A 46,406-nucleotide genomic window follows, 5' to 3' on the forward strand; every position below is an offset into this window, starting at 1 on the left:
GGCCGATCACCCGGAGCGGGAATCCGGGGGTATCACCTGCACAGCAGCCCTTCATATCGTGGTGTGTCGATTGACAAAGTTCATGATCCCAACTTATTGTGCGAGCCGGCCGGAGGTTGCCGGCGGTCCGGCGACAGGCGGCCAGCCACCCGACACCATCACCACGCGAGGAGCGCCATGGCTGGGCTGCGCACACCACGAAGGACACGATGGCGACTGGGGGTGGTCGGCGTCGGAGTCGCCACCCTGCTGGCCGGGATCGGGCTGGTCGGCACGGGTGCCGCCCAGGCGGCGGCCGGCTGCAAAGTGGTGTACTCCGCGCCGAGCCAGTGGCCGGGCGGCTTCACCGCTAACGTCGACCTGACCAACCTCGGCGACCCGCTCAACGGCTGGCGACTGACCTGGACCTTCCCCTCCGGGCAACGGGTGACCCAGGCGTGGAACGCCACCGTCACCTCCAGCGGCAACGACGTCACCGCCACCAATGTCGGCTACAACGCCGCGCTGGGCACCAACCAGACGGTGTCCTTCGGCTTCAACGGCTCGTGGTCCGGCAGCAACACGGCCCCCACCTCGTTCGCCCTCAACGGGGTCACCTGCACCGGCAGCGTGGGCCCGACCACCCCACCCCCCACCACCCCGCCGCCGACCAGCCCTCCCCCCACGACCCCGCCGCCGACCGGTGACCCGATGGCCTACGTGGCCGCGATGCAACCGGGCTGGAACCTGGGCAACACCTTCGACTCCGTCGGCGCCGACGAGACCGCCTGGGGCAACCCGCGGGTCACCGAGGCCCAGTTGGACGCCATCCGGGCCCAGGGGTTCAACAGCATCCGGATCCCGGTCACCTGGAGCAACCGCCACGGTCCGGCCCCCTCGTACACCATCGACGCGGCCTGGCTGAACCGGATCAAGGAGGTCGTCGGCTGGGCCCTGGACGACGGCTTCTACGTGATGATCAACCTGCATCACGACTCCTGGCAGTGGATCCACGAGATGCCGAGCAACCGGACGACCGTGCTCAACCGCTACAACGCGCTCTGGACCCAGATCGCGGCGGCCTTCCGGGACGCCTCACCCAGGCTGCACTTCGAGAGCGTCAACGAGCCGCAGTTCGCCAACAGCTCCGGTGACGCCCAGAACGCGCAACTGCTGCACGAGCTGAATGTCAACTTCCACCGGATCGTCCGGGCCTCCGGCGGCAACAACGCCACCCGGATGCTGGTCCTGCCGACCCTGCACACCTCCTCCGAGCAGGCCCGGATCAACGAGCTGACCACGACCCTCAACCAGCTGAACGACCGCAACCTGATCGCCACGGTGCACTTCTACGGCTACTGGCCGTTCAGCGTGAACGTCGCCGGTGGCACCCGCTTCGACGCCACCACCCAGCAGGACCTGGTGGACGCCTTCGACCGGGTCTACAACGCCTTCGTCGCCCGCGGCATCCCGGTGATCATCGGCGAGTACGGGCTGCTCGGCTTCGACCGGCACACCGGCACCATCCAGCAGGGCGAGAAGCTGAAGTTCTTCGAGTACTTCGGGTACTACGCCCGGCACCGCCAACTGACCACCCAGCTGTGGGACAACGGTCAGCACTTCAACCGGACCACCTTCGCCTGGCGGGACGCCGAGCTGATCAACCAGATCAAGTCGAGCTGGACGACCCGCTCCGGCACCGCCTCCTCCGACCAGGTGTACGTGCCGCGTACCGGCTCGATCACCGCCAAGACCCTGACCCTGAACCTCAACGGCACCACCTTCTCCGGTCTGCGTCAGGGCAGCACCGAACTGGTCCGGGGCACGGACTACACCGTCTCCGGCAACCAGTTGACGCTGACCGCCAGCGCGGTGACCCGGCTGGTCGGCAACCGGGCGTACGGCGTCAACGCCACCCTCCAGGCCCGGTTCTCGGCCGGCGTGCCGTGGCGGATCGACGTGATCAGCTACGACCCGCCGGTGCTGTCCAACGCCACCGGGACGACGGCCGCCTTCGCCATTCCCACCCAGTTCCGGGGCGACCAGTTGGCCACCATGGAGGCGCGGTACGCCGACGGCAGCAACGCCGGCCCGCACGACTGGACGTCGTTCAAGGAGTTCGACGTCACCTTCGCCCCCGACTACACCGGCAACCGGATCACCCTCACCGACACCTTCTTCGGTGAGGTACGCGACGGCAGCCCGGTCACCCTCACCTTCCACTTCTGGAGCGGTGCCCAGGTGACCTACCGGGTCACGAAGTCCGGCGGCAACGTCACCGGCCAGACCGGCTGACCGACCGCGCGTAACCGGCCGGCCTTCCCCCTCGCCGGCCCACACCGGCCACCGGCCTCCCCGCCGGTGGCCGGTGGCGCGCACCGGTCATCATTGGTTCATGATCCGATTCGTACTGAACGTGCTCTGGCTCATCTTCGGCGGCGGGCTCGTGCTGGCGATCGGCTACGGCATCGCCGCTCTGATCTGTTTCGTCCTCGTCGTCACCATCCCCTTCGGGGTGGCCTCGCTGCGGCTGGCGTCGTACTCGCTGTGGCCCTTCGGGCGCACCCTGGTCCCCAAGCCCGGAGTCGGGGTCGCCTCCGGCGTCGCCAACGTCATCTGGGTGGTCCTCGCCGGCTGGTGGCTGGCCCTGTCCCACATCGTCGCCGGGGTCAGCCTCTGCCTGACCATCATCGGCATCCCCTTCGGGGTGGCCAACTTCAAGCTCGTCCCGGCCGCCGTCTGGCCGCTGGGCCAGGAGGTCGTCCCCGCCCCCTGAGTCACGCGACCGGCCCGGTGGACCACGCCGGGCCGGTGGCCGGCGGCGGGCAGCCCAGCGGCCACCGGATCGTGCTACCAACCCCGTAGAGCAGGGGATTTCCGGACGTACCCGCCGCCAGAATCAGCGGATGGACCGCATCCTGGCCGTGCTCGCCGCGCTGCCTCCGCTGCTCGTACTGGCCCTGGTGTTCCTGTTGCCGGCCCTGGAGTCCTCGACCCTGCTGGGGTTGTTCGTGCCCGGTGAGGCCGTCGTCCTGGTCGGCGGGGTGGTGGCCCACCTGGGTGGGCTGCCGTTGTGGGCGGTGATCATCGCCGCGACGGTCGGGGCCTGTCTCGGCGACCAGGTCGGCTACCTGGTGGGTCGCCGTTACGGGCCGGGGGTGCTGGCCCACGCGCCGGCCCTGCTCCGTCGCCGCCTGGACCTGGACCGGGCCCGACGCCTGGTGGCCCGCCGAGGGGCGGTCGCGGTGGTGATCGGCCGTTGGGTGGCCGTGCTGCGGGTGCTGATGCCCTTGGTCAGCGGTGCCAGTGGAATGCCCCGGCGCATCTTCGGCTGGGCCAACCTCACCGGCGGGCTGCTCTGGGCGGCGGCCGTGTCCACCCTCGGCTACCTGGGTTCGGCCTCCTACCGCTACCTGGAGCGGGAGCTGAGCATCGGCACGTACACCCTGCTGGCCTTGATCGTGGTGCTGGCCCTGCTGGGCTCCTGGCGGCGCCACCGCAGGGCCCACTGACCCGAACCCGGCCGACGGACACCGGTGCCGGAGGGCGGGCTCACCAGAGGGTGGACCAGTAGTCCCAGAACCGGACCAGGATGGCCAGCATGATCACCAGGTACCAGACGACCAGGATGAGGCTGTGGTAACCGGCCAACCGGGCCAGTGGGGACGCCGGCGCGACCGCCCCCAGGTTGCGCAGGGTGGTGTAGAGGAAGATCGCGATGGTGACGACCCAGACCACCATGCAGTACGGGCACAGCGCCGAGATGACGTAGAGGCTCTGGTAGATCAGCCAGTGCACGAAGACCACCCCTAAGGTGGCTCCGACCTGGAGACCCAGCCAGCACCAGCCGGGCAGCCGCACCCGGGCCAGCAGCAGAACCCCCAGGGTGGTCACCACCGCGAAGCCGGCGATGCCGAGCAGGGGGTTCGGGATGCCGAAGGCGGCGGCCTGGGGGGTGGTCATCACCGACCCGCAGGACAGGATCGGGTTGATGCTGCAGGTCGGCACGTAGTCGGCGTCCGCCAGCAGATTGATCTTCTCGACCGTCAGGGTGCCGGCGGCCAGCAGGCCGATGCCGCCGCCCAGGGTCAGCACCCAGGCGGTGACCCGGGCCAGGAAATTGCGGTGCCGCGCCGTAGCCGCCGCCCGGCGGGCCATCGTCGCGCTCATCCGGCCAGGGCGGCGTCGATGGCGGCGATCATGTCCGACTGGGTCCGGACCCCGGTCAACTCCCGGCCGTTGAGGAAGAAGGTGGGAGTGCCCCGCACCCCCACGGTCTCACCGTCGGCCCGGTCCGCGGCCACCCGTCGGGCGGTGGCCGGGGCGTCCAGGTCCTGCCGGAAGCGGTCCACATCCAGGCCCAGATCGCGGGCGTACCCGACGAACCGGTCGGTCTGCGGGGTGTTCTGGTGCCCCCACTGCTCCTGGTTGTCGAACAACGCGGCGTACATCTGCGGGAAGCGGCCCTGCTCGGCGGCGGCCTGGGCGGCGCGGGCGGCCAGTTCGGCGTTGGGGTGGCTGGAGATCGGGAAGTACCGCACCACGAAGGTGATCCGGCCCTGGTGGGTGTCCAGGATCTCGGTGATCGAGGGGTGGACCGCCCGGCACGCCTCGCACTCGAAGTCGAGGAACTCCACGAGGGTGACCTTGCCGTCGGGTGCCGTGCTGAGCCGGTGGCTGTCCTCGCGGACCAGTACGGCCTCGTCGACCGGTGCGCCACTGGCGGCGGGTCGGCCGATGTTCCGGTTGACGGCGATCCCAACGATCATGACCAGGATGACCAGCAGGATCATCGCCAGGGTCAGTCGGGTGTTCCTCGTCATGCCGCTGCCAGCCTTCCGTGTGGGGACGCGCCCCATGCTGGCCCGGTTTCCTGACAGCTAGCTGAAAGCCCGCGCACCCACCGCGAGCCCGGTCTCACCAGTGCGCGCCGTGACACACGTCCTCGGCGCCCTGGGGCTCCACCTGGAGGGTGGCGTGCTCGATCGCGAAGCGGTCGTGCAGCACCTGCCGGGCCGTGCTGAGCACCTGGCCCAGGTCGGCCCCGGCCGTCAGTTTCAGGTGCGCCGAGGCCACCTCCATGCCCGAGGTCAGGGTCCACACGTGCAGGTCGTGCACGTCGGCGACGCCCGCCACCCCGCGCAGTTCGGTCCGTACCTCGGTGATGTCCAGGTGCGGCGGGGCGGCCTGCACGAGCACCCGCAGGGCGGCCCGCCCCAGCTTGAGGGTGCGGGGCAGGATGAACACCCCCACCGCCACGGCGATGATGGGGTCGGCGTACCACCAGTCGGTCAGCGCGATCACCACGGCGGCGACGATCACCCCGACCGAGGCGAGCAGGTCGCCGAGGACCTCCAGGTAGGCCCCGCGTACGTTCAGGCTCTCCTTGGAGCCGGAACGCAGCAGCAGGAAGGCCACGATGTTGGCCAGCAGACCCGCCACGGCCACGGTCAGCATGGGGCCGACCAGCACCTGCGGTGGTTCCTCGAACCGGCGTACCGCCTCCACCACGACGTAGACGGCGACCCCGAACAGCAGCACCGCGTTCGCCAGCGCCGCCAGCACCTCCATCCGGTACAGGCCGAAGGTGCGTTGGCCGTCCCGGGATCCCCGGCTGGCCGCCGTGATCGCCGCCAGGGCCATGCCGATGCCGAGCACGTCGGTGAACATGTGCCCGGCGTCCGACAGCAGCGCCAGGGAACCGGTCACCCAGGCCCCGATCGCCTCCACCACCATGAAGACGGCCAGCAGGGCGAAAGCCGCCCACAACCGCCCACGATGCTTCTCTCCCGCGCGCAGCACCTGCTGGCCGTGGTCATGTCCGGCACCCATCGTGCGCCCTCCCGCCCCGCCGACGGCGATCAACATATGCGGGCATTGCAATAAGTGCAACTCTAGCGGTCGACCGGCGTCCCCACCGCCGTTTCGGCAGAAAGGGCCGGCCCGCAGGTCAGTGCGCGCCGCGCAGGTTGAGCAGCACCACCCCGGCGATGATCAGACCCACCCCGACCACCTTGGTGACCGTCAGGGGCTCCCCCAGCACGGTCGCGCCGATGGCCACGATCGCCGCGGTGCCCAGGCCGGACCAGAGGGCGTACGCGACCCCGACCTCGATGCCCTTGACCGCCTGGGCGAGCAGGGCGAACGCCGTCAGGTAGGACACGGCCAGCCCCACGGTCGGCCACAGCCGGGTGAACCCCTCCGTGGCCTTGAGCAGGCTCGTGCCGGTGACCTCGGCGGCGATAGCCAGCAGCAGGAAGACGTACGCCACCATGCACCCCGGTTCCTCTTGTGATCAGTCGACCCAGGTCACTCTGCCGGTCCGGCGACGCGATCACCAGAGGGGTGCCCTGGTCACCGGGCTCGCAGGTTCGCCCGCAGGGCACCCAGGATGACCCCGGGGGTGGCCAGCGAGTCCGGATGCTCACGCATGGACACCACCTCATTGAATCGGCGGGCGGTGGCGACGTCCGTGATGGTGGCGTTGACGATCTGCCGACTTACCCAGCTGGAGAGCCGGTAGCCCCGGGGGTAGGGGCCGTCGACATGCGGCAGGGCCAGATCAGCGGAGGTGGACAGCGACCAGGCGGCGTCGACCACCACCTGTTGCAGGGCCAGGAACTCCCGGGCCGGCTGGCGCAGATCCGGCCCGGGCCGCAGGTAGGTCGACAGGCAGGCGGCGTGCAGGGCCGCGGCCGTGATGCCCTGCCCGTACACCGGGTTGAAGGAGGCTACCGCGTCACCGACCGGGACCAGCCCGGCGGGAAAGCGGCGCAGGGTGTGGAAGTCCCGCCGTCGGCTGTCCCCGTGGCGGTAGGTCTGCACCTCGCCGAGCAGTTCACTGTCGGCGACCTCGCGGAACTCCGGTGGGAACTGCTCGCGCAGCCGACGCAGGAAGTCCTCCGGGGTACGGCCCGGACGGTTGTCCGCGTAGCCGGCCATCATCGCCATCCACCGGCCCTCCTCGATGGCGAAGAAGGCCGCCCCCGCCACCTCCGGCGACCTCCGATAGCTGTTCAGGGCCATCACGACGGTGTGCTCCGGATCGTCCTGTCGACGCCGGAACACGGCGGTGGCGTAGTTGAGCTGCACGTTCATCCGCCGCATCGCGGGCCGCTCCCACCCGGCCTGCTCCAGCCAGTCGGAGAGCCGACTGGACCGGCCCATGGCGTCCACCACCAGATCCGCCTGCTCCACCCCGAGCCGACCGCCGACCTCGTACTCGACTCCAGTGGCGCGGCCCCCCTCGATCAACAGACCGGTCGCCCGTGCGGTGACCGTCTTGACGTTGGGCAGCCGCAGCACCTGCTGCCGGATCAGCCCCTCCAGCAGGGGGCGGCTGCCGGCCAGGCTGTCGGCGTCGTCCGGTACGACGACCTTCAGCCGCCCGTCCAGGTAGGTGCGTCGGGCCGCAGGGGGTGCCTCGATCGCCCCCTGGGCCAGGGCCAGCCGACGAAACCCGGGGAAGAGTCGTTCCAGGTGCAGGAAGCCGCCCGGCAGCAGGGCGTGCAGTTGGGTGCCCTGCGGAACCCCGGGCCGGGGGCCCGGGAGGTGCAGGTCGTCCCGGTCGATGACGACGACGCTGGCCGCATGGTCGGCCAGCACCCGCGCGGCCAGCAGGCCGGCGACACTGCCACCGAGCACGACGGCCTTGGCGATGAACGGTGACGGCTCGTCGGGGGGCCGCACCGCGTTCAACGCCGCGAAGACCTGAGCCGCAGAGAGGGACATGGGCTCTCCAAGGGGGTACGAGGTGCCGCCCACCCCGTACGCCTGCCGTGGTGCCGGCATGGCGACCGGCCGACGGGCGGGCGGGTCGGCATGGCGCTCATCGATCGTTGCACAGCCGGGGCCTGGCGTCCGACCCGCCGCCGGCTGTCCGGGTCACGACACTCGGCCTCCTGGATGGAGGGTGGTGTCGCCCGGGGCGGTGGTGGTGCGGGTGCCCAGCCGGTTGACCAGGTAGCCGAAGGCAGCCGCGGTGAAGAACATGACAAGGGCGTAGACGGCCGCCGGGACCGCCATCCGGCTGCTGTCCAGCAGGGCCGGGCTGAGTGCGATCGTGATGGCCAGGGTGCTGTTGTGGATGCCGATCTCGAATCCGGCCGCCTTGGCCGCATCGCGGTCCACCCCGGCCAGTCGGGGTACGCCGTACCCGATCGCGAGGCTCAGCAGGTTGAACGCGAGCACGGCGAGACCCACCGAGACGAAGTACTCGGCCAGGTTCTCCCGGTCGCCGATCACGGTACCGGCGATCACCGCCACGAGTACGACCACCGACAGGATCCGCACCGGCCGGTTCAGGCTCGCGGCCAGGCGGGGCACCCAGGCCCGGACCAGCATGCCGAGGATGACCGGTACGAGCACGATGGCGAAGACCTGGAGCACCTTGTCGAACTGGAGACCGATGCTGCGCCCGTCACCGAGGAAGTACGCCGCCGAGAGGTTGACCACGATCGGCAGGGTGAACACGGCGAGCACCGAGTTGATGGCGGTGAGGGTGATGTTGAGCGCCACGTGCCCGCCGAAGAGGTGACTGTAGAGGTTAGCCGTGGTGCCGCCGGGAGATGCCGCTAGCAGCATCATCCCGACGGCCAGTTCCGGCGGCAGGCCGAAGGCGAGCACCAGACCGAAGCAGAGCGCCGGTAGCAGCAGCACCTGGCAGGCCAGTGCGATCACGGCGGCCTTGGGATGGTGGGCCACCCGGCGGAAATCGGCGACGGTCAGGCCGAGACCCAGACCGAGCATGATGACGCCGAGGGCGATGGGTAGTCCGATCAAGGTCAGGGGGGAGTCCATGACACAACATCGTTACCACCCGGTAACGCATTCACCATCATCCGTGTGGCTGGATACCCGGAACCGGTCAGGACCACCGCTCGCAGGTGAGGACGATTTCCTGCGGCACGATGGCGGCCGACGCCAGGAAGCCGAAGGTCGTCGATCCGCCCGGGGCCAGGACCCGGTTGTACTCGGCGTGCCGCACCCTCACCTCGGGCCCGGCCGCCTCCAGCACCGCGTTCCAGACCGACTGGACCCGCTCACCGCCGGGGGTAGTCCACCGCACCCGCCAGCCGTTTAGCTGGGACTCGCTGGGGTTGCGGACGGTGACCGTGACGACGAAGCCGGTCCCCCATCCGGAGTCGATGGTGGCGGTCGCGCTGCACGGCGGGGTCGATCCGGTCCGCGCCGGGCCGCCGATGACGTACCGGTCCCGTACCCCCTGGGCGTCGCTGAGCCGGAACCAGTACTGGGTGTCCGGGGTCAGTCCGCCGATGGTGACCGCACCGGAGCGCTCCGGTCCGGAGGTGCCCTCGGCCACCGGGTTCTGCCACTGGGTGGCGTCCTCCTGGCTGCCGAAGAGGTGGAAGGTGATCGGCGGGTCGTAGCCGCAGGGCGGGACGATGAACGCGCTGTAGGTGATGGTCACGCTGGTGGCGGTCGTGCCGGTCACCATGGCGTTGATCGGCAGCACCGGCGGGCAGACCGGAGTCGGCGAGGGGGTGGGGGTCGCCGCCGGTGCGGTCTGCGCTACCGCGGGGGTGACGAGCCCGGCGGCCAGGGTAAGGGTCGCGGCGGCCAGCACCACGCCGAACATGCGTTTCATCCATACCTCCCGGGGTCGGCCGCCGTCCGGCGGCGACCGTGGTTCGCACCGACTGGAGGAGGACGGCCCGGCACGGGTTCTCCCGTGCGTCCCCTTGCCCTGCAACAGATCGCGCGGCTCCCGGGCGCGATCGAAGTCGATTCTTTCAGTCGACATCCGTCGATACTACGGTCGCCGCGACCAAGCTCCAGGCCCGACCGGGGCAGCCCCTCGGCCGAACGGACCTTGCACCGAGGGCCGCCCCGGTGCCCGGCTACCATCGCCCGATGGATCTTCGAGGAACGATCAGCCCTGATCGCCCGCTGCTTGTGCTGGCCCTCGCGGAGGAGGCCGCGCACCTCGATGGGCGCCTACCGGTGCTGCTCACCGGCATGGGGAAGATCAATGCTGCCGCCGCGATCGCGGGGACCCTGGCCCGCGAGCCGCAGCCCTCGGCGGTGGTCAACCTCGGCACCGCGGGCGCCCTGCACCCCGGCTGGGCCGGCATCCACGAAGTCGGCAGCGTGCTGCAACACGACCTGGACACCGCCTTCCTCCACCGGTTGACCGGGCAGACCGTCGGGGCGCCGGTGACCCTGGGCGAGGGTCCGGTGCTGGCCACCGGCGACCAGTTCATCGCCGACGACCAGGCCCGCGCCGCCCTGGCCACCCGCGCCCACCTGGTCGACATGGAGGGCTACGCGGTCGCCTCGACCGCCCAGCGGTTCGGCGTACCGGTGCGTCTGATCAAGCAGGTCAGCGACGAGGCCGGCGCCGGGGCGGCGAGCACCTGGCAGGAGTCCGTGGACCAGTGCGCCCGGCTGCTGGCCGACTGGGTCCGCGACCACCTCTGAGTCGGTCAGTCGGCGGCCGCCGGGGCGCAGCCGGGCAACTCCGCCGCCAGGCAGCTGGCCTGATTGCCACCCGCGCGCTTGGCGGCGTACATCGCCTGGTCGGCGACGCTGAGGGCCTGCTCCAGGCAGTACGCCGGACCGTGGGCGACCCCCACGCTGACCCGTACCGGCCAGGCGGTCAGGCCGCCGACGGCGGCCACCGTCCGCAGGCCCACCTGCCGGGCCAGTGCGGCATCCGCGCCCGGCAGGATGGCGACGAACTCGTCGCCGCCCAACCGTGCCACGAAGTCGCCCGGCCGGACGCTGGCGGTGAGCAGGTCCGCCACCGCCCGCAGCACCTCGTCACCGGTGGCGTGGCCCAGGGAATCGTTTATGTGCTTGAACCGGTCGATGTCCACCGCCAGCACGGCCACCGGGCGGTCGGCCAGGTCGGGATCGGTCAGCTCACGCAGGAACCGGTCCAGCCCCCGCCGGTTGGCCACCCCGGTCAGGGGGTCGGTCCGCGCCGCCCGCTCGGCCTGCTCGTGCTGCCAGCGCAGCGCATCGTAGGCCTGCATCGTCATCGCGGTGTGCAGCCAGTGATTCCGTTGCCGCCACAGCAACTCGGCCAGGGCGTCGCCGTAGGTCAGCCCCGGCCGGGCACCGGGCGAGCCGGTCGCCGCCAGCAGCACCGCGTGGGTACGGTGCACCGCGGCCGAGATCAGCCAGTCGGTCTCCGGCGACAGCAGGGTGACGGCCTCCTCGATGACCCGTAGGGCCTGCTCGGGTCGCCCCGATCGGCGCAGGGCCACCGCGTGGAAGGGCCGGCACAGCAGGATCTCCTGATGCTGCTCGGACACCCCGTGGATGCGCAGCAGCTCGGTGTAGCGGGGGATGTCGGCAGCCGCACCGGCCGGGTCCTGACGGTCGGCACGGGAGCAGGCCGCGTACAGCAGGGCGGAGAGCCGCCACACCTCCGCCTTGGGGCCGGAGGCCTCGGCGGCGGCCCGAATCGCGTACTCCTCCGCCGCGCCGGTGTGCCGTTCCGCCTCGGCCACCTGACCGACCTGGTACAGCTCCAGGGCCCAGATCAGGTTGAGTTCGGCCAGGTTGCACAGCCACATCGCCCGGTTGCCGTTGTCCGGATAGGACTCTCGTCGGGTCGCCTCGTAGGCCGCCTCGAACTGGGGTGCGGCCAACTCGTACAGGCGAAGCTGGGCGTAGCCGATCGCGATTCCGGTGTGCGCGTTGCCCACGATCACCGGGTTGGGTTCGTCGGCCAGCAGGGCGGTCTGGGCGCTGACCAGGTCCCGCAGCACCGCCTCGATGTCGTACTCGGCGATGTTCTGGCCGCCCAGGCGCAGCCGTCGGGTCGCCCGCAGCGACAGGGCGCAGGAACGCCATCCGGCGCTGCCCTCCCGGTCGGCCGCGGCCAGCATCAGGTCGGTGGCGTCGATCGCGGCGCGCAGTTCACCCAGCCGGGTCAGCGCCACGACCCGGGCGAAGTGCATCGCCGCCGGACCGTCGCTGAGCTGTCCGGTCGGTTCGCGAAGCGCCGCCTCCGCGGCCGTCAGCACCTGCGCCGCAGCACCGGCCTGCGCCTCCTCAAGGAGGCGGAGCGCCCCGAGGGTCACCTCGTCCATGCGGCCTCCGCACCGCCCAGGTAGGAAATCAGCCCGATGGTACGGCAACGACTCAGTCGGGATGACCCGGCCGGGCGGGCGGTCCGCCCGTTGACCCGATCGTCGGCAGCGGCAGTTCGATCGCCGCCGGCCCATCCAGCCGTAGGGCGGAGTGGGCCGGTGGCTGCTTCTCGGCCCGGGGCAGCCGGGTGTGTAACCGGCCCCGCCCGGCCGGCTCCGACCGGACGGTGACCTCGCAGGTCACCATCTGGATCGGGGGCGGGGGTGGGGTGAACCGGCCGGTGCCCCAGCGCAGCCAGAGGGGAATCCGCCCGGCCTCCGCCTCGGCCAGCAGCTTCTCCCAGGTACGGCGGCGGGTGCCGTGGTCGACCTCGAGGACGACCGGCGGCCCGTCGGGGCGGGCGCAGGCCACATCGAGCACGGACTGCTGGGCCGACATCGGCGGCGGCAGCGGCAGCACGCTGGGGGCCCGACGGTAGACCCGCCAACCCTGCTCACGTGCCCAGCCGACCACGGTGTCGACCAGCCGGGCGGTGACCTGGTCGGTGGTCAGGTCGGTGAAGGCCAGCCGGTCGACCCGCTGCGCCAGCGACCCCGCCAGCCACCGCCCCTGCTCGCCGACCTCCATGCCCGCAGCCTAACCACCCCCCGTGCCCACCCCTGGTGGTGGCGGAGTTCAGGGCAGCTGTTGGAGGCGGATCAGGTTGCCGGAGGGGTCGCGTACGGCGCAGTCCCGCAACCCGTACGGCTGGTCGGTCGGTTCCTGGACCACCTCCACCCCGGCGGCCTGGAGCCGGTCGAAGGTCTCGTCCAGTTCCGGGGTGGCCAGCAGGAGGCCGGCGTAGGTGCCCTTGGCCATCATCTCGGCGATGGTGGCGCGTTCGTCCGAGGTGATGCCGGGGTCGACCGCCGGCGGGGTCAGGACGATGGAGGTGTCGGGCTGGCCGGGGGGACCGACCGTCAGCCAGCGCATCCCGCCGTGCCCCACGTCCAGGCGGACCTCGAAACCGAGGATGTCGCGGTAGAAGGCCAGTGCCGCCTCCGGGTCGGTGTGCGGCAGGAAGCTGGCATGGATGGTGATGTTCATGCTGGTCACGCTAATCGCGCCCGGACCGGTGCGGCTTCTCGAATCCTGACCGCTTCCTCACCGGCCCACATAGCCGGCCAGGTGCTCACCGGTGACGGTGGATCGGGCGGCGACCAGGTCGGCCGGGGTGCCCTCGAAGACGATCCGGCCGCCGTCGTGCCCGGCCCCCGGACCGAGGTCGATGATCCAGTCGGCGTGGGCCATGACCGCCTGGTGGTGCTCGATGACGATCACCGACTTGCCGGCGTCGACCAGCCGGTCGAGCAGCCCCAGCAGGTGCTCGACGTCGGCCAGGTGCAGGCCGGTGGTCGGCTCGTCGAGAACGTAGACGCCACCCTTGTCGGCCATGTGGGTGGCCAGCTTCAGCCGCTGCCGTTCACCACCGGAGAGGGTGGTGAGGGGCTGCCCCAGGCTCAGGTAACCGAGCCCCACATCCGCCAGCCGGGTGAGGATGGCGTGCGCCGCCGGGGTACGGGCCGCCCCCTCGCCGAAGAAGGCCTCGGCCTCGGTGACGGACATGGCCAGCACCTCGCTGATGTTGCGCCCGCCCAGGTGGTATTCCAGCACGGAGGGCTGGAACCGCTTGCCCTCGCAGTCCTCGCAGGTGGTGGCGACACCGGCCATCATGGCCAGGTCGGTGTAGATGACCCCGGCCCCGTTGCAGGTCGGGCAGGCGCCCTCGGAGTTGGCGCTGAACAGGGCCGGCTTGACCCCGTTGGCCTTGGCGAAGGCCTTGCGGATGGGTTCCAGCAGGCCGGTGTAGGTCGCCGGGTTGCTTCGCCGGGAGCCACGGATCGCGGTCTGGTCCACCGCCACCACCCCGTCGCGCCCGGCCACCGAGCCGTGGATCAGGGAACTCTTGCCGGAGCCGGCCACCCCGGTGACCACGACCAGCACCCCCAGCGGGATGTCGACATCGACGTCGCGCAGGTTGTGGGTGGCCGCGCCCCGGACCTCCAGCGCCCCGGTGGGGGTACGCACCTTCTCCTTGAGGGTGGCCCGGTCGTCGAGGTGCCTCCCGGTCAGGGTGTCACTGGCCCGCAGACCCTCGACGGTGCCCTCGAAGCAGACCGAGCCGCCGGCCGTACCCGCCCCGGGGCCCAGGTCGACCACATGGTCGGCGATCGCGATCATCTCCGGCTTGTGCTCCACCACCAGTACGGTGTTGCCCTTGTCCCGCAGCCGCAGCAGCAGGTCGTTCATCCGGGCGATGTCGTGCGGGTGCAGCCCGACGGTCGGCTCGTCGAAAACGTAGGTGACATCGGTCAGCGAGGAGCCCAGGTGCCGGATCATCTTGGTGCGTTGGGCCTCGCCGCCGGAGAGGGTGCCCGAGGGGCGGTCCAGGGAGAGGTAGCCGAGCCCGATCTCCACGAAGGAGTCGAGGGTGTGCCGCAGCGAGGTCAGCAGCGGCGCCACGCTCGGATCGTTGCGCGACCGCACCCACTCGGCCAGGTCGCTGATCTGCATCGCGCAGAGGTCCGCGATGTTGCGCCCGTCGATCTTCGAGGAACGGGCCAGTTCGCTGAGCCGGGTGCCACCGCAGTCCGGGCAGGTGGCGAAGGTGATCGCCCGGTCGACGAAGGCGCGGATGTGCGGCTGCATCGCCTCCCGGTCCTTGGACAGGAAGGACTTCTGGATCCGGGGGATCAACCCCTCGTAGGTCACATTGATGCTGTCGACCTTGATCTTGGTCGGTTCTTTGTAGAGGAGGTCGTTGAGCTCGCGCTTGGTGAAGGCGCGGATCGGCTTGTCCGGGTCGAAGAAGCCGCTGCCGCTGAAGATGCGGACGTACCAGCCGTCCGCGCTGTAGCCGGGAATGGTCAGGGCGCCCTCGTTGAGGGATCTGCTGTCGTCGTAGAGCGCGGACAGGTCGAAGTCGCTGACCCGGCCCATCCCCTCGCACCGTGGGCACATGCCGCCGGTGACGCTGAAGCTGCGGCGTTCCTTCGTCGTGGTGCCGCCGCGTTCCAGGGTGATCGCACCCGCCCCGCTGACCGAGGCGACATTGAAGGAGAAGGCCTGCGGCGAGCCGATGTGCGGCTGACCCAGTCGGCTGAACAGGATCCGCAGCATGGCGTTGACATCGGTGACCGTGCCGACCGTCGAGCGGGAGTTGGCACCCATCCGTTCCTGGTCGACGATGATCGCGGTGGTCAGCCCGTCGAGCACGTCGACCTCGGGCCGCGCCTGGGTCGGCATGAAGCCCTGCACGAAGGCGCTGTAGGTCTCGTTGATCAGCCGCTGCGACTCGGCCGCGATGGTGCCGAAGACCAGGGAACTCTTGCCCGACCCGGAGACCCCGGTGAAGACCGTCAGCCGACGCTTGGGGATCTCGATGCTGACGTCCTTGAGGTTGTTCTCCCGCGCGCCGTGCACCCGGATCAGGTCATGGCTGTCGGCGACGTGCGCCGAGGGGGTCCCGGCGCTCGTGGTCCTGGTCATCGTCTTCTCCATCCCCGTGAGCGTTCGCCGGTCACGCTAGCCGCGGCCGTTCCGTCGACGCTTCTCGAATCCTGATCGGCCGGGTCACCTGCCGCGACACGCACCCGGGCATCTCGGCCGCCCTCGTGCGCGCCTGCCGCCGGTAGATGCTGGGCGGTACCCCGACCAGCTCGGTGAACCGGGTGCTGAAGGTACCCAACGACCCACAACCGACCGTGAAACATACCTCGGTGACCGTCAGATCGCCGCGCCGCAACAGCGCCATCGCCCGCTCGATGCGCCGGGTCATCAGATAGGCGTACGGCGATTCCCCGTAGGCCAGGCGGAACTGGCGGCTGAGGTGACCGGCGGACATGTTCACCCCACGGGCCAGCGCCTCGACGTCGAGGGGCTGGGCGTACTCGCGGTCGATGCGATCCCGGACCCGACGCAGCCGCGCCAGATCCTTCAGCTGCTCGGCCGAGGCTCTGCCGGTCACCCGCGAAATCGTGCCACGATGCCGAGTGGTTGCCCAGCAAGCACGCGGGTGCGGCACACCGCACCGGGCCTTTACCGTCGAGATGGGGGTCGATGACGGTATCGCGCAGGTGAGGTGAAGACACCAAAAGGTTTTGTGTGGTTCCTACAATCCGGCCGCGCAGGGTTCGGCGGTTACGGCATGGCGCGACCCGTTCTCAGGCAGAACAGTGTTCACTGCCGGGGCCGCCGTCCTGCCGCCTCGTTCGTCACAGGATCTACCGGAGGGGTCGATCGGGTGTTCAGCCGTATCGCCATCGTCAACCGTGGTGAGGCCGCCATGCGGCTCATTCACGCGGCCCGAGAACTGGCTGCGCAGACCGGGACACGGATCGAGACCGTCGCCCTCTACACGGATGTGGACCGCACCGCCACCTTCGTACGGGAAGCGGACCTGGCCTATGAGCTGGGCCCTGCCTCCGCCCGGCCGTACCTGAACCTGGCCACCCTGGAGCGCGCCCTGCTGGCTACCGGCACCGACGCGGCGTGGGTCGGTTGGGGCTTCGTCGCCGAGGATCCGGCCTTCGCTGAGTTGTGCGAGAAGATCGGGGTCACCTTCATCGGGCCCAGCCCGGAGGCGATGCGCCAGCTCGGCGACAAGATCGGCGCCAAGCTGATCGCCGAGCAGGTCGGGGTGCCGGTGGCCCCGTGGAGCCGGGGCGCGGTCGAGAACCTCAACGCCGCGCGGGCCGCCGCCGCCGAGATCGGTTACCCGCTGATGCTCAAGGCGACCGCGGGCGGTGGCGGGCGCGGCATCCGAGTGATCACCAGCGAGGCCGAGCTGGCCGAGGCGTACGAGCGCACCAGCCAGGAGGCGGCGCGGGCCTTCGGCAGCGGAGTGGTGTTCCTGGAGCGCCTGGTCACCGGCGCCCGGCACGTCGAGGTCCAGGTGATCGCGGACGGTCAGGGCACCGCCTGGGCCCTGGGGGTACGCGACTGTTCGGTGCAGCGCCGCAACCAGAAGATCATCGAGGAGTCGGCCTCCCCGGTGCTCAGCCCGGAGCAGACCGCCGAGCTCAAGTCCTCGGCCGAGCGACTGGCGCTGGCCGTCGGCTACCGGGGGGCGGCGACGGTCGAGTTCCTCTACCACCCCGGCGACCGGCTGTTCGCCTTCCTGGAGGTCAACACCCGGCTCCAGGTGGAGCACCCGATCACGGAGTCCACCACCGGTTTCGACCTGGTCAAGGCGCAACTGTGGGTGGCCGCGGGTCGGCGACTGGAAGGTGAGCCGCCCGTCGAGCGGGGGCACGCCATCGAGGCCCGACTCAACGCCGAGGACCCCGACCGGGACTTCGCCCCCTCCCCCGGCCGGGTGGCCCGACTGGACCTGCCCGCCGGACCGGGCATCCGGGTGGACACCGGCATCAGCGAAGGTGACACCATCCCGGCCGACTTCGACTCGATGATCGCGAAGATCATCGCCTACGGTCGGGACCGCGACGAGGCCCTGGGTCGACTCCGCCGGGCGATGACCGAGACCACGGTGATCATCGAGGGGGGCGCGACCAACAAGAGCTTCGTGCTCGACCTGCTCGACCGGCCCGAGGTCATCGACGCCAGCGCGGACACCGGCTGGATCGACCGGGTGCGGGCCGACGGCGAACTCGTCGGGCACCGGCACTCCGCGGTCGCCCTGGCCGCCGCCGCCATCGAGTCGTACGAGGAAGAGGAGCGCGACGAGCGGCACCGGCTGCTGGCCACCGCGGCCGGTGGGCGCCCTCAGGTGCAGCATGTCGGCGGCCGACCCCTGGACCTGAAACTGCGCGGGGTCGGCTACCGGATGCGGGTGGCCCGCACCGGGGCGCACCGGTTCCGGGTGGGGATCGAGACCGGCGGCGAGGTCCGTACCGCGGATGTCGAACTGGACCGTTTCGATCGGCACACCGGACAGATCGTCGTCAACGGGGCCCAGCACCGGCTGCTCACCGCCACCCACGGGCCGATCCACCTGGTCGAGGTGGACGGGGTGACCCACCGGGTCAGCCGCGACGAGGGTGGGGTGCTGCGGGCGCCCATGCCCGCCCTGGTCGTCGCCACCCCCCTGGCGGTCGGCGCGGAGGTCGAGGCCGGGGCGCCGGTCCTGGTGCTGGAAGCCATGAAGATGGAGACCGTGCTGCGGGCGCCGTTCCGGGCCCGGCTGCGGGAATGCGCGGTAGCGGTCGGCAACCAGGTGGAGGCGGGCACCCCCCTGCTGCGGCTGGACCCGATCGGCGACGGTGAGGCCGAGGCCGGTGAGGACCCGGCCGCCTCGGCCGTCGAGTTGGACCTGCCGGCCGCCCCCGAGCAGGTCCCGGTGCTGGAGCGCACCCGACGCGGCCAGGAGGACCTGCGGGGTCTGCTGCTCGGCTTCGATGTGGACCCGCACGACGACCGGCGGGTGCTCGACGACTACCTGCTGGCCCGGCAGGCGGCCACCGAGGACGGGCACCGGCCGCTGGCCGAGGAACTCGACCTGCTCAACGTCTTCGCCGACCTGGCCGAACTGAGCCGCAACCGGCCCACCGGTGAGGACGGTGGCAGTGCCCACGTGCACAGCGACCGGGAGTACTTCCACACCTATCTGCAGAGCCTGGATGTCGAACGGGCCGGCCTGCCGGCCACCTTCCAGGCCAAGCTGGCCCGGGCCCTCGGGCACTACGGGGTGACCGAACTGGACCGCTGCGCCGAGGTCGAGGCCGCAGTCTTCCGGATCTTCCTGGCCCAGCAGCGGGCCACCGCCGACGCCGCGGTCGTCACCGCGCTGCTGCGCGCCTGGTTGCCGGAGCCGCCGCCGGAGGAGGCCCTGCGCGAGCCGGTGGGCCTGGCCCTGGAGCGGCTGCTGGCCGCCACCCAGGTCCGCTTCCCGGTGATCGCCGACCTGGCCCGGGGGGTGGTCTTCGCCTGGTTCGCCCAGCCGCTGCTGCGCCGCAACCGGGCCCGGGTCTACGCCGAGGTCCGCAAGCACCTGCGCCACCTGGATGCCCAGCCGGACGCCCCGGACCGGGCCGAGCGGGTGGCCGCGATGGTACGCAGCACCGAACCCCTGGTCCGGCTGCTAGGTCAGCGGCTGCTGCGCGACCGCTTCGACAACACCGTGATGCTGGAGGTGCTGACCCGGCGTTACTACGGCAACAAGCAGCTCATCGGGGTCCGCACCCGCCCGGCGGCCGGCTGCACCTTCGTGGTCGCCGAGCGGGCCGACTCCTCCCTGGTGTCCGCCGCGGTGGGCTTCGAGGCCTTCGGCGACGCGCTGCGCGGGCTGGCCGAGCTGGCCGTCGACGAGAAGGCCGTCAACGCCGACATCTATCTGGCCTGGGAGAACCAGCCGGAGGACTTCGATGCGATGGCGCAGGCGCTGCTCGCGGTCATCAACGCGCAGCCCCTGCCCCCGCAGGTACTTCGGCTGACCACCACGGTCGCCGGCAGCGGCGGGGCGGTCATGCACCACCACTTCACCTTCCGTCCGGCGGACGGCGGGATGGCCGAGGAGCGATTGATCCGGGGCCTGCACCCGTACATCGCGCAGCGGATGCAGTTGGAGCGGCTGCACAAGTTCGACCTGACCCGGCTGCCCTCGGCGGACGAGGAGGTCTACCTGTTCCAGTGCGTGGCCCGGGAGAACCCCTCCGACGACCGACTGGTGGCCTTCGCTCAGGTGCGGGACCTGACCGAGCTGCGGGACCACGACGGTCGGCTGGTCGCGCTGCCGACCACGGAGGACGCGGTGGCGGCCTGCCTGGACTCGATCCGCCGGGCCCGGTCCCTGCGGCCCTCGAAGAACCGCTTCCCCACCAACCGCATCGTGATCTACGTGTGGCCGCCGAGCGGCCTGACCCGGGCCGAGATGGAGATGATCGCCGGGCGGGTACGCCCGACGACCGCGGGCGCCGGGTTGGAGGAGATCCTGTTCATCGCCCGGCAGCAGGACCGGGCCACCGGCAAGTTGACCAAGGTCGGGATCCGGATCACCTTCGACGCCACCGGTGGGGCGCAACTGACCGTCGGCGAGCCGCCGGTCGAGCCGATCGAGCCGCTGGACGACTACCGGCTGAAGGTGCTGCGGGCCAGCAGCCGCAACACCGTCTACCCGTACGAGCTGACCCGGCTGCTCGGGGACTTCGTCGAGTACGACCTCGACGAGACCCACACCCTGGTGCCGGTGGACCGGCCCAAGGGCCGCAACAGCGCGGCGATCGTCGCCGGTGTGGTCAACACGAAGACCGCCCGGCACCCCGAGGGCGTCACCCGGGTCATCCTGCTCGGGGACCCCACCAAGGCCCTGGGCGCGCTGTCGGAGCCGGAGTGCCGGCGGGTGATCGCCGCCCTGGATCTGGCCGAGCGGATGCAGGTGCCGTTGGAGTGGTACGCCCTGTCCGCCGGGGCCCGGATCTCGATGACCTCGGGCACGGAGAACATGGACTGGGTGGCGGCGGCCCTCAAGCGGATCGTCGAGTTCACCCAGGACGGCGGCGAGATCAACATCGTGGTGGCCGGCATCAACGTGGGCGCCCAGCCGTACTGGAACGCCGAGGCCACCATGCTCATGCACACCAAGGGTGTGCTGGTGATGACGCCGGATTCGGCGATGGTGCTCACCGGCAAGCAGTCGCTGGACTTCTCCGGCGGGGTCTCCGCGGAGGACAACTTCGGCATCGGTGGCTACGACCGGGTGATGGGCCCGAACGGGCAGGCGCAGTACTGGGCGCCCAACCTTTCCGCCGCCCGCGACGTGCTGATGGCGCACTACGACCACACCTATGTCGCGCCGGGCGAGTCGGCACCTCGGCGTACGGACACCACCGACCCGGTGGACCGGGACATCTCCGACTTCCCGCACTCGGTGGCCGGCAGCGACTTCAGCACGGTCGGCGAGATCTTCTCCGCCGAGTCCAACCCGGACCGCAAGAAGCCCTTCGACATCCGTACGGTGATGCGGGCCCTGTCCGACCAGGACCATCCGGTGCTGGAACGCTGGGCGGGGATGGCCGACGCGGAGACCGCGGTGGTGCAGGACGTCCACCTCGGCGGCATCCCGGTGTGTCTGCTCGGCATCGAGTCGCGGTCGGTGCCCCGGCACGGGTTCCCGCCCACCGACGGCCCGGACACCTACACGGCCGGCACCCTGTTCCCCCGGTCGTCGAAGAAGGCCGCCCGGGCGATCAACGCGGCCAGCGGCAACCGGCCGCTGGTGGTGCTGGCCAACCTGTCCGGCTTCGACGGCTCGCCGGAGTCGATGCGCAAGCTGCAACTGGAGTACGGCGCCGAGATCGGTCGGGCGATCGTGAACTTCCGTGGGCCGATCGTGTTCTGTGTGATCTCGCGGTACCACGGTGGCGCCTTCGTGGTCTTCTCCAAGGCGTTGAACCCCAACATGACCGTGTTGGCCCTGGAGGGCTCGTTCGCCTCCGTGCTGGGTGGGGCGCCGGCCGCCGCGGTGGTGTTCGCCCGCGACGTCGACGCGCGTACCGCCGCCGACGCCCGGGTGCGGGAGTTGCAGGCCCGGGTGGCCGCCGCGGCCGGTGCCGAACGCGCCACCTTGACCGCGGAGCTCGACGAGCTGCGCTCGGCGGTACGGGCGGAGAAGCTCGGTGAGGTGGCCGCGGAGTTCGACCGGGTGCACGACATCCACCGGGCGGTGCAGGTCGGCTCCGTCGACGCGGTGATCCGCGCGGCCGAGCTGCGTCCCCGCATCATCGAGGCCATCGAGGCCCGCCTGGGGTGAGACCGGACACGGCGGGGTCGGCGGTGAGCCGGCCCCGCCGTGGCGGTGCGACGCCCCCACCGGTCGCGGCGGGGCGATCACAGTACGACGCTGTGCAGTCGACCGAGGTCAGGACCGCCACCCCGACGAGCCTCTGCCGATCTGGGTGATGCGGCAGTGACCCGCCCGGGCGGCAGTTGTCAGGCCAGGGACAGGAACAGCTTCTCCATCTGATCCAGGTCTGCCTTGCGTTCCTCGCCGGGGGCGGCGGTGACGCACTGCTGAAGACCACTCGCAATGATCTTGAATCCAGCGCGGTCCAGGGCCCGGGACACGGCGGCGAGCTGAGTCACCACCTCGGCGCAGTCCCGCCCGTCTTCGAGCATCCCGATGACCCCGCGGATCTGCCCCTCGGCGCGGCGCAGCCTCTTGATCACGTCACCGACGGCGTTCTCGTCGACCTGCATGTCCACCCCTCTCGATCGGCGGGCCCAACAGTACACCCGGGGGTATACCCTCGAACTGCTTCACCGCCCACCACCAGGCATTTGTCGCTCGGCCCTCCGTCGGACATACTCGGTTACGACATACCCCCAGGGGTATCCAAGTCCACTGATCGAGGAGAGTCACGTGACCGCCAGCAACACCTCAGCCGCCATCGACGTCGCCACCGCCCGCGCGCTGATCGCCGAGAACCCGGACACGTTGATCGTCGACGTGCGTACGCCCGGGGAATATGACAGCGCTCACGTCCCCGGCTCGATCAACCTGCCGCTCGACCAGGTCGACGCGCACCTGGGCCGGATCGTCAACGACGCCGGTGGCCGGATGCTGCTGATCTGCCAGTCCGGTGCCCGGGCCAGCCAGGCCTGCACCAAGCTGGTGAACGCCGGACTGCCTGCGGCCACCGTGGTCACCGGCGGGATGAACGCCTGGATCACCGCGGGCGGCCCGGTGCAGCGGGGTCGGGAGCGGTGGGGCCTGGAGCGCCAGGTGCGCCTGGTGGCCGGCAGCATCGTCCTGCTGTCGATCCTGATCAGCATCTGGGTGCCGGGGGCCCGGTTCGTGGCCGGTTTCATCGGAGCCGGTCTGACCTTCGCCGCCCTGACCAACACCTGCGCCATGGGCATGATGCTGACGAAGCTGCCCTACAACCGGGGTGCCGGCTGCGACATCGACGCCTCCATCGCCCGGCTCAGCGAGCCCGGGCTGCGGGCATGAGTGCGACCTACCCCCGGCAGGATCACACCGGCCTGGCCCGGGTGGTGCCACTGATCGGCTGGTTGCGGCACTACGACCGCAACATCCTCCGGCACGACCTGGTGGCCGGTCTGACCGTGGCCGTCATGTTGGTGCCGCAGAGCATGGCGTACGCCACCCTGGCCGGTATGCCGGCCGTCACCGGCCTGTACGCCTCGATCGTGCCGCTGGTGGTCTACGCCCTGCTGGGTACCTCCGGCTCCCTGGCCGTGGGCCCGGTGGCCATCACCGCCCTGATGACCGGCGCGGCGCTGGCTCCCCTGGCCGAGGGTGACCCGGCCCGGTACGCGGCCCTGGCCGCGCTGCTGGCCCTGCTGGTCGGTGCCATCCAACTGCTGCTGGGAGTGCTGCGGCTGGGGGTGCTGGTCAACTTCATGTCCCATCCGGTGCTGTCCGGGTTCACCTCGGCGGCGGCGATCGTCATCGCCGCCAGCCAGGTCAAGGACCTGTTCGGGTTGAACATGGGCCGGGCGGACACCTTCGGGCAGACCGTGGCGGCGCTGTGGGACTCCGCCGGCACCGCCCACGGTCTGACCATCGGGGTGTCCCTGGTCAGTGTCCTCGCGCTGGTGCTGCTGCGCCGGTACGTACCCCGACTGCCCGGCGCCCTGCTGGTGGTGGCCGGTATCACCGCGGTCAGCGCGGCGTTCTCCCTCGGCGAGCGGGGGGTGAAGATCCTGTCGGACGTTCCGGCGGGCCTGCCGGCACCGGCGCTGCCCAGCCTGTCCGGCCAGGACCTTCAGGCGCTGCTGCCGGCGGCGATCGCCATCGCGCTGGTGGCGTACCTGGAGGGCATCGCGGTGGCCAAGACCCTGGCCGCCAAGTCCCGCCAGCAGGTGGCCCCGGATCAGGAACTGGTCGCGGTGGGTGCGGCGAACGTGGCCGCCGGCGTGTTCCAGGCCTTTCCGGTGGCCGGTGGCTTCTCCCGCAGCGCGGTCAACTTCTCCGCCGGGGCCCGTACCCCGGTGGCGACCCTGGTGACCGCGGCGATGGTGGCGATCACCGCCCTGCTGCTGACCCCCGCCTTCCACCACCTGCCCCGGGCGGTCCTCGCCGCGATCGTCGTGGTCGCCGTGCTGGGTCTGGTCGACGGCAGGGGCGCGGCCACCACCTGGCGGGTACGCCGTGCCGACGGGCTGGCCCTGGGCCTGACCTTCCTGGTCACCCTGATCCTCGGGGTCGAACCGGGGCTAGCCGCCGGGGTGGCCTTCAGCCTGGGGGTGTTCCTGTGGCGCTCCGCCCGGCCGCACACCGCCGAACTCGGCCGGGTGCCGGGCACCGACCGGTACCGCAACGTGCAGCGGTTCACCGGCCTGCTCACCGACCCGCGATACGCGATCATCCGGGTCGACGGGCCGCTCTACTTCGCCAACGCCCAACGGCTGTCCGACCAACTGCTCGGCCTGGCCGAACAGCGGGAGGGTCTGGTGGCCGTGGTGTTGGACGCCAGCGCGATCACCGATGTCGACACCGACGGCGCGACCGCCCTGGCGGAGCTGCGGGAGCGGTCTGCCGCCCGCGGGGTGGCCCTGCACCTGGCCACCGTCCGGGGCCCGGTGCGCGACCTGCTGGACCGCGCCGGGGTGTGGCGATCGGTCAGCGAAGCGGGCCAGGTGCACCCCGACATCCCCACCGCCCTGGCGGCGGCCGGGAGCCCCACGGCGGCCTTGGCGGGGGTCGGTGGCGATGCCGAGGTCGGGCGGGAGCGATGACCGAATCCCAGCGCTTCGCCACGATCGTCACCTGCATCGACGGGCGCATCCAGCGTCCGTTGGAGGAGTGGGCGAGAGAACACCTCGATGTCGACTACCTGGACACGATCACCGAACCGGGACCCGCGGCGGTGTTGACCGCCACCGGGGAATCGCACCTGACCGCGGTCTTGGAGAAGGTGGCGGTGTCCCAGCGGGCCCACGGCAGCGGCACCCTGGTCATCGTCGGGCACGCCGACTGCGCCGGTAATCCCGTCTCCGCCGACGAGCACCGCGACCAGCTCCGCCGGAGTGTGGCGCGGCTGGCGCGCCGGTTGCCCGGCACCCGCATCCTCGCGGTGCACGCCGACCAGTGCGGGGAACGCTGCTGGGATCCCGAGCTCGTCGCTGAGGTCCACCCGACGGCTGTCGGGGCCTGACCTCGTCTTTTAGGCCACCGGTCATCGAGTTGCGTTGGTCACGACCGCCCGACGCATACCCCCAGGGGTATATATTGGGAAGCGGTCATCGCCCGTCATCACTGCGAAGGAGTCGCCAGAAATGCTGTTCACCCAGTACTACCTGGATTGCCTGTCCCAGGCGTCGTACCTGATCGCCGACGAGAGCACCAAGCGTGCCGTGCTGGTCGACCCCCGCCGGGACATCGACGAGTACCTCGCCGACGCGCGGGCCCGGGGCCTGACCATCGACGGGGTGATCAACACCCACTTCCACGCCGACTTCCTCGCCGGTCACCTGGAGGTGGCGGCGGCGACCGGTGCCTGGATCGGCTACGGCCATCGCGCCGAGACGGAATACCCGATCCGCAAGCTGCGCGACGGGGAGCGGATCAGCCTGGGCGAGGTCACCCTGGAGATCATGGAGACCCCGGGTCACACCCCGGAGTCGATCAGCATCCTGGTCCACGAGCGTGCCGAGGACCCGGTGCCGTACGGGGTGCTGACCGGCGACGCCCTGTTCATCGGGGACGTCGGCCGCCCCGACCTGCTCGCCTCCCTCGGGGTGACCGCCGACGAGTTGGGCCGGATGCTCTACGACAGCGTCCAGCGCAAGCTGATGGGCCTGCCCGACGAGGTTCGGGTCTTCCCGGCCCACGGCGCCGGTTCCGCCTGCGGCAAGAACCTCTCCACCGAACGGCAGTCCACCATCGGTGAGCAGCGCCGCACCAACTACGCCTGCGCCCCGATGAGCGAGGAGCAGTTCGTCGCCCTGGTCACCGGCGGGCAACCGGCCGCCCCCGGCTACTTCGCCTTCGACGCCGTGCTCAACCGCAAGGCCCGCGAGCTGTTCGACCCGACCCGGGGGGCCCGCCCCCTCACCACGGCCGAGTTCGCCCAGGCCCACGCCGAGGGCGCCGTGGTGGTCGACACCCGGGACCCGCAGGAGTTCGCCACCGGGCATGTCCGGGGTGCGATCAACATCCCCGCCGACGGCCGGTTCGCCGAGACCGCCGGCAGCGTCCTGGCCCCGGAGCACCGGATCCTGGTGGTGGCGCCGCAGGACCGCGAGGAGGAGATCGTCGTACGCCTGGCCCGGATCGGGTTCGACCAGGTGCTGGGCTACCTGCGGGAGCCGGAGGCCGCCTTCCTGGAGATGATCGCCCAGATGACCCGGGCCAGCCGGGTCACCGCGACCGACCTGCGGGAGGCCCTGGAGCGGCCCGAGCCGCCGGTGGTGCTCGACGTGCGCAACGCCGGCGAGCGGGAGCAGGGCGCGGTCGAGGGCTCCCTGCACATCCCCCTGGCCGAGTTGACCCGCCGCCTCGACGAGGTGCCGACCGACCGTCCGGTCGTGGTGCACTGCGCCGGCGGCTACCGCTCCTCGGTGGCGGCCAGCCTGCTGCGGAGCGCCGGTCGGGCCGACGTGTCCGACCTGCTCGGCGGGTACGGCGCCTGGCAGTCCCTGCTGGCCGCCGCGCGCTGAAGGATCCGGCCGGTCGGGATCGCGGGGTCGCTCAAGACGCCCGATCCCGACCGGCCGACCTGGTCAACAACCGGGCCACCGCCAGCGGCAGCAGATGCAGCACCCCGGCCAGCAGGAAGGCCAGGGTGAGGATCTGGCCGACGGCGAGCCCGTGCAGCGCCAGCACCAGCGCCGCGCAGGCGCCGGTGGACAGCAGGTGCCACCCCAGGCGTCGCACGATCGACCAGGTGGTGGTGGGTGGCTGCGGCTTGTCCTCGCGGGTGCGCCAGGCACCGATCGCCGCGCCGACCGCCACCAGCAGGGCCACCTGCCCGGCCCAGAGGGCCACCCGGCCGACGCCTGCCTCGTTGGTCACCGACGGCGCCAGGAGGGTGGTCACCGTGAAGATGACGAAGGCAGGCAGCCCGACGAAGACGAAGGCCGTTATCGCCGCCCCCAGCACCCGCCTCGGCGGGCCCTGCTGAGGCTGGACCCCCTTGCTGATGTCGAGCCGTACCTCTTCCGGAGCCCAGATCAGGTTGGTGGTCACCGGCTGCTCACGCCCCGAAGCTGACATGCCGCGAGCCTAGTGCCGTCCGTCAATCTCCGGCGTACGGTGCGCGGGGTGCCGGACCGGGCGCCCCGTTTCGCCGAAACGGCGGGTTCCACGGCGGCGTGATACCGCCGTTTCGGCGAAACGGAGGCACCCTGACCGGTCCCTGACCGGAAACCCCGGGCCCCTGGCTGGAGGCCGCCAGGCCCTCTGACCGGAGGCCCCCGGGCCCGGCGGGCCCGGTGGGATTCCCCGCCGCATCCGGACCCGATAGCCTGCGAGGGCGGGACCTGCCGCGGCTAAGTTCTCGACCAGCGCTGGGCGTGGACGCGACCGCGAGCAGGGTGTCCCGGGTTGTCGCAGTGAGTGTGCGTTGAGTACGGGGTGGGGTTGTCGTGGCGTCAGTGGGGAAGATCATCCGGTTCGATGAGGTTCGCGGTTACGGCTTCATCGCGCCGTCCGCCGGCGGGGAGGACGTCTTCGTCCACGCCAACGACTTCGGCGAGCACCGTCACCAGGTGCGGGTCGGGATGCCGGTTGAGTTCGAGGCCGTGGACAGCGATCGTGGCCTGAAGGCCGCCTCGGTGCGGCTCATCGAGCCGGAGTCGCCCGCGGTCGGTGGCGAGCGGCGGCTGCGTCCGCGCGTCGAGGGCGACGAGGAGTTGTGCGACGTGCTGTCCCCCGCCGAGTTCACCGGGGCGGTGACGGAACTGCTGCTGCGCTGCTCGCCGTCGTTGACCGGCGCCCAGATCATCGCGGTACGGGAACGATTCATCGAGTTCAGCCGCGCCCACGGCTGGGTCGACGGCTGACCGGCTCGGCCCCTGAGCGGTCCGAGGGCCTCGGGGTGAGAGCTACTTGACGACCATCGGTGCCACCTCGGAGGTCCAGACCAGGCGGGGCTCGTAGCGGTTCAGCAGGTCGACCACGGCCTGCTCGGCCTGCTCAGGCACCAGCACGTCGAGCCGTAGTCGCGCCAGCAGGGGCTGCTCCTGCCAGTAGCCGCGCGGCAGCACCTGCCGCATGGTCCCCTCGGTCGCCGCGGTGGTGTCGGATACGGTCAGGGAGATCGCGCCGGCACCTAGCAGTTCCTCGCGCAGGCTCCCGCTGTCGGCCACCCGGGCGGGGTCCAGCAGGGCGCTGACCAGCTTGACCTGCTGCCCGGCCGGCACCGAACCCGCACCGCCCGACCTGGTCCGCCGGGATCGGCGTTGTGGTCCGCCCGGGGCGACCAGGCTGGTCACCCCGCCCAGGTGGTAGGCGTCCGTGCCCTGCTGGGCCTGGTCCAGCCGGTCCTGGTCCTTCTCCGGCACCCGCAGGCCGAGCACCGCCTGGATCCCGGCCGCGATCAGCCAGGTCAGTACGAAGGAGAAGGCCACCACGCTGACCACCCCGACCACCTGGTCCCACAGCAGGCCGGCGCCACCGCCGAGGAAGAGACCGTCGCGGCCCAGGGGGTTGATGCCGTTGTCGCCGAACAGGCCCAGCAGCAGGGAGCCGAGCATGCCGCCGACGAAGTGCACCGCCAGCACGTCCAGGGCGTCGTCCAGCCGCAGCAGATACTTCAACCGCAGCGCCAGATGACAGACCAGACCGGCGATCGCGCCGATCGCGATGGCGGACAGGGTGTTGACGTACCCGGCGGTCGGGGTCACGGTCGCTAGCCCCGCGACCGCCCCGGAGACCCCGCCGACCACGGTGCTGTGGCCGTCCTTGACCCGCTCCACCAGCAGCCACACCAGCATTCCGGCGGCGGCGGCCAGGTGGGTGTTGAGCACGGCCTGGGCGGCCACCCCGTTGGCCTGGAGCCCGTCCCCACCGTTGAAGCCGAACCAGCCGAACCAGAGGATCCCGGCACCGAGGATGGTCAGCGGGATCGAGTTGGGGGGTGCCTCCGCGTGCGGCCAGTTCCTGCGTCGGCCGACGACCAGCAGTACGGCGAGCACGGCCGCCCCGGCACTGGCGTGCACGACCATTCCGCCGGCCCAGTCCTGGGTACCGAGCTTCGCCAACCAACCGCCCGGGTGCCAGAGCCAGTGGGCGATCGGGGCGTACACGACGATGGACCAGAGGGCCAGGAACAGCACCCAGCCGCCGAACCTCAACCGGCCGGCGGTGGCGCCGGTGACCAGCGCGGGGGTGATCACCGCGAACATCATCTGGTACGCGACGAAGGCCAGGGCCGGGATGGTGATCCGCCCGTCGACCACGTGCAGATGGGGTGCGGGGGGCACCTTCAGGTCGGTCAGCCCGAACAGTTCCAGGTTGCCCAACAGGCCGCTGCCGGCGTCGTCGCCGAAGGCGATGGTGTAGCCGACGAACACCCAGGTCAGGCTGACCACCCCCAGGGCGATCATGTTCTGCTGCAGCATCGCCAGGACGTTGCGGCTGCGCACCATCCCGCCGTAGAAGACGGCCAGGCCGGGGGTCATGAACAGCACCAGCCCGGTGCAGACCAGCACCCAGGCGGTGTCCCCCGGGTTAGCCGCGATGTCAGCGGACACGACCTGCCCCTTTCTGCATACGGCCGGTCAGACCGAACGTCGGACGGACGACACGACGGTCTCTTTGACCCGCTCGTGATTGGGCACCGGCGCGAAGTGCCGGTCGGGCAGCAGCAACAACCAGGTGGCGACGTTGAAGGGGCCGGTCAGCACCGGGATGCCCAACGGGGTGAGCACACTGGCCATGGCCATCTGGATGAACAGGGTCAGGGCGATGCCGAACAGGGTGTACCCGGTCACCAGCAGGCCCGGCCGGTGCAGCACCGCGCCCACCGCGATCGCGGTCAGTACGGCGTTGAAGCCGAGCAGTCCCTTGTCGAGGCTGGTGCCGTCGGCACCGAACCAGAGGGCCAGCAGGGTGGCGCCGACCGTGCCGACGATCGCGAAGACCGCCGACCAGCGAGAGTTGATCAACAGGGCGATGACGATGAGCAGCCCGCTGACCCAACTGTTGATCAGGAATACCTGGGAGATGCCGCGCAGGAAGATCGGCACCAGGTCCCAGTCGAAGCGCCCACCGGTCAGGGTGCCCTCGCCGGGGAACTTCGGGGTCAACTGGGTCAGCACGGTGAACCGGTCGAACTGGTACGCGGCCAGCAGCAGCACCCAGGTGGTGAGCACGAAGGGAAAGGTGAAGGCGGTCAGGCCCCACCGTTTGAAGATGGCGTTGAGGGCCAGGGTCACCACGGTGGTGCCCGCCGCGCCGAGCACCAGATACAGCCACATCAGGGGACGTTGGTCCAGGAAGGTCGGCACGGCGATGCCGGTGAGGAAGGGGCTGAACCCGAACAGCCCCTTGCGCCAGGAGGCCCGGTCGACCTGGAGCACCAGGGCGGTCGCGGTGCCGACGACCAGCCCCAGCACCCCACCACCGAAGACCCGGGGGTGCCCGCCGTCGAAGGCCCCCCAGGCGACCGCGATGAGGATGACCAGGCCGGTCAGCGGATTGTTCTGGAACACCACCTGCGCCGGTCCGCGCAGGCAGGCGTCGATGAACTGGACGAGCGGATTGCGGTCGGCCAGTCCGTCCCAGCCCTGTGTGATGGCGGCCATGTCAGCTCAGCGCCAACTGAAGGCCGGCGGGAAGGTGCAGCCGACCACCTCTTCGCGGGCGGCGGCACAGAAGGCCCGGACGGCCGCTTTGACGGGCTCGGTCTCCTGACCGAGGACCTTGAAGACCAGACCCGCGTCGTTGGGCAGCCGACCGACCGCCCCGGCCAAGGGGGTCTGCTCGTCCCAGACGGGTTCCGAGGTCCGTTCGTAGACCCGCGCGGCCCGCGCGGGGTCGGTCAGCAGCATGACGTTGCCGAAGACGTGGAAGCGGTCCATCATCCCGACCCGGTCGACCGGGAATCCGCCGGGAGAGATCACGAACTTCTCGACGAACAGCCCCCGCCCGTCCGGCCGCTCCGCCCGGAGCTGGGAGGAGAAGAGGTCGTAGGCGAAGATCTCCCCGTCGCGGTAGTACTTGCGGCCGGGCTGGAGCACCTCGGCGTAGAGCAGGGTGGCGCTGGCCGGCAGCCGTACCCGGGTGTGGGAGACGAATCGGCTGCGCCGGAACGGGATCACCGGCTCCGGGAGGAACTCCAGGTAGGCGTCCTCGGCCAGGGTGATGGTCTGCTGCTGGGTGCCGTAGTTGGCGTCCATCTCCTGGATCTTGGTGGCGGCCTGGGTGGTCAGGTGCGCCTGCGCCCCCGGGCCCAGGTCGACCTCCATGGACAGCCGGTCGCCCTGAAGCACCCCGCCGGAGGTGGTCAGGATCATCACGCAGGGCAGGCCGGGCATCTCCTCGTCCCAGTACAGTGCCCGCTGCACCAGCAGCGGCGACTGCCGGTAGAGGTCACGCAGGATGGTCCGGTCACCGCGCCGGTGGAAACCGAGCCGCAGCACCCCGACCTTGCCGTTGGCGGCGGCCGGTAGCTGGGCCGGTTGATCCTGGTACGGCGCCAGTTCCCGGACCAGGTCCAGGGAAGTCGTCATGCCGGCACTTCGGCATCGAAGAGCACATCGCGGCGGACCAGGTCGACCAGCTCGTCGATGCCCGCACCGGTCTTGCAGTTGGTGAAGACGAACGGCTTGCCGTTACGCATCATCGCGGCGTCGCGGGCCATCACCTCGAGGTCGGCGTCGACATACGGCGCCAGGTCCGTCTTGTTGATCACCAGGATGTCGGACTTGGAGATCCCCGGACCGTTCTTGCGCGGGATCTTGTCGCCGGCCGCGACATCGATCACGTAGATGAAGTAGTCGACCAGGGCGGGGCTGAAGGTCAGGGTCAGGTTGTCCCCGCCGCTCTCGATCAGCACCACGTCGCTGTCCGGGAACTTGGCCTCCATGTCCTCGACCGCCGCCAGGTTCATGCTGGGGTCCTCCCGGACGGCGGTGTGCGGGCAGGCCCCCGTCTCCACCCCGACGATGCGCTCCTCGACCAGCACCCCGGTCAACGCCCGCCGGACGTGCTTGGCGTCCTCCGTGGTGACCACGTCGTTGGTGATGACCAGGATGCGCAGCCCCTGCTCCACCAGGCGGGGCACGACAGTCTCGATGATGGCGGTCTTGCCACTGCCCACCGGGCCACCCACGCCGATACGGCTTGCTGACTTCATCTGTGCTCGACCCTTCTTCGAAGTAATCGCGAGGTTCAGCTCATGAACATGCGGACGTGCGCGTGCTGGTGCGCGGCGGCCAGGACGTCCAGGTGCGGGGCGAAGCCCTGCATGTCGTCCAGGGTGGCGCCGCGGACGTCCTGGTAGTCGTCGTCGACCGCCTTGTTGACGGCGTACAGGATGGACTGGGCGTCGAGGTGGTCCACCCGCAGCAGTCGGATCGCCGCGCTCAGCACCATCGACGCCGCGCCGTACTGGTGGGCCGCGAAGGCGGCCTGTTCGTCGACCCCGAGTTCGGCGAAGAGCACCCCCAGGGCCACCGGATAGGTCACCGGGACCAGGCCGTCGGTCTCGCCGGCCCGCTTCTTGAGCAGCGACTCACCGATGATGCGGTTGGCGGCCTCGGCCAGCTTGCGGCCCATGCGTACCGACATGGTGCGCATCTCTTCGTTGATCTTGCGGAGGTGGACGGCCTCGTCCGCCCGGCGGACCTGGTCCAGGTCCCCGACCGCCGCCCCCCGATGCCCGGCCAGCACGCCGACCCCGTCGCCGGTGGCGGCCAGTCGGGTGATGGTCCGGACGTACTCCTGGAGGCTGCTGCGGTCGTGCACGGTCCCGTGCTGGACGGCCATCTCCAGCCCGTTGGAGAAGGAGAAGGCGCCGACGGGGAACACCGAGTCGCCGAACTGGAGCAACCGCAGCGCCTCGGCCATGGTGGGCATGGCAGGACGATCCTTCAGTTCAGCTCGGCGGGCAGGTGCGAGTGCGGGGTGGAGTCCGCTCCGCCGAACAACCGCCGCGACTCGTGCGGGGCCAGGTAGGCGATGACCTCCGTACCGGCGATGAACTCGTGCGAGACGCCGGTGAACGAGTGGGTACGCATCACCGAGTCCATGACCTTGCGGTCCACGGTCAGCGGCACGTACATCTTGGTGCCCTTGACCACGGCCGGCCAGTGCTGGTTGCCGATGGCGTGCCCTAGCTCCACGGCCGAGCGGATCACCATGTCCAGGGATTCCCCGTGCAGCTTGTCCAGGTGTACGACCATCACCTCGCCGAGGGCGATCCGGGCCACCACCGCAGTCCCGGTGAGTTCGTCCCAGGCCAGGATGTCGCCGTCGCGCAGCCGTACCCCCCGGGACAGGGAGAGGGCGAGTTCGGTGCCGAGGCTTGTCGCCTTGCGCAGCCGACTCTTCTGGGCCTCCCACTGGTCCAGGACCAGGTCGTCGACCTTGGCCGTGCTCAGCCGCTCGGTCCAGTCCGGCTCGGCCACGTTGCCGAGCACCGATTCCACGATCATGTGTCGTCCTTTTCCGCGATCCGGGTACGGGTCAGCTGAAGAAGTAGAGCTGGCTCATGGGGAGGTTCCTGGCCGCCGGCACGGTCGCGTGGACGCCGTCCATCTTCACCGCGAAGGTCTCCGGGTCGACCTCCAACCTCGGCGTACGGTCGTTGCGCACCATGTCCCGCTTGGTCAGGTTGCGGCACCGGTAGACCGGCATGACCTGCCGTTGCAGGCCCAGTTGTTCGGCGATGCCGCTCTCGTGGGCGGCCTTGGAGACGAAGGTGACGCAGTTCTTGGCGACCTGGGTCCCGGTGGCCCCGAACGAGGGCCGGTAGTAGACCGGCTGCGGGGTGGGCAGGGAGGCGTTCGGGTCGCCCATGATCGACCAGGCGATCATGCCGCCCTTGAGTACCAGCTTGGGCTTCACCCCGAAGAAGGCGGGTTCCCAGAGTACGAGGTCGGCCAGCTTGCCCGGGGTCACCGACCCGATGACGTGGGAGACCCCCTGGGTGATGGCCGGGTTGATGGTCATCTTGGCGACGTACCGCAGCACCCGGAAGTTGTCGTTGTTCGAGGAGTCCTCGGCGAGCTTGCCCCGGACGTTCTTCATCTGGCCGGCCAGTTGGATGGTGCGTAGCCAGGTCTCCCCCACCCGGCCCATGGCCTGCGAGTCGCTCTGCATCATCGAGATGACGCCCTCGTCGAGCAGCACGTCCTCGGCGGCGATGGTCTCGGTGCGGATGCGGCTCTCCACGAAGGCCACGTCGGAGGGGACCTTCGGGTTGAAGTTGTGACAGACCATGATCATGTCGTACAGCTCGGACTGGCTGTTGATGCCGTACGGCACGGTGGGGGTGGTCGATCCGGGCAGCACGTTCATTTGGGCCGCGACCTTGATGATGTCCGGCGCGTGGCCGCCCCCGGCGCCCTCGGTGTGGAAGGTGTGGATGGTCCGGCCCTCGAAGGCGGCGATCGAGTCCTCGATGTAGCCGCTCTCGTTGAGGGTGTCGGTGTGGATGCTGACCTGCACGTCGAACTCGTCCGCGACGGCCAGGCAGGACCGGATCACCGCAGGCGGGGCACCCCAGTCCTCGTGGATCTTGAAGCTCGGCACCCCGGCCATGATCTGTTCCACCAGGGGCGCCCGGCCGCTGCTGTTGCCCTTGCCCAGCAGGCCGATGTTGATCGGCAGGTTCTCGAAGGCCCGCATCATGTTGTGGATGTTCCACGGGCCCGGGGTGATGGTCACCCCGTTGGTGCTGTCGGTGGGGCCGGTGCCGCCACCCCACAGGGTGGTCACCCCGTTGCTGAGGGCGGTCTGCACCTGGAAGGGGGTGACCAGGTGGACGTGGGCGTCGATGCCCCCGGCGGTCAGGATCAGGTGCTCCCCGGAGATGGCGTCCGTCCCCGGCCCGGTCACCAGTCCGGGGGTCACCCCGTCCATGATGTTCGGGTTGCCGGCCTTGCCGATGCCGGCGATCCGGCCGTCCTTGATGCCGACATCCGCCTTGACCACACCGAGCAGGGCGTCCAGCACGGTGACGTTGGTGATGACCAGGTCCACCACCCCCTCGGCGGTGGTGGCCTGACTGCTGCTGCCCATGCCGTCACGCAGGGTCTTGCCGCCGCCGTACATCACCTCGTCGCCGAGGACCCGCAGGTCCTTCTCGATCTCGATGTAGAGGTCGGTGTCGGCCAACCGGATCTGGTCGCCCGTGGTGGGGCCGTACATCCCGGCATACTCTTGCCGCGAGATCTGACTCATCTATCGCTCCAGGTTCCGTACGCGCTCGTCGATGCCTACTGCTTCTTGTTGTCGCCCTGGTCCTGCGCGCTGAACTTGAAGCCGCGTGTCCTGGCGTTGTGCAGCGACTCGGCGCGGTCCGGTCGATAGTCCGGCGGGGTGGGGTCGTCGCCGGTCCAGCCCTGGACCAGGCCGTTGAACCCGTACACCCGCTGGAGACCGCCGTACGAGACCAGCTGCACGGTCTTACGGTCACCCGGCTCGAACCGGATCGAGGTGGTGGCCGGGATGTTGAGTCGTTTACCGAAGGCCGCCGGCCGGTCGAATTCCAGGAACCGGTTCGCCTCGAAGAAGTGGAAGTGGGAACCGACCTGAATGGGCCGGTCACCGGTGTTGTGCACGACGACCTCGATCACCGGACGGCCGGCGTTGAGCTCCAGCGGCTGATCACTGAGCTTGTATCCGCCGATCGGACGCAGATGCTTGGAGTTCGGTCCCGGATGCTGTTTGGCCATGTCTGCCTCGCTCTGTCGAAAAGGGAGCGCCTCATTGAATGGGAGAGTGGATGGTGACCAGCCGGGATCCGTCGGTGAACACCGCCTCGACCTGGAGCATCGGGACCATGTCCCCCACCCCGGGCATCACGTCGTCGGCCTTGAGCACGCTGCGCGCGTCGTTCATGACCTCTTCGACGGTCTTGCCCTCGCGAGCACCCTCCAGGGCCGCGGCGCAGATGACCGCCACCGCCTCGGGATGGTTGAGCTTCAGGCCCTTAGCCCTTCGGGCATTGGCCACCATCGCCAACGAGAGGATGGTGAGCTTGTCGAACTCTCTCGGTGTGAGATGCATTTCCTGATCCTTCTCAGCAGTCGCCGGATGGCGTCGCCGGCCGGTTGGGCGGACCCACCGGGGTACGGGTTCGCGCCGAACCGTCCCGCTGCCGGTCTGGCGTTCCCGCTCATCGACCTACCGAATGCCAGGTTCGACTCTAGGAGTGTTTCGAGAGCTTTAGGGCAGTTTGCGGGGATAGGCAGGCTTTAAGGCTTCCGGTGACCCCGGGCCCGGTTCCCGGCCAGCCACATGTTCTGGAGGTCGGCCAGATGACCACCGACGAGGGCGCCGATCAGGGCACCGATCGTCACCCAACTGGTCGCCGCCTCGACCGCTAGGGTGTCCGCGTCGAAGGCCCGGCGGATGTCCTGCAGGGTGCCGCTGACGACGCCCTGGTTGTAGCCGAAGAAGGCACCGGAGAGTACGACGATCGAGATGATCGCCACCAGGTTGCGTCTGGGGGGCCTGGAGCCACCGGCCGTGCCGTCACCCGTTGCCATGGTGCCTTCCCCCGCCCAGAATCACCGACCTCATGCCCTTTGTAGCAAGAATGAGAGGTTTACGGATCTGGACGGGAAAGTCGCCCCTCAGCGGGCGAGGACGGGGCGCCGGGTGAGCACCTGGGGGCCGGCGGCGGTGATGGCCACGGTGTGTTCGGAGTGGGCGGTACGGGAGCCGTCCGCGGAGCGGATGGTCCACCCGTCGCCGTCGTACCTGATCTTGTCGGTGCTGCGGCAGAACCAGGGCTCGATGGCGAGGGTGAGACCGGGGTCGAGTTTCACCCCACGGCGGGGGCGGCCGTTGTTGGCCACATGCGGGGCCTCGTGCATGGTGCGGCCGATGCCGTGTCCGCCGAACTCGGCGTTGACCCCGTAGCCGTACGCCTTGGCGACCTCGCCGATCGCGGCGGAGATGTCGCCCAGGCGACCCCCGGGCTGGGCGGCGGCGATGGCGGCCTCCAGGGCCACCTCGGTGGCCTCGATCAGCCGCAGATCGGCCGGGTCGGGGGTGCCGACGACGAAGGAGAGCGCGGAATCGGCCACCCACCCGTCGATGCAGACCGCCATGTCGATGCTGAGCAGGTCCCCGTCGCGCAGCAGGTAGTCGTGGGGCAGGCCGTGCAGCACGGCGTCGTTCACCGACAGACACAGCACGTTGCGGAAGGGACCCCGGCCGAACGAGGGCGCGTAGTCCCAGTAGCAGGACTCGGCGCCGCGTTCGGCGATCCGCCGACGGGCGTGGTGTTCGAGGTCCAGCAGGTTGACCCCGACCGCCGCGAGATCGCGCAACTCGGCGAGCAGTTCACCGACGAACTGGCCGGTCACCGCCATCCGGCCGATCTCGTCGGACGACTTGAGCTCGATCACGACAGCCCCCTTCCGCGAAGCGGTATTTTTATACCACGACGGGTCGGGGGTGCCGAGGGATATCCTGCTGGCATGGTTCGCCAACCACTCACCGCCGAACAGATCGCCGCAGGCCAGCGCCTCGGGGTGGCGCTGCGGGCCGCGCGGGCCGGCCGCAGCCTGGTCGAGGTGGCCCTGGCAGCCGGCATCTCCCCCGAGACGCTACGCAAGATCGAGGCAGGGCGGCTGCCCGCACCGGCCTTCGGCACGGTGGTCTGCCTCAGCCAGGCCCTCGACGTTCCACTGGACGACCTGGCCGACGTCTGGTTGGCCGACATGCCGATCCGTCAGGCGTCCTGAAGACGCGACTGCCGGCGCCTCAGCTACCCAACGTCAGGTTGTGCTGCTCCAGCGCACTCTGGATGATCCCGAGTGCCTTCGGTCCCATGCCGTGCAGCTTGGCCAACTCCGCGCGCGACACCCCGACAAGGTCGCGCAGCGTCGAGTAGCCGGCGTTGTTCAACGCCCGCGTCGCCGGCGCACTGATCTTCGGCAGGGTGTCCAGGTCGGAACTCACCCACCCGATCCTAAGCCCGTGGACAGAACTCGCGAATCACTCGCCACCCTCTCCTGGTAGCCGGCGGCGAACCTCGGCGAGGAGATCGACCTGTGTTCGCCAGTCCGGGCCGGACAGTCCGATGACCACATGGTTCGCGCCGTGCGCGGCGTACTCCGCGAGGCGTTCGGCGGCCTCGTCCGGCCCGCCGGTGATGGGAAGCTCCTCGGCGTCGCGGGCGGTGTGCCGGTACGCGCCGGCCAGTCCCGCCGCCAACTCCGTACGGGAGGGGATGCCAGGGGCGTCGCCCAGCGCACCGGTGGCACCGATGGTCACCGTCGGCACCGGTCGGCGGCCACCGCGTTGAGCCGCGGGGCCATGAAGACATCGTTGTACCGCTTGGGTCTACCAGCCGTCGGTGCCGCGCTGCGCACCTCGTGACGTGACGTAGCAGTACAGGGCAAACACGAACAGGCCATTCAGGTTGGCCGACCGGCCTCGCTCCGGAGGACCTCATCGCCACCGAACGGATCGCCCAGCGACTGGAAGAACCCCCGCAACCCGCGACGATCAGGAAGCCACTCCCAGGTGAGCGGTGGGGACTGAACAGGTCGTTCCCGACTTCACATTTCCGGTCGGCCGAGCGCACCATCTTGCCCTGGTAGCGGCGTCGGAGCGGTGACCGATACCATCCGGATGCAGCCACCCACAAAGCTATTAAGCGCGTTTCGGTGGCGGGCTGGATAGATCGCACAGCCACCGTATTATTTTCGATTTCACAGGGACCGCATATCGATCTCCGGACGCAGTGGGGCGCCTAGCCGACACTGAATGCTGGCAGCTCAAAGGCGGCCAGAGTGCCGGCTAGGCGCACTCGTTGAGCCAGTGACAGAGGCGAGCCCAGTCACTGGCACTAGACCACTGAACGTCAGACGGCGTTGGCCACACCGCGCACGGCGTTGGCCACACCGCGAACAGCGTCGGCCACACCGCGAACAGCGTTGGCAACTCCGCGAACATCACCACGCACCATCGTGACACCTCCTCGAATTAAGGACCATGATGTGGAATCAGCGTACGCGAATGGCGTCGCGATCGATACTCCCGGCTGACGTTCTTTCTCAGTCTGTCAAGCACACATCACTTCCTCATGCGCAACAACCGACCACAGAACATCAGGTAATGCACTGAATGGTCGCCCCCGTCAATACCGTCGCGTTATAGTCCGAACTGGACACTTGTTGACCAACGAAGCTATCGCGAGTTGATCTATAAGCGCTACGAAACGGTGATCGACACCGCCGTCACCGCCCATAGCGGCATCGAGGAGACCTTGCAGGACCTGCCGCACACCAGTCGCTACGGCGAGGACCAAACTGACCGTGCCCTGACGCGTCAAGGCACACTGTGGGCATGCACTGGGTCCACGTCGACGGCTATCCGATGCCGATCCTGGTCGGCGGGCATCCCGCCCTGGAGCTCTGCAACACCTGGGCCGGCTGGACGGAACCACCGAGCCCGGAACGGGAGTGGCTGCGCGACTTCGACCGCCTTGCTGGTGGCGACCCGGCTGCTGCGTACCGCCCTGCACGACCTCCTGCTCGACCCGGCCGACACCACGGCCTTCCGGCACGTGGCCGAGCAGGCACACCGAGCCGCCGCCGCGGCAGTGCTGGAATCGGACCAGAGCGGGCTCGCCCGCTGGACGCTGCCCGACGACCTCAGCCTGGTGCTTCCCGCCGCCAGCCGGACTGACCAGCGTCCCGGCACCGTCCCGACCGTTCACCACGGCGGCCGAAGGCGAAGGGACGGACTCTGCCGCTTGCGCAAGGATGGGGGCATGCTGCGATCGCCTCGTGCGCTTCTGCTGGACTTCGGTGGCGTCCTGGCCGACGCTCCGCGACAGTCACCGGCGCCACCGGACCTGGTCCGGCGGTTGTCCGACCTGGTCGGCGGCACCGTGTCGGGCGAGCAGATCACCACCGACCTGACCGAGGGCGGCAGAGCCTACGGCCGATGGCGGGACGACAGCGCACACACCGGCGAGCCGATCGAGCTGACCCACCCTCAGGTGTGGGCGGACTTCGTGACCCACTCCTGGCCCGAGCCGGCCCGGGCGGCGGTCGAGGAGGCGGCGACCTCCCTGGCGTACGCCTGGGCCTGGCGGCCGGACTGGCAGATCCGCCCCGGGATCCCGGAGGCCTTGCGCGCGGCGGCGGATGCGGGTCTGCCCATGGCCGTGGTCAGCAACGCGCTCTGCGGGGCCGCGCATCGCGACTTCCTCGCCACCGCCGGATTGTCCGACCTGTTCGCCGCCGAGTTCTACAGCGACGAAGCCGGACTCCGGAAGCCCAATCCCCGGCTGGCCTGGCTGGCCGCCGAGGCCATCGGCGTACCGATCGGGGAATGCTGGTTCATCGGCGACACCGTGCACCGCGACGTCGCCTGCGCCCGACGAGCCGGGACCGCCGCCGCGATCCTCATGCGCTCGCCCCGCACCGACCGCGAACCACCCCACCCGCAGCTACGACCGGACGCCCGAATCGAGGACGGCCACGGCCTGGTCACCCTGCTGCACCAGAGGTGAAGACGGCGCAGCGTCGGCGGTGGCCCTGGGAGGGCCGCCGCCGACGCTGCCCGGCGTCAGACCCGGGAGGTGAAGGTGGCCAGGAAACGGTGCGGGGTGATCACGCCGGCGTTGTCGAAGCAGAGCACGTCGACCTCGGCGTCAGTGGTGTACGACCAGGGTTGGGTGAGGTGGCAGTAGTTGCTGCCGGGGCCCTGCGCCACGACCTGGACATGCGTCTCCCTGACGCCGATCTGCGGAAAGGTCGCCAGGAAGCGGCCGGTGGGAGCCAGCGGCACCACCGTGTTGGCATTGAGACCGACCATCGAGTTGTCGTTGGTCTGCCCGCCGACGGCGGTACCCAGGTATCCGATGTGATTGGGCGGGCCGAAGGAGCCGACCACCGACCGCCGGCGGTGGTACGAGAGGACGAAGTCGCTGTTGGCGTACGCGCCGGCCTGGTCGTAGCAGAAGACCTCCGCATGCACCACGGTGCTGACCGCGCCCCAGGAGTTCACCTTGCATCGGCGGGGAAGGGCGTTCGGTTGCACGGCGGTGACCTGCACGTTGCCGGCGATCAAGTCGGGCAGCCCCACCCCAGGCAGCCGCACCGCGTACTGCCCGACACCGAACGCCCCGGCCGCGTTCCCCACGCCCGTGGAGTTGTACGACTGCGTCAACCCGCCGCCGGCCCACTGCACGTACGCATAGGAGTTGCCGGCCGGCAACACGCCCGAGCTGGTCGTCCAGAGCACGGTGAACGGGGTGTCCTCGCGCGCGCCGCCGGGCCGGTGGCACTGCACGTCGACGATCTGGTCGGCGCCGGACTGGCCCCAGCGAACCACCTCGCAGTAGTGCCCGCTCCGGTTGACCGGGGTCACATGGGGTACGCCCCGCTGGCCCGCGCCCACCTGCGGGAAGCGAACCTGGAACCGGCCCGGTCCGACCTTGATGCCGTCGGCCCAGGCGGTCGGGAACGCCGTCTTCCAGCTACCCCACTGCCGGGTGGTGTCGAGCACGGTCCAGACCGACACGCTGGGGTCCTTGACGTAGGCGAACCCCCAACGGTCAGCGGTGGCCGCTGCGGCAGGTGCCGCCGGCACGAGTACGGCGGCGGCCAGGACAGCGGCCAGCGCTGTGCTGACGAATGATCGGAGACGCATGTGTTCCTCCATTCCACCGGAACATGACGCACAGGAGTCTGTGAGCGGTAATGACTTCGTCACAATCAGCGGCGCCGATGTTTCGGTGTCGTGAAACAATCACCTCCGGCATGTATCAAAGTCGGTCATCGCGCCTCATGCACAGAAGCGCTCTGCCCGACGCCACCGGACCGAACGCGGTTCGGTCGCTCACCCACGGCCGCGACGATCCGTCAGGCCACCGGCTTGGCCAGGCTGGTGGTGCCGTCCGGATTGGCGGGTGACACCGTCCGGTACCCCTCACGGTGATAGAGGTCGATGTTGCGCTGACTCCTGGCGCCGGTGAACAGCACGATGCGGTCGCAGGCGAGGTCGGCGGCGGCTTCGGCGGTCCGCATCAGCCACCGGCCCAGTCCTTGCCCGCGCAGGTCGGGGACGACGGCGAGCCGACCCAGGTGCCAGTCGGTGTCGACGCGGCGGGTCCGCACCATGCCCAGTAGTCGGCCGTCCAACCAGAGGCCGGTGGTGTGCCAGGCGGTCAGCCAGTCGCGTACCTGTTCCGGCGACTCGTGCAGGGCCGGTATGGCCATGCTGTCGTTGGCCAGGGCCTCGTCCACCCAGCAGCACCGCTGGAGCACCGTCACCTGGCCCGCGTCGTCGGCTGTCAGTCGTCTGGCGTACGAACCGAGCAGCGGACCGGCGCAGGTCCCTGCCTGTGCGCGTTCCCGCATCGGCCGCAGCGCGTGGGCGACCCGGACCAGTTCGTCCAGGAGCCCGACACCCGCTGCCTGTCGGGCGGGGTCGGGCCGCAGTCGCCCGTCCTGCACGGCCTCACCGATCCGGATCGCCACGGTGGCGCCCAGGGGGACCAGGCGCAACGTGGTGACCACCTGCTTGGCGTGCTGGACCGCCCGGGTGCCGGCCGAGGTGTGGCCGTAGCTGACGAACCCGATCGGCTTCCACGCCCATTCCCGGCTGAGGTAGTCCAGCGCGTTCTTCAGGGTCGCCGGCATCCCGTAGTTGTACTCCGGGGTGATCGCGATGAAGGCGTCCGCCGCGTCGACGGTCTCGCTCCAGCGGCGGGTGTGCTCATGCCGGTACTCGCCGGACGAGGGATGCTCCTCCTCGTCCAGAAACGGCAGGTTCAGGTCGCTGACGGCGACCGGTACGAGCTCGACCCCGAGCTCCGCGGCCCGCGGGGTGAGCGTCTCGATCAGCCACTGCCCGACCACCGGGCCCAGGGCACCGGGACGGGTGCTGCACACCAGGGCAAGAACACGAATCGGTCTCGTTGACATGGAAACGAATCGTAGGTGCTAGATTGATTACATGTCAACGAACCCGGCAGCGGAGCCCGTACGCTGGTTGAATCCGGATGAGGAGCGGGCGTGGCGGGCGTACCGGCGGGTGATGGTCGCCGTGTCGACCGGCACGGCCCGCGATCTCGCGGCGATCGGGCTCTCCGAACCCGACTACGAGGTGTTGAGCACCCTCTCGGAACGACCCGACCACACCAGCGGCCTGGGCGAACAGGCCGACAAGATGGGCTGGTCACGCAGCCGACTGTCCCGCCACGCCACCCGGATGGAGGCACGCGGCCTGCTGCGGCGCACCCCCGACCCTAGCGACGGCCGAGGCTGCCTCCTCACCCTCACCGCCCAGGGTCTGACCGCGCTGGAAGAGGCCGCACCGACCCATGTCGAGTCGGTCCGACGCCACTTCATCGACCGGCTGACCCCGCAAGACCTCACCGCCGTCGAACGGATCGCCCGACGGCTGGCAGAACCCGCACCGGCTCCGATCAGCGACGAGCAGGAGGCGGTGCAGCGGTAGCCGGGCACGGGCTTGACGGAGCTTCCGGCTGCTCATGCTCGATCTCGTACCGGCACTCGCTGCACGGCTCCGGCGGGAGGTGTTCGCGCCAGTCATGACCGCAGACGGAACAGTCGCCGTACCATCGCGGGCCTCGCCGCATCCTCACCCCGCCATTGGGACCCGTAGGCCGGGTGCGGAGATCAGCGCCAGGTCACGACCTCACGTCGCCGAGGAGATGGGGTACGGCCGCAGGTGCGCAGCCAACTCCACCTCGGCACGCAGCCGGAAGTCGCACGGCCAGTAGGCGTGGCAATCCCGGCAACGACGAGGCTCCTCGCCGTCCTGACCATGCCGCGCGGCGAGCAGCCGCCAGTCCTCACGATCCACGTTCTCCGATATACCCCGGTACCCGACAGAACGAACCGACCGCCGAGCGGCAGGACCGGCGAGCGACGAACGCTCGCAATCTTGGACACTTGTCGTCATCAGCTATCGAAAAGTGTCCAAGATTGACGGCCGCGGCTCTGCCCAGGGCGTCGTGGCCGCGGTGCAGGACCCACTACCTGCGCAATTTGCTGTGTCTCGTGCCGATGCAGTCTTCTACACCCGCACGCGGGGGTCGGCCAGCACGTTGGCGACCACGGCCGTCATCCCGTCGACGCACAGCGTCGGCGCGCCGACCACAAACTCCTCCCGATCGAGCCACTCCACGCGCTCGACGCCCGGCGTGGCCAGGATGCCCACGTCGAGCTGCAGCGACGCGTGGTCGTCGTAGTATCCGCGGGCGGCGTCACCGACCCAGAGAGACCAGTGGTATCCGGCGCCGCCCCGCCTTCGTTCCGCCTCCGTGAGCGGGTCGGCTTTCAGGTCGCCGGTGTCAAGCAGCTCGGCGACGGTCACGGGTTCCAAATCCGGACGGGCCGGCGGCAGCACCACATCGAGGAGGTGCTCGAGATGAACCGTGCAGGTACAGTTTCCCCGCTGCGGAGCAGCCCAACTGTCGACCATCACAGCACTCTACGACCCCGGGCTCATCCGGTCGTCATCTCCTGTCTCTGCTCTTGCGACGCGACTCGCCGTGACTTGTACCGGCCCCGTCAGCGCACACGACGGGCGGCGTGAGCGGATGCCTTTGATCGCTGCCGTGCGGGCCAACGCCACGTAGTCGACTGCACACCCGATCGGCGGCATGACCGGCCGTCAAGGACTGCGGGTGGGGGCGGGTCTCAGTCGATGGCGCCTTCGATCACAGTGTCTTGTGCCCCGTGTGTGCCTCACCGGCAGACTCCTTGCCCCCAAGGCGACGATCAACCTGCGGAGCGGGGTGCGCGATCGAGCAACAGGTCGACCGCACGCTGCGCAACCTCCCCCCGGGTGCGCTGCTCGTGATCGGCGGCCAGGAAGTGCACGCCAATCGCCATGCAGAAGGCGAGTAGGGCGCGGGCCTCGATCTCCTCCGGGTCCGCATAGAAGGCGCCGATCATCTGGCGCAGCAGCGCCATCCGCCGGTTGTCCACCGCGCGCAGCCGCTCGGCGACCGCCTCATCGCGCCGCGCCCAGGTGCGGATCGCGAGGTCGATCGGCAGCAACCGGCTACTCGAGAACGTGAGCACACCGGCCCGCTGGATCTGGCTGCGCGGATCGCCACCCTCACGCTGGACGCGCGCGATCACCTCCTCCGTGCTCTCGCGCTCCCACACGTCGAGCATCGCGCGCAGCAGCGCATCACGGTCGTCGAAGAAGCCGTAGAAACCGCCCTTGGTGACGCCGAGCCGCTTCGCGAGCACCTCGACCCGGACGGCGTCCGGGCCGCCCTCGGCCAAGACCAGCAGACCCTCCTCGATCCACCTGTCGCGGGGCGTGCGGATGGCAGCCACTGCGTCTCACCTCGTTCTGTTGTGTACACCACCGTGCAAGCCGGCTACAGTCGCAATATACGGCACCGTATATTGCGAATGGAGCTGCCCCATGAGTGCAAGAGCCGCCGTCAGCACCGTCGGGGTCGAACGTCTGCCCGCGTCGGTGCGTACCCTCAGCTCCCTGTCTCGGATCGACTACGCCGACCACTTCGTGCTGCCGACCGGCGCCGCCGCACCGGTCGAACGGTGGGCCCGGGTGATGTTCGGTGACACGCCCGACGCCATCGAGCTGTTTCTGTGGCGGGGCCTGATGGGCTTACGGCTCAGCCGGACCGTGTCGGCGGACACCGTAGCCGGCTGGCAGATCGGCGAGCAGGATGACGAATGGATCCGACTCGAAGCCACCTCTTGGTTCCTGACCGCCAACCTGGTCGTCCAAGCGACCGGTGACAGCGTGGCTCTGGGAACATTCCTCCGCTACGACCGCTGGCTGGCGCACCTGGTCTGGCCTCCGCTGTCGGTCCTGCATCGCCAGCTCGTACCCGGCGTTCTGCGCAAGGCGGCGGCCCGGGTCGCGGCGGCAAGGTCTGCAGCGAGGTGTCGAGCCGATGATGAAGGCATTGGACCGGCCTAGGACTCAACAGCCTCCGCGCCGCCTACCTTGCTACGGACTGAGACGTTCTAGCGGAACCAGCACGGGGCGGGCACACGGCAGGCAATGCCCGGCGTCCGCGCGGGTCCTAGCCAGGTCTCCGTTGTACGTAGGGTGCGGAAGTGAAAAGAAGCGAGCAGCTCTCGGAGCAGTTGGACTGGTACTGGCGCAAGAACCTGCGGCCACGGCTGGAGGGTCTTACCGACGAGGAGTGTCCCGCACCGGGTTTGATGGAGACATCGAAATCTGGGAGGAACATCAGCGATGCCCGCACCGAAGAAGTACAACGATGAGCTGCGTGAGCGTG

General features: G+C 70.0%; 45 protein-coding genes and 2 pseudogenes. 15 read left to right on the forward strand and 32 right to left on the reverse strand.

The window, feature by feature from the left end; all coding sequences use genetic code 11:
* Positions 1-177 precede the first annotated feature (177 nt).
* The 3 genes from ACGFIK_RS16995 to ACGFIK_RS17005 all read left to right on the forward strand — a co-directional run bounded on the left by ACGFIK_RS16995 (position 178) and on the right by ACGFIK_RS17005 (position 3,491).
* Entirely contained in the window at positions 178-2,274 is a 2,097-nt protein-coding gene (locus ACGFIK_RS16995; protein WP_393340121.1) for a cellulase family glycosylhydrolase, read from the forward strand.
* Between the two features lie 100 nt (positions 2,275-2,374).
* Complete coding sequence (locus ACGFIK_RS17000; protein ID WP_327026965.1) at positions 2,375-2,755, forward strand: YccF domain-containing protein; 381 nt, start codon at positions 2,375-2,377, stop codon at positions 2,753-2,755.
* Positions 2,756-2,885: 130 nt separating this feature from the next.
* The gene (locus ACGFIK_RS17005; RefSeq protein WP_393340123.1) at positions 2,886-3,491 is read left to right on the forward strand and encodes a DedA family protein; all 606 of its coding nucleotides are present in this window, start codon (positions 2,886-2,888) and stop codon (positions 3,489-3,491) included.
* Between the two features lie 40 nt (positions 3,492-3,531).
* Here the strand turns inward: ACGFIK_RS17005 and ACGFIK_RS17010 are convergent, their stop codons facing one another.
* The 7 genes from ACGFIK_RS17010 to ACGFIK_RS17040 form a co-directional block, all read right to left on the reverse strand.
* Positions 3,532-4,149, reverse strand: coding sequence for a vitamin K epoxide reductase family protein (locus ACGFIK_RS17010; protein WP_393340126.1), 618 nt, complete (start codon positions 4,147-4,149; stop codon positions 3,532-3,534).
* Positions 4,146-4,802 carry a DsbA family protein gene (locus ACGFIK_RS17015; RefSeq protein WP_393340128.1) on the reverse strand — a complete coding sequence of 219 codons (657 nt, stop codon included), beginning with the start codon at positions 4,800-4,802 and terminating at the stop codon, positions 4,146-4,148. Before ACGFIK_RS17015 ends, ACGFIK_RS17010 begins: the two co-directional genes overlap by 4 nt.
* 94 nt (positions 4,803-4,896) lie before the next feature.
* A complete protein-coding gene (locus tag ACGFIK_RS17020) occupies positions 4,897-5,811 on the reverse strand; it encodes a cation diffusion facilitator family transporter (RefSeq protein WP_327026969.1) in 915 nt (304 codons plus the stop codon).
* A 118-nt stretch (positions 5,812-5,929) separates the two neighbouring features.
* The gene (locus ACGFIK_RS17025; RefSeq protein ID WP_393340131.1) at positions 5,930-6,253 is read right to left on the reverse strand and encodes a DMT family transporter; all 324 of its coding nucleotides are present in this window, start codon (positions 6,251-6,253) and stop codon (positions 5,930-5,932) included.
* Between the two features lie 80 nt (positions 6,254-6,333).
* Entirely contained in the window at positions 6,334-7,710 is a 1,377-nt protein-coding gene (locus ACGFIK_RS17030) for an FAD-dependent oxidoreductase (RefSeq protein WP_393340134.1), read from the reverse strand.
* A 153-nt stretch (positions 7,711-7,863) separates the two neighbouring features.
* Entirely contained in the window at positions 7,864-8,778 is a 915-nt protein-coding gene (locus tag ACGFIK_RS17035) for a bile acid:sodium symporter family protein (RefSeq protein ID WP_393340136.1), read from the reverse strand.
* A gap of 67 nt (positions 8,779-8,845) precedes the next feature.
* Positions 8,846-9,586: a cellulose binding domain-containing protein gene (locus tag ACGFIK_RS17040; protein WP_327026975.1), complete on the reverse strand. Its 741-nt coding sequence runs from the start codon at positions 9,584-9,586 to the stop codon at positions 8,846-8,848.
* Positions 9,587-9,852: 266 nt separating this feature from the next.
* Here ACGFIK_RS17040 and ACGFIK_RS17045 point away from each other — a divergent pair, with 266 nt between their 5' ends.
* Positions 9,853-10,419 carry a nucleosidase gene (locus ACGFIK_RS17045; RefSeq protein ID WP_393340137.1) on the forward strand — a complete coding sequence of 189 codons (567 nt, stop codon included), beginning with the start codon at positions 9,853-9,855 and terminating at the stop codon, positions 10,417-10,419.
* 5 nt (positions 10,420-10,424) lie between these two features.
* Here the strand turns inward: ACGFIK_RS17045 and ACGFIK_RS17050 are convergent, their stop codons facing one another.
* The 5 genes from ACGFIK_RS17050 to ACGFIK_RS17070 are packed head-to-tail and all read right to left on the reverse strand — an operon-like array spanning position 10,425 to position 16,048.
* A complete protein-coding gene (locus tag ACGFIK_RS17050) occupies positions 10,425-12,041 on the reverse strand; it encodes a diguanylate cyclase domain-containing protein (RefSeq protein ID WP_393340140.1) in 1,617 nt (538 codons plus the stop codon).
* A 52-nt stretch (positions 12,042-12,093) separates the two neighbouring features.
* Positions 12,094-12,669: a hypothetical protein gene (locus tag ACGFIK_RS17055; protein ID WP_357532004.1), complete on the reverse strand. Its 576-nt coding sequence runs from the start codon at positions 12,667-12,669 to the stop codon at positions 12,094-12,096.
* A 48-nt stretch (positions 12,670-12,717) separates the two neighbouring features.
* A complete protein-coding gene (locus tag ACGFIK_RS17060) occupies positions 12,718-13,128 on the reverse strand; it encodes a VOC family protein (RefSeq protein ID WP_327026980.1) in 411 nt (136 codons plus the stop codon).
* Between the two features lie 57 nt (positions 13,129-13,185).
* Positions 13,186-15,570 carry an ATP-binding cassette domain-containing protein gene (locus tag ACGFIK_RS17065; RefSeq protein ID WP_393340143.1) on the reverse strand — a complete coding sequence of 795 codons (2,385 nt, stop codon included), beginning with the start codon at positions 15,568-15,570 and terminating at the stop codon, positions 13,186-13,188.
* 31 nt (positions 15,571-15,601) lie between these two features.
* Positions 15,602-16,048: a helix-turn-helix transcriptional regulator gene (locus ACGFIK_RS17070; RefSeq protein WP_327026982.1), complete on the reverse strand. Its 447-nt coding sequence runs from the start codon at positions 16,046-16,048 to the stop codon at positions 15,602-15,604.
* A 276-nt stretch (positions 16,049-16,324) separates the two neighbouring features.
* On the opposite strand from ACGFIK_RS17070, the gene ACGFIK_RS17075 reads away from it, so the two are divergent.
* Positions 16,325-21,787, forward strand: coding sequence for a carboxyl transferase domain-containing protein (locus tag ACGFIK_RS17075; protein WP_327026984.1), 5,463 nt, complete (start codon positions 16,325-16,327; stop codon positions 21,785-21,787).
* Between the two features lie 179 nt (positions 21,788-21,966).
* On the opposite strand, the gene ACGFIK_RS17080 is transcribed toward ACGFIK_RS17075, so the two are convergent.
* Positions 21,967-22,233 carry a metal-sensitive transcriptional regulator gene (locus tag ACGFIK_RS17080; RefSeq protein ID WP_327026985.1) on the reverse strand — a complete coding sequence of 89 codons (267 nt, stop codon included), beginning with the start codon at positions 22,231-22,233 and terminating at the stop codon, positions 21,967-21,969.
* Between the two features lie 163 nt (positions 22,234-22,396).
* On the opposite strand from ACGFIK_RS17080, the gene ACGFIK_RS17085 reads away from it, so the two are divergent.
* The 4 genes from ACGFIK_RS17085 (at position 22,397) to ACGFIK_RS17100 (ending at position 26,661) form a co-directional block, all read left to right on the forward strand.
* Complete coding sequence (locus tag ACGFIK_RS17085; RefSeq protein WP_327026986.1) at positions 22,397-22,987, forward strand: rhodanese-like domain-containing protein; 591 nt, start codon at positions 22,397-22,399, stop codon at positions 22,985-22,987.
* Positions 22,984-24,738, forward strand: a complete 1,755-nt coding sequence (sulP, locus tag ACGFIK_RS17090; protein WP_393340146.1) for a sulfate permease — start codon at positions 22,984-22,986, stop codon at positions 24,736-24,738. The genes ACGFIK_RS17085 and sulP overlap by 4 nt, the downstream gene beginning before the upstream one ends.
* The gene (locus ACGFIK_RS17095; protein ID WP_393340148.1) at positions 24,735-25,157 is read left to right on the forward strand and encodes a carbonic anhydrase; all 423 of its coding nucleotides are present in this window, start codon (positions 24,735-24,737) and stop codon (positions 25,155-25,157) included. Before sulP ends, ACGFIK_RS17095 begins: the two co-directional genes overlap by 4 nt.
* Before the next feature lie 121 nt (positions 25,158-25,278).
* The gene (locus ACGFIK_RS17100; RefSeq protein ID WP_327026991.1) at positions 25,279-26,661 is read left to right on the forward strand and encodes a rhodanese-like domain-containing protein; all 1,383 of its coding nucleotides are present in this window, start codon (positions 25,279-25,281) and stop codon (positions 26,659-26,661) included.
* A gap of 31 nt (positions 26,662-26,692) precedes the next feature.
* Here ACGFIK_RS17100 and ACGFIK_RS17105 read toward each other — a convergent pair whose 3' ends face one another.
* Positions 26,693-27,217: a hypothetical protein gene (locus tag ACGFIK_RS17105; protein WP_327026992.1), complete on the reverse strand. Its 525-nt coding sequence runs from the start codon at positions 27,215-27,217 to the stop codon at positions 26,693-26,695.
* 371 nt (positions 27,218-27,588) lie between these two features.
* On the opposite strand from ACGFIK_RS17105, the gene ACGFIK_RS17110 reads away from it, so the two are divergent.
* Entirely contained in the window at positions 27,589-28,005 is a 417-nt protein-coding gene (locus ACGFIK_RS17110; RefSeq protein ID WP_327026993.1) for a cold shock domain-containing protein, read from the forward strand.
* A gap of 42 nt (positions 28,006-28,047) precedes the next feature.
* On the opposite strand, the gene ACGFIK_RS17115 is transcribed toward ACGFIK_RS17110, so the two are convergent.
* The 11 genes and pseudogenes from ACGFIK_RS17115 to map form a co-directional block, all read right to left on the reverse strand.
* A complete protein-coding gene (locus ACGFIK_RS17115; protein ID WP_327026994.1) occupies positions 28,048-29,697 on the reverse strand; it encodes an ammonium transporter in 1,650 nt (549 codons plus the stop codon).
* A gap of 27 nt (positions 29,698-29,724) precedes the next feature.
* Positions 29,725-30,750 (reverse strand): urea transporter, encoded by a 1,026-nt coding sequence (gene yut / locus ACGFIK_RS17120; RefSeq protein ID WP_327026995.1) that lies wholly within the window; start codon positions 30,748-30,750, stop codon positions 29,725-29,727.
* Between the two features lie 6 nt (positions 30,751-30,756).
* Positions 30,757-31,677, reverse strand: coding sequence for an urease accessory protein UreD (locus ACGFIK_RS17125; RefSeq protein WP_327021955.1), 921 nt, complete (start codon positions 31,675-31,677; stop codon positions 30,757-30,759).
* Positions 31,674-32,303, reverse strand: a complete 630-nt coding sequence (ureG, locus tag ACGFIK_RS17130; RefSeq protein WP_327021956.1) for an urease accessory protein UreG — start codon at positions 32,301-32,303, stop codon at positions 31,674-31,676. Before ureG ends, ACGFIK_RS17125 begins: the two co-directional genes overlap by 4 nt.
* A 35-nt stretch (positions 32,304-32,338) precedes the next feature.
* The gene (locus ACGFIK_RS17135) at positions 32,339-33,025 is read right to left on the reverse strand and encodes an urease accessory protein UreF (protein ID WP_327021957.1); all 687 of its coding nucleotides are present in this window, start codon (positions 33,023-33,025) and stop codon (positions 32,339-32,341) included.
* A 14-nt stretch (positions 33,026-33,039) separates the two neighbouring features.
* Positions 33,040-33,603, reverse strand: a complete 564-nt coding sequence (gene ureE / locus ACGFIK_RS17140) for an urease accessory protein UreE (RefSeq protein WP_327021958.1) — start codon at positions 33,601-33,603, stop codon at positions 33,040-33,042.
* A 31-nt stretch (positions 33,604-33,634) separates the two neighbouring features.
* Positions 33,635-35,353 (reverse strand): urease subunit alpha, encoded by a 1,719-nt coding sequence (locus tag ACGFIK_RS17145; RefSeq protein ID WP_327021959.1) that lies wholly within the window; start codon positions 35,351-35,353, stop codon positions 33,635-33,637.
* A gap of 158 nt (positions 35,354-35,511) precedes the next feature.
* Positions 35,512-35,847: pseudogene (locus ACGFIK_RS17150) on the reverse strand (urease subunit beta); the annotation flags it as partial.
* Positions 35,848-35,878: 31 nt separating this feature from the next.
* Positions 35,879-36,181 carry an urease subunit gamma gene (locus ACGFIK_RS17155; RefSeq protein WP_327021961.1) on the reverse strand — a complete coding sequence of 101 codons (303 nt, stop codon included), beginning with the start codon at positions 36,179-36,181 and terminating at the stop codon, positions 35,879-35,881.
* Between the two features lie 188 nt (positions 36,182-36,369).
* On the reverse strand, positions 36,370-36,663 hold the full coding sequence (locus ACGFIK_RS17160; RefSeq protein WP_327021962.1) for a hypothetical protein: 294 nt from the start codon (positions 36,661-36,663) through the stop codon (positions 36,370-36,372).
* An 87-nt stretch (positions 36,664-36,750) separates the two neighbouring features.
* A complete protein-coding gene (gene map, locus ACGFIK_RS17165; protein WP_327021963.1) occupies positions 36,751-37,530 on the reverse strand; it encodes a type I methionyl aminopeptidase in 780 nt (259 codons plus the stop codon).
* A gap of 72 nt (positions 37,531-37,602) precedes the next feature.
* Between map and ACGFIK_RS17170 the strand changes: the two genes are divergently transcribed.
* On the forward strand, positions 37,603-37,869 hold the full coding sequence (locus tag ACGFIK_RS17170; RefSeq protein WP_327021964.1) for a helix-turn-helix transcriptional regulator: 267 nt from the start codon (positions 37,603-37,605) through the stop codon (positions 37,867-37,869).
* Between the two features lie 19 nt (positions 37,870-37,888).
* On the opposite strand, the gene ACGFIK_RS17175 is transcribed toward ACGFIK_RS17170, so the two are convergent.
* Positions 37,889-38,086 carry a helix-hairpin-helix domain-containing protein gene (locus ACGFIK_RS17175; protein WP_327021965.1) on the reverse strand — a complete coding sequence of 66 codons (198 nt, stop codon included), beginning with the start codon at positions 38,084-38,086 and terminating at the stop codon, positions 37,889-37,891.
* Between the two features lie 36 nt (positions 38,087-38,122).
* On the reverse strand, positions 38,123-38,401 hold the full coding sequence (locus ACGFIK_RS17180; RefSeq protein WP_327021966.1) for a hypothetical protein: 279 nt from the start codon (positions 38,399-38,401) through the stop codon (positions 38,123-38,125).
* Between the two features lie 1,504 nt (positions 38,402-39,905).
* Between ACGFIK_RS17180 and ACGFIK_RS17185 the strand changes: the two genes are divergently transcribed.
* Positions 39,906-40,652: an HAD family hydrolase gene (locus ACGFIK_RS17185; RefSeq protein ID WP_327027186.1), complete on the forward strand. Its 747-nt coding sequence runs from the start codon at positions 39,906-39,908 to the stop codon at positions 40,650-40,652.
* A 56-nt stretch (positions 40,653-40,708) separates the two neighbouring features.
* Here ACGFIK_RS17185 and ACGFIK_RS17190 read toward each other — a convergent pair whose 3' ends face one another.
* Together ACGFIK_RS17190 and ACGFIK_RS17195 are read right to left on the reverse strand one after the other, a co-directional pair.
* A complete protein-coding gene (locus ACGFIK_RS17190) occupies positions 40,709-41,794 on the reverse strand; it encodes a hypothetical protein (RefSeq protein WP_327021967.1) in 1,086 nt (361 codons plus the stop codon).
* A gap of 212 nt (positions 41,795-42,006) precedes the next feature.
* A complete protein-coding gene (locus ACGFIK_RS17195; protein ID WP_327021968.1) occupies positions 42,007-43,071 on the reverse strand; it encodes a GNAT family N-acetyltransferase in 1,065 nt (354 codons plus the stop codon).
* Between the two features lie 31 nt (positions 43,072-43,102).
* Here ACGFIK_RS17195 and ACGFIK_RS17200 point away from each other — a divergent pair, with 31 nt between their 5' ends.
* Positions 43,103-43,606 carry a MarR family transcriptional regulator gene (locus ACGFIK_RS17200; protein WP_327021969.1) on the forward strand — a complete coding sequence of 168 codons (504 nt, stop codon included), beginning with the start codon at positions 43,103-43,105 and terminating at the stop codon, positions 43,604-43,606.
* Positions 43,607-43,807: 201 nt separating this feature from the next.
* Here ACGFIK_RS17200 and ACGFIK_RS17205 read toward each other — a convergent pair whose 3' ends face one another.
* The 3 genes from ACGFIK_RS17205 to ACGFIK_RS17215 form a co-directional block, all read right to left on the reverse strand.
* Positions 43,808-43,975, reverse strand: a complete 168-nt coding sequence (locus ACGFIK_RS17205) for a hypothetical protein (protein WP_327021970.1) — start codon at positions 43,973-43,975, stop codon at positions 43,808-43,810.
* A 213-nt stretch (positions 43,976-44,188) separates the two neighbouring features.
* Positions 44,189-44,596, reverse strand: a complete 408-nt coding sequence (locus ACGFIK_RS17210) for a hypothetical protein (RefSeq protein WP_327021971.1) — start codon at positions 44,594-44,596, stop codon at positions 44,189-44,191.
* 299 nt (positions 44,597-44,895) lie between these two features.
* Positions 44,896-45,465, reverse strand: coding sequence for a TetR/AcrR family transcriptional regulator (locus tag ACGFIK_RS17215; protein WP_327021972.1), 570 nt, complete (start codon positions 45,463-45,465; stop codon positions 44,896-44,898).
* 91 nt (positions 45,466-45,556) lie between these two features.
* Between ACGFIK_RS17215 and ACGFIK_RS17220 the strand changes: the two genes are divergently transcribed.
* Both ACGFIK_RS17220 and ACGFIK_RS17225 read left to right on the forward strand, forming a co-directional pair.
* Positions 45,557-46,081, forward strand: a complete 525-nt coding sequence (locus ACGFIK_RS17220) for a hypothetical protein (protein WP_327021973.1) — start codon at positions 45,557-45,559, stop codon at positions 46,079-46,081.
* Positions 46,082-46,221: 140 nt separating this feature from the next.
* Positions 46,222-46,311: pseudogene (locus tag ACGFIK_RS17225) on the forward strand (DinB family protein); the annotation flags it as partial.
* Positions 46,312-46,406: the final 95 nt, after the last annotated feature.

Origin of the sequence: Micromonospora sp. NPDC048871 (assembly GCF_043198155.1) — a bacterium.
Classification (GTDB): Bacteria; Actinomycetota; Actinomycetes; order Mycobacteriales; family Micromonosporaceae; genus Micromonospora.

Coding starts and splice junctions, on each gene's coding strand:
- ACGFIK_RS16995 (WP_393340121.1), top strand. CDS start 178: ATGGCTGGGCTGCGCACACCACGAAGGACACGATGGCGACTGGGGGTG.
- ACGFIK_RS17000 (WP_327026965.1), top strand. CDS start 2,375: ATGATCCGATTCGTACTGAACGTGCTCTGGCTCATCTTCGGCGGCGGG.
- ACGFIK_RS17005 (WP_393340123.1), top strand. CDS start 2,886: ATGGACCGCATCCTGGCCGTGCTCGCCGCGCTGCCTCCGCTGCTCGTA.
- ACGFIK_RS17010 (WP_393340126.1), bottom strand. CDS start 4,149: ATGAGCGCGACGATGGCCCGCCGGGCGGCGGCTACGGCGCGGCACCGC.
- ACGFIK_RS17015 (WP_393340128.1), bottom strand. CDS start 4,802: ATGACGAGGAACACCCGACTGACCCTGGCGATGATCCTGCTGGTCATC.
- ACGFIK_RS17020 (WP_327026969.1), bottom strand. CDS start 5,811: ATGGGTGCCGGACATGACCACGGCCAGCAGGTGCTGCGCGCGGGAGAG.
- ACGFIK_RS17025 (WP_393340131.1), bottom strand. CDS start 6,253: ATGGTGGCGTACGTCTTCCTGCTGCTGGCTATCGCCGCCGAGGTCACC.
- ACGFIK_RS17030 (WP_393340134.1), bottom strand. CDS start 7,710: ATGTCCCTCTCTGCGGCTCAGGTCTTCGCGGCGTTGAACGCGGTGCGG.
- ACGFIK_RS17035 (WP_393340136.1), bottom strand. CDS start 8,778: ATGGACTCCCCCCTGACCTTGATCGGACTACCCATCGCCCTCGGCGTC.
- ACGFIK_RS17040 (WP_327026975.1), bottom strand. CDS start 9,586: ATGAAACGCATGTTCGGCGTGGTGCTGGCCGCCGCGACCCTTACCCTG.
- ACGFIK_RS17045 (WP_393340137.1), top strand. CDS start 9,853: ATGGATCTTCGAGGAACGATCAGCCCTGATCGCCCGCTGCTTGTGCTG.
- ACGFIK_RS17050 (WP_393340140.1), bottom strand. CDS start 12,041: ATGGACGAGGTGACCCTCGGGGCGCTCCGCCTCCTTGAGGAGGCGCAG.
- ACGFIK_RS17055 (WP_357532004.1), bottom strand. CDS start 12,669: ATGGAGGTCGGCGAGCAGGGGCGGTGGCTGGCGGGGTCGCTGGCGCAG.
- ACGFIK_RS17060 (WP_327026980.1), bottom strand. CDS start 13,128: ATGAACATCACCATCCATGCCAGCTTCCTGCCGCACACCGACCCGGAG.
- ACGFIK_RS17065 (WP_393340143.1), bottom strand. CDS start 15,570: ATGACCAGGACCACGAGCGCCGGGACCCCCTCGGCGCACGTCGCCGAC.
- ACGFIK_RS17080 (WP_327026985.1), bottom strand. CDS start 22,233: ATGCAGGTCGACGAGAACGCCGTCGGTGACGTGATCAAGAGGCTGCGC.
- sulP (WP_393340146.1), top strand. CDS start 22,984: ATGAGTGCGACCTACCCCCGGCAGGATCACACCGGCCTGGCCCGGGTG.
- ACGFIK_RS17095 (WP_393340148.1), top strand. CDS start 24,735: ATGACCGAATCCCAGCGCTTCGCCACGATCGTCACCTGCATCGACGGG.
- ACGFIK_RS17100 (WP_327026991.1), top strand. CDS start 25,279: ATGCTGTTCACCCAGTACTACCTGGATTGCCTGTCCCAGGCGTCGTAC.
- ACGFIK_RS17105 (WP_327026992.1), bottom strand. CDS start 27,217: ATGTCAGCTTCGGGGCGTGAGCAGCCGGTGACCACCAACCTGATCTGG.
- yut (WP_327026995.1), bottom strand. CDS start 30,750: ATGGCCGCCATCACACAGGGCTGGGACGGACTGGCCGACCGCAATCCG.
- ACGFIK_RS17125 (WP_327021955.1), bottom strand. CDS start 31,677: ATGACGACTTCCCTGGACCTGGTCCGGGAACTGGCGCCGTACCAGGAT.
- ureG (WP_327021956.1), bottom strand. CDS start 32,303: ATGAAGTCAGCAAGCCGTATCGGCGTGGGTGGCCCGGTGGGCAGTGGC.
- ACGFIK_RS17135 (WP_327021957.1), bottom strand. CDS start 33,025: ATGCCCACCATGGCCGAGGCGCTGCGGTTGCTCCAGTTCGGCGACTCG.
- ureE (WP_327021958.1), bottom strand. CDS start 33,603: ATGATCGTGGAATCGGTGCTCGGCAACGTGGCCGAGCCGGACTGGACC.
- ACGFIK_RS17145 (WP_327021959.1), bottom strand. CDS start 35,353: ATGAGTCAGATCTCGCGGCAAGAGTATGCCGGGATGTACGGCCCCACC.
- ACGFIK_RS17155 (WP_327021961.1), bottom strand. CDS start 36,181: ATGCATCTCACACCGAGAGAGTTCGACAAGCTCACCATCCTCTCGTTG.
- ACGFIK_RS17160 (WP_327021962.1), bottom strand. CDS start 36,663: ATGGCAACGGGTGACGGCACGGCCGGTGGCTCCAGGCCCCCCAGACGC.
- ACGFIK_RS17170 (WP_327021964.1), top strand. CDS start 37,603: ATGGTTCGCCAACCACTCACCGCCGAACAGATCGCCGCAGGCCAGCGC.
- ACGFIK_RS17185 (WP_327027186.1), top strand. CDS start 39,906: ATGCTGCGATCGCCTCGTGCGCTTCTGCTGGACTTCGGTGGCGTCCTG.
- ACGFIK_RS17190 (WP_327021967.1), bottom strand. CDS start 41,794: ATGCGTCTCCGATCATTCGTCAGCACAGCGCTGGCCGCTGTCCTGGCC.
- ACGFIK_RS17195 (WP_327021968.1), bottom strand. CDS start 43,071: ATGTCAACGAGACCGATTCGTGTTCTTGCCCTGGTGTGCAGCACCCGT.
- ACGFIK_RS17200 (WP_327021969.1), top strand. CDS start 43,103: ATGTCAACGAACCCGGCAGCGGAGCCCGTACGCTGGTTGAATCCGGAT.
- ACGFIK_RS17210 (WP_327021971.1), bottom strand. CDS start 44,596: ATGGTCGACAGTTGGGCTGCTCCGCAGCGGGGAAACTGTACCTGCACG.
- ACGFIK_RS17220 (WP_327021973.1), top strand. CDS start 45,557: ATGAGTGCAAGAGCCGCCGTCAGCACCGTCGGGGTCGAACGTCTGCCC.